The organism is Agromyces sp. NPDC056389 (assembly GCF_042262385.1).
In the GTDB taxonomy this organism is placed as follows: Bacteria; Actinomycetota; Actinomycetes; order Actinomycetales; family Microbacteriaceae; genus Agromyces.
In genome coordinates, this window is record NZ_JBHJPN010000003.1 from 456,816 (window position 1) to 511,988 (window position 55,173).

A 55,173-nucleotide genomic window follows, 5' to 3' on the forward strand; every position below is an offset into this window, starting at 1 on the left:
GCTCGCACCGGTGCTCGGCGACGCGCTGCCGCTCACCGAGCCGAACTGACGCCGCATGCGAGCACAATGGGCACATGGTCGAGATCTCCGATGAGGACTTCGAGCGCATGGTCGGCGAGGTGTTCGATGCCCTGCCCGACGAGATGCTGCGCGGCGTCGAGAACGTCGCGATCCTGATCGAGAACCAGCCGCTCGATCAGCGGCCCCGCCTGTTCGGGCTGTACAGCGGACGCCCGCTGAAGACGCGCGGCGTCTACGGCTTCGGGGAGCTCCCAGACCGCATCACGCTGTTCCAGAACAACATGCAGGAGCACAGCACCGACCTCGAGTCGCTTCGCACGCGGGTGCGCATCACGCTCGTGCACGAGATCGGCCACTACTTCGGTCTCGACGACGCGAAGCTCCGCGAGCTCGGCTGGGCGTAGGCGGTCGCCGGTCAGGCGAGTTCGTCGCGACGGCGTGACAGGTGGGCGCGCTCCGCGCTGTTGCCGGCGAGGGTGATCGCCCGGTCGTACGCCGCGAGTGCCTCGTCGCGTCGGCCGAGCCGTCGCAGCAGTTCGGCCCGGGAGGCGTGGAATGCGTGGTACCCGTGCAGCGCGCCATCGAGGCGGTCGATGATCGGCAACGCGGCATCCGGCCCGTCGACCTCTGCGACCGCGATCGCGCGGTTGAGGGCGACGATCGGCGAGGGGTCGAGCCGCACCAACTGGTCGTACAGCGCGACGACCTGCCGCCAGTCGGTGTCGTCGGCGTCGCGCGCGTCGGTGTGCACCGCGTTGACGGCCGCGAGCAGTTGGTAGCGGCCGGGCGCGATTCCGGATGCCAGTCGCTCGCGCACGAGTCGATGGCCCTCGTCGATCAGCGCGGTGTTCCAGAGCTCGCGGTCCTGGTCGCCGAGGGCGACGAGCTCGCCCTGCGCCGACACGCGAGCGGGGCGACGAGCCTCGGTGAGCAGCATCAGCGCGAGGAGGCCCGCCACCTCGCCGTCGTCGGGCAGCAGCGTGCGGATCAGGCGCGTGAGCCGGATCGCCTCGGCGGTCAGGTCGGCGCGCACCGGATCGGTGCCGGGGCCGGTCGCGAGGTAGCCCTCGTTGAAGACGAGGTACAGCACGGCGAGCACGCCGGTGATGCGCGCGGGCAGGTCCTTCGCGGCGGGCACCCGATACGGGATGCCGGCTGCCGCGATCTTGCCCTTCGCGCGAGTGATTCGCCGGGCCATCGCCGGCTCCTGCACGAGGAATCCGCGTGCGATCTCGGGCACGGTCAGGCCGCCGACCATGCGCAGGGTGAGTGCAACGCGCGCCTCCATGGCGAGGGCGGGGTGGCAGCACGTGAAGATCAGTCGCAGCCGGTCGTCGTCGATGGCGCCGAGCGGCTCGGCCGGGGTGTCGTCGGTCAGCATCATCGCCTCCCGGTGCTTGTCGGTGCGCTTGTGCTCGCGCCTGATGCGGTCGATCGCCGTGCGGTTGGCGGTCGTCGTGAGCCAGGCGCCCGGGTTCGGCGGCACGCCGTCGGAGGGCCACCGCTCGACCGCCGTCGCGAACGCCTCGGCCGCCGCCTCCTCGGCGAGGTCGAGGTCGCCGAAGCGCCGGGTGAGCGAGGCGACCACCCGGGCCCACTCGGCGTGGTGCGCCCGGGTGACCGCCTCGAGTGCGTCGACGGGGTTCACTCGACGATGCTCACACGAACAGGAGCGGTCGGACCTCGAGCCGCCGGTTGCACGCCTTCGACCCGGCGGTCATGAGCTCGAGCGCGACGTCGAGATCGGGCGCCTCGATGATCCAGAGGCCGGCCATGTGCTCCTTCGACTCGACGAAGGGGCCGTCGGTGAACATCGGCTCCTCGCCGCGGGCGTCGATGACCGTCGACGTCTCGGGTGCCGCGAGGCCCGCGGCGAACACCCAATGACCGCCTGCTCGGAGTCGCTCGTTGAACGCCCGGATCGCCACCATCTCTTCCTCCGTGCCGGATCCGGTCTTGTCGTCGATCACGGAGACCAGGTACTGCATCTCACACCTCCACCCGTTCAGAGACATTCTGGACTGCGTGGCCGCGCGCGGCTACGCGTATTGCGGCCGGCCCGTGGGCCGGTACGTCTGCGCCATGATGCCGGTCGGGAACGTGCGCGACTCGAGCAGCTCCAGTGCGAAGTCCTTGCCCTCGTCGGGGAAGAGCCGCGTGCCGGCACCGACGATCACGGGGCAGACGATGAGCGTCATCTCGTCGACGAGTTCGCGATCGAGCAGCCAGCGGATCAACTGCCCGCTGCCGTGCACCTGCAGCTCGCCGCCCGGTCGTGCCTTCAGTTCGCGCACGGCGGCCTCGAGGTCTCCGGAGAGCACGGTCGTGTCGGCCCACTGCGGGTCGGTGATCGTGTTCGAGGCGACGAACTTCGGGCGCGAATTCAGCGAGCTCACGAACGGGTTCTCGAAGTCGTCCTGCACGCCCCAGTACCCGGCGAAGAGCTCGTAGGTGCGCCGTCCGAAGAGGAACGCGTCGGCGCGCCGGTAGTAGTCGCCGATGTACCCGGTCGACTCGTCGTCGCCGACCGGCAGCGCCCACCCGCCGCGTTCGAAGCCGGGGTCGAACTCGGGGTTGTTGCCGCCGTTGGCCTGCATGACGCCGTCGACGGTGATCTGGGTGTTGGTGATCAGCTTCATGATCATGGTCCCTTCCCGGGTCGCCCCGCGGCGACCGTTCACCCTTGCTACGAACAGCGTGCGCTCGATCGGACACTTCGGGCGAGAGTTCTCACGAATTCATTCGGTCACCCGATGGATGCCGCGAGCGCACGCACGGCGCGCTCGATGACGGGCCGGGCGTCGAGCTCGGGGTCGACGGTCAGGCGGTGCAGCACCAATCCGTCGCCGAGGGCCATGATGGTCCGCGCGGCGGGCACGGGGTCGGGGATGCCCGCCTCGGTCACCAGCCGATCCGTCCACTGCTCGAACTCACGGCGCTGGCGGCTGAGCGGAGCGAGCAGTTCGTCGTCGGCGGCGAGTTCGAGGAAGAGGGCGTAGCGCGCCCGGGTCCGAGCTGCGAAGGGCCCGGTCTCCAGGAGGAACACCGCGCAGAGCCCTTCGATGATCGTTTCAGGAGTCGGCCGTTCGAGCAGCGCCGGGGAGAAGTCCGCGCGCTCCTGCTCGGCCATCCAGTCGATGATGCCGCCGAGCAGCGCGCGCCGCGTGCGGAACCAGTTCGAGGTCGATCCGGCGGGCAGCCCGGCCCGCTCGTCGACGCGCGCGTGGCTGAGCGCCCGCACGCCGTCGGTGCCGAGCAGCTCGACTGCCGCTTCGAGTGCGCGTTCCTTCGTCGCGGCCATGGACACCTCTCGTCGAACGATTTACTATGTTCATAGTAGATCTACTACGAACATAGTATCGACCGCGACGAAGGGATCATCATGGACACGCAGATGCCCGAGGCATCCGGATTCGAACACCTGACGGTCACGACGCCGGGGCTCGCCACGCACGTCGCCGTCATCGGCAGGAGCGACGGCGACCCGGTCGTGATGCTGCACGGGTTTCCGCAGCACTGGTGGCAGTGGCGCGCGATCGCGCCGGCGCTCGGGGAGCGGTACCGGGTGTACTGCCCCGACATGCGCGGCGCCGGCTGGACCGTCGCCGAGCGCCCCGGCATCGGGCGCGAGACCCGCATGCACGACCTCGTGGCCGTGCTCGACGCGCTGGGCCTCGAGCGCGTGCGCCTGGTCTGCCACGACATCGGCGCCGTCACCGGCATGCAGTTCGCCTACGCGCATCCCGATCGCGTCGAGGCGTTCGTCATGCTCTCGGTGCCGCCGCCGTTCATGTCGTTCAGTCCCCAGATGATGAGCGGGCTCCGGCATCTGCCGCCGCTCATCATGCACCGGCCCGGCACCTCCCTCGCCGGTATCTTCGACCCGGCGCACGTGGCCCGGCCGATGCCCCCCGGCATCGTCGAGGCCTATCTCGCCCCCCTGCAGATCCCCGAGATCGACGCCGCCGTGCGCGAGCAGACCCGCGGCATGATCCTTCCCGAGCTCATGCGCATCTCTCGCGGCGTCTACAAGAAGCAGCGGATGCATCCGCCGACGCTGTGCGCCTTCGGACGACTCGATCGCCCGTGGACCGAGGAGCTCGTGCGCCGGCTGAGCGGCGACCCGTTCCGCTACGCCGATCGCTTCGACTTCGCCTTCGTCGACGGGGCGGCGCACTTCATGACCGACGACGCTCCCGAGGCGGTCACCGAGCTCGTGCTCGAGCACTTCGTCGGAGCCGAGGCGGCGGCCTGAGCCCGTGCCTGAGCCCGTGCCCATGCCCGTGGCGCGGATTGGGGATGGCGGGCGACCGTGACCCTTCCATAGGCTGAGCGGCATCGACGGGCATTCGTCGCCCGTCCTCCACGGGGGGTGGGGGAGCGCGCATGGTGGACTGGTTCTACGAAACGAGCATCCTGATCACGCTGCCGCTGTTCGTCGGCGGGTTCGTGGTGCTCTCCTGCGTGACCGTGGTCGCGCTGCGGCCGGTCGTGAACCGGCTCGTGACCGACCCGAAGGAGTGGGACCGCGCACTCGCCCACGTCATCGGCACTTTCGGCGTCTTCTTCGGCATCCTGCTCGCGCTCGTCGCGGTCTCGGTCTACGAGAACTTCGCCACCACTCGCGAGGCCACGATCGAGGAGGCCGGTCGCGTCGGCGCGCTCTATCGTGCGACGACCGGATTGCCCGACGACCAGGGCGATGAGATGCGGCAGGTGCTCGACGCGTACATGCACGCGGTGATCGAGGTCGACTTCCCGGATCAGGCGGCGGGGGACCTCCCCGGAGCCAGCGACATCCAGGTCGACGAGTTCGAGCGGCTGCTGCACACCGTCGAGGCCGAGACTCGTGGCGATCAGGCGGAGTTCGAGCAGGCGCTCGCCACCTTCGACGACTTCATCGAGTCGCGGCGAGCCAGGATCGATGCCACCGCCCTCGCCCTACCGCCGCTCTTCTGGGTCGTCATCTGGGTCGGGGCCGCCGTCAACGCGGTGCTGATCGCGTTCATCCACGTGACGAACCGGGGCCTGCACCTGCTCATGGCGGGCCTGCTCGCGCTGTTCATCGGCCTCGTCATCTTCGTCACGGCCGATACCGACCATCCGTTCGCCGGGGCGATCTCGATCGGGCCCGGCGCCTACGAGCGAGTGCTCGAGCAGATCATCGACGCGCGACCGTAGCGCAGCACCCGCGCAGGGGCTCAGTCTGCCCGGTCGCTACATCATCGTCTGCAGCAGCTGTGTCGCCCGCTGATTGTCACTGGTCGCGAGCACGACGCGGTTCCTGGAGGCGACGTAGACGAGCGAGATGTTGATGCCGGCGTCGGCGAGCGCGCGTGCCATGCCGCCGAACACGCCCGGCGTGTCCAGGTCGGGATCGGGCAGCGCCGGGCTGACGATGACGTCGGTCACGGCGTCGACCGTGATGCTGACACTCGCGAGCGCCGCCGTGGCCCCCGCGACGTCTTCGACGAGGAGGTGGACGGCGCCCCTGCCGCCCTCCATGATCGCGCAGAGGCCCTCGATGTTCACGCCCGCTCTGCCGAGCGCCTCGCCGAGTCGAGCCCCCTCGCCGGGCTGGTCCTCGAGAGTGACCAAGAGATCTTTCGCCATGACAGCCCCTCCTTCTGGATGCCTCAGGTCTACGCCCGTGCGCGCTGCGCGTCAACGGTGCCGGGCACGGAGCATCCGCATGCCGACCACCCATCCGTGCCGCCTGAATTTCCGGGGTCGCGAGCGCTTGATCGCGGGATGATTGAGGTAGGCATCGCACCTCAGGGAGGCGAACGTCATGGCATTCGACACTCGCAACGGAACCCGCGGAGCCCGTCAGCCCGGACGCAACCGCTTGGAGCGCTGGGCCAACCTGCGGATGGCCCAGCGGCTGCGGCGCAAGGGCGACCGCAGCGGCAACAAGCTCGTGCTCGTGACAGTCGGCAAGAGGACCGGCGACGAGCGGATGACCCCGGTGCGCTGGTTTCCCGAGGGCGGCGCCTTCAGGCTCATCGTGGCCTCGGCGAACGGCGCGGCCCGCAATCCCTCGTGGTACTACAACGTCGCGGCCCACCCCGACCGGGTGCGCATCGAGTACGCCGGAAAGCGCATCGAGGTCACTGCCGAGCAGTTGCATGGCGCAGAGCGCGATGCCGCGTGGCAGAAGATCACCGCCCAGGCGCCGGGGTTCGCGAGGTACGAGCGCATCACCGACCGGGAGATCCCGGTCATTCGGCTGACCCCGCGCCGGGGCTGACGGCAGCGAGAACTCCGCCGGCGCGAGTTCGACCGCCAGCGCCAGCGGTCACCTCTGCATTTCGGCGGCCATGACGCACCAGCGCAGCAGGTCGATCTCGTGATCGCGCATCCAGTGCCCGCCCAGCGGCACGACCTGCAGTTCGGCACTCGGAATGAGATCGAGCCAGGCTCGCCCGTGGGCGACGGGCACCAGCACGTCGGCGTCGCCGTAGACGAGCCGAGTCGGCGCCCGGACGTCGGTCGCGTCGAACACCCAGTCGCGCGCGAACAGTGCCAGATCGTCTTCGACCCAGCCGTCGACGCCGTGCACGCCCCATTCCGTCGCCTCGACCGCCTCCTCGTGCTGCACGTCGGTTCGGCTCAGCACCTCGCGGTCGCTCTCTGGCAGGCGGTCGAGCCACTCTTCGAGGGCCTCGGTGCCTTCGCCGAGCGACTGCAGGTGCTGTCGGAGTGCAATGGCGCCTCGACGTGCGGCCGCGATCTCGGCGACGGTCTCGGCGAGCATCCCGGTCGCGCCGTCGAAGCCGAGCCCCGCCGGTCCGAGGCCCACGTCGACGCCGAGCGCGGTGACGCGGTCTGGCAGCAGTGCTGCCGTCGCGACGGCATGCGGGCCGCCGCCCGAGGTGCCGATCACCGCGAATCGTTCGACACCGCAGGCGTCGGCCATCAGGCGACTCCACTCCGCGGCATCCGCGACCGTACGCCCTGGCACGGACGGCGAGCCGCCGTATCCCGGGCGATCGTACGAGCACAGGCGGACGCGGGCGTTCGCCGGCCCGTTCCAGCCGCCGGGCACGGCGATCGAGCTGCTCGGCGTTCCGTGATGGAACACGACGAGCGGTCCGTCGGGGTCGCCCCACTCGCGCACGCGAATCGACCCGCTCGCGGTGGGCAGGTCGAACTGCCGCGTCCACGGGGCGCTCATGCGAACTCCAGCACGTCGCGCGGCAGCGAGGAGAGGAAGCGGGGGCCGGATGCCTCGAACACGACGGTGTCGACGAGGATCAACGACGTCCACGACTCGAAGTTCGTGACGAGCCCGGCCTCGATGACGTCGTCGCGATCGTCGTCCATCGACCACGCGAACTCGCCGACCCAGTCGGTCGGTGCGACCGAGAGGCCGAGCTCGTACCCGCCGACGCCGCCCTCGGCCCCCGGCTCGATCCCGGCCTCGACGAAGTAGCGGCGCAGCGCGGTGAGGAGTCCCCGCCAGGATGCCCCGACCGCGCCGTGCTCGGCGACCACGTCGTACGCTCCCGCGGCGATCGCGATCTGCCGACGGCTCTCGTCGGAGACGCTGCCGAACATGAGGGGCCGAGTCGCGCGGGCGTGGTAGCCGTCGACCGCCGACGCCATGTCGGGGTGCACCACCGGCCCCGAGCCGAGCCGCGTGTGCCCGCTCAGCCGGTGCAGCGCCGAGACCGATGATCCGGCCGCGACGGTCTCGTGCAGCACGGCGGGCTCGCCGCCCGCCCGGACCATGCCGAGCGAGTAGAGGCCCCAGGCCTCGAGCTCGGTCGTCTCGGGGGTGGCGTCGGCGAGGATGGCGAGGATGCCGGCATCGCACGCGGCCTGAGCGCGTTCGATCTTCACGAGCTCGGCGGGGCTCTTCAGCCGTCGGATGCCGCGGAACGGCAGGGTGACGTCGACGATGCGGCATCCGATGCCCTCGAGCATCGCGTCGACGACGTCGGCGACGGCAGGGCTCGGAATGCAGCTCCAGCGCTCGAGGCCGACGCGGCCGCCCTTCCACGGCCGGAGCTGCTCGGCGAGGAACGTCACGTAGTCGTCGAGCGAAGCCTCGTGCGTCTCGCTCGACGTCGGCAGGGTGCGCACGTCGTCGAGCACCGTGGAGGTGCGGGCGAGCTCCTCGTGGTAGCCCGCGTCGATGATGAAGGGACGCCCCTCCTCGACGTGCACGACGATGCACTGCGCCGGCGGCATCGTCGTCGAGGTGTGCTGCCGGTACCAACGGCTGCGATAGCCCGTGAGCCAGGCCATCGTGTCGGGTGCGGTGAGGATGGCGAAGTCGACGTCGGCGTCGGACATGGCGCGGCGCATGCGGCGGAGCCGATCGTCGTATTCTGCACGGGAGAAGGGGAGGTCGGTGGCGTCGTTGGTCACCCGACCATCGTGACCGCGCGGCGGCGGTGGCGCATGCGACATCCGTCGCAGATTGCGGCGTGAACTTCCACGGATGTCGAAACCCCTCGGCGGTCACGATCGGATTGACTCTCGGCAACCCCTGATGCCGCCCCCGCGGCCCGATGCTCCAATGGAGGCGCAATGACCGTCAGCAGCCCGCCGGCAGCCCCACCGACGCAGCGAACGTTCTTCGGACTGCCGCGCACCATGTACCCGGTCGCGGGCTTCGCCGCGTTCGATGCGCTGGCGTTCTACGGCATGCAGACGATCCTCGTCTACTACGTGTACTTCGCCGTCGCAGAGGGCGGCCTCGCACTGTCGACCGACGTCGCGATCGCGATCGTTTCGACGTACAGCGCCGCGACGTTCCTCGCGACGATCTTCATGGGTTGGCTGGCCGACAACGTGCTCGGCGCCGGCCGGGGCCTGCGCTGGGGTGCGGTGCTCGCGCTCGCCGGATACCTCGTGCTCGCCGCCGTGCCCGGCGAGGTCGGTCTCGCGACCGGGCTCATCGCCATCGCGTTCGGTGCGGCCTCGATGTGGGTCAGCGAGGGCGCCGTGCTCGGCGGCACGCTCAACGCGCACGAGTCGAAGCGCGAGTCGGGCTTCACCGTGTACTACCTCGGCAGTGCGGGCGGCGCCCTCGTCGGCATCACCCTCACGGGCGTGCTGCAGTCGGAGGTCGGGTTCCGCCTCGGGTTCCTCGCCTCGGCGGTCGCGATCCTCGTCGGCCTGCTCGTGTACCTGCCCTTCCGCCGCTCGACCGAGGCGACCGCGCCGGTCGTGCACGGCCACGGCGTGAAGGGCTGGGCGCTCGCCTGGCCGATCCTCGCAGTCGCCCTCGGGGTCGCGGCGATCATCGGCACGGTCGCGGCCGGGTCGAACCCGTCGACGATCGTCGGACTCGGCGCGCTCGTGCTGGCCGCCGCCATGTTCGTGAAGCTCTTCACACGGAGCGACCTCGACCGCGAGCACAAGCGGCGGGTGCTGCACTACCTGCCGTTCTTCGGCGCGACCGCCGTGTTCGCGATGCTCTACCAGCAGCTCTACACGACGGTCGCGATCCACTCGGAGGCGAGCACCGACCGCGTCGTCTTCGGTGTCGAACTGCCGCCGTCGACCGTGCTCGGCATCGCCCCGCTCTGCACGATCATCGTCGCGCCGATCCTCGCGACGCTCTGGGGTGCACTCGGCGACCGCCAGCCGTCGCTCGCGGTCAAGTTCGCCGTCGCCTTCGGCGGCTGCGCGATCGCAATGGGATGGCTCGCCGCCGCCTCGGGCACGGGCGAGCTCACGCCGATCATCGTGCTCGTCGTCATCGTGTTCGTGTTCGGCGCCTCGGATGTGGTGGTATCGCCGTCGGGCCTGTCGCTCGCGAGCGCGGTCGCGCCCGCCGGCTTCGAGACGCGCATGCTCTCGCTGCACTACCTGGGCGCCGCGATCGGCATCGCCGCGGCGGGCGTCGCGGGTGAGGGCTTCTCGCCCGGCGAGAACGAGACCGCCTACTTCGCCGCCTTCGCCGTGGTCGGCGCGGTCGTGGCGGTCGCGATGATCTTCGTGCGGTTCGCGTTCGGCAAGCGGCTGATCGCGACCGACGGAGCGACCGACGGCGTGGAGGTGCTGTGATGACCACCGCGACGAACCAACCTCGTGTCGTCCGCGCCGGCGCCGTCGCCGACGTGCTCACCGGCGAGGTCCTCGCCGACCACGCGATCGTGCTCGACGGCGAGCGCATCGCCGCGGTCGAGCCCTGGTCGGCCTCGCGGCACGGCAGCGACGACGACGTGCTCGACCTGCGCGACCACCTCGTCGCGCCCGGACTCATCGACCTGCACACCCACCTCGTCGGCGAACTCGAGCGCGGCAGCTACATCCCGTACCTCACGGGTTCGCCCGCCCGAGACGCCCTGCTCGGCGTGCGCAACGCACGAGCCACGCTGCGCGCCGGCTTCACGACGGTGCGCGACGTCGGCAGCTTCCGCGCCTTCGTCGACTGCGACCTGCGCGACGCGATCGACGCCGGCATCTGCGAGGGCCCGCGCATGGTGTGCGCCGGCGCCTACGTGACCTGCTCGTCGGGCGGTGGCGAGATCACCGACCTCGCGGTCGACATCGAGCTGCCGCGCTCGTTCCGCTTCGGCGTGGCCGACTCGGTCGACGAGGTTCGGTCGGCGGTGCGCCGCATCGCGCACCGCGGGGCCGACGTGATCAAGGTCATCGCGACCGGCGCCGTCTACGCTGCGGGCACCGTGCCCGGCGCGCCCGAGTACACCGAGGTCGAGCTGCGGGCCTGCGTCGACGAGGCCGCCCTCTACGGGCTCCACGTCGCCGCGCACGCGCACGGCGAAGAGGGCGCGCTCCGGGCCATCCGTGCGGGCGCCCGCACCATCGAGCACGGCACCATGCTCGGCGAGGCCGCGATGTCGGCCATGCTCGAGCACGGCACTTACTACGTGCCGACCACCTACCTGCTGCAATGGGACGACGCGCACGGCGACCTCGACGGGTACCCGGCGGGCGTGCGCGAGAAGACCGCGCTCGTGGGCGAGTCGGCGCGTGCCGCCGTGCGGCTCGCGATCGAGGCGGGCGTGCGCATCGCGTACGGCACCGACGCGATCGTCTTCCCCCACGGGCTCAACGCCGGGCAGCTGCCCGAGTTCGTCGAGTTCGGCATGACGCCGATGCAGGCGCTGCAGTCCGCGACATCCGTGGCGGCCGAGTGCCTCGGACGGTCTGCGGATGTCGGTGCCCTCGCGCCCGGCCGCTACGCCGACCTCGTCGCCGTACCCGGCGCGCACCTCGACGACGTGCACCGCTTCACCGAGGTGGCGGCTGTGGTGAAGGGCGGAGCGCTCGTCGTGTGACGGCGGCGGGCGATGCGCTCGGCATAGGATCGGAGGCGTCCCGCCGGTCAGGTAGCGGAGGCCCGATGTTCGACACCGTGCAAGAGACCGTCGATCGGCTCGCGATGGCGCTGAGCCGTTCGGTGGTGCTCGAAGACGCCGAGTTCGTGCTGCTCGCGAGCAGCGCGCACTTCGACGACGTCGATCCGGCCCGGCTGCACACCCTGACCGCGCGCCGCCCGAGCGAAGCGCTCGCTGCCGAGCTGCGTGCCCGTCGCCTGCACGCGCAGCTCGTGCCGCGCGTGCTCGCGGTCGATGCGGCGTTGGGTCTCGAGCACCCGCGCCTCGCGATCACGTTGCGTTCGCGGTACGGCGTGCTGGGCTTCCTCTGGATCACGCTGACCGAACCGCTGACGCCGAGCGAGGCATCCGTGATCGCAGAGACCGTCGAGACGCTGCGCTCGCTGCTGGTCAACGTCTCGCAGTCGATCGAGGCGGTCAACGCCGAGGTCGAGTCCGAGATGCTCGGGCTCCTCACTCCCGACGCGCCGAGCCGTCGCCGCGCGGCGACCGAGCTCGTCGACCTCGGCATGTACACGCGCTCGCGCCGGTTCGTGGCACTCTGCCTGTCGCTCGGCGCGGAGTGGGCGCCGTGGGGCGGGCCACCGCCGCGCGAGGTGATCTCGCACGTGCTGCTGCGCTCGATCACGACGCCGATGATCGACGCCTACAGCTTCGTGCCGAGCATGCCCGACACGTTCATCCTGATCGGGTTCCGCAACGAGCCGACGCCCGAGGCCATCGACAGCATGGTCGCGGCGATCGTGCGAGAGACGGATGCCGCGGACGTGCACGAGCCGCTCGCCGCCGTCATCGGCATCGGCGCGCCGGTCGGCGAACTCGCCGCCGCGTGGGAGTCGTACGAGCAGGCCCTCGTGGCGGTGCGCGTCGCTCGATCGCGCGGGCGCCGGTCGGCCTCGTGGACGGCCGACCCGATCGCGGCATCCGTCGCCACGCTGCTCGCCGAGGAGCCGCCGCCGCACCTCCTTCCCGAGCCGTTGCGCCGCCTCGCCGAGGCCGCGCCCGAGACGCTCGAGCTCTTCGAGGCGTACGTCGCGCACGGCGAACGCATCGCCGAGGTGGCGGAGCAGCTCGGCGTGCACCGGGCGACCGTGCACTATCGGCTCAAGCGTGCGGCCGCGTCGATCGGCATCGACATCGATGCGGAGGACGCGCGCTTCGTCATCGGCGCGTGGCTGCGGCAGCGATGGCTGCGGGGCTAACGGCCGACGCTCCTCTGAGGGGCAGGCGTCGCTACGCGGCCGGGCGCTCAGCCGGTGGACGTCGAGACCGGCGCGGGTGCGGATGCCGCGGGGTCCGCGGAGTCCGCACGGCGCCGTGTCGGAGCATTCGCGATGAAGACGCCGCCGACGAGCACGAGTCCGCCGACGGTCTCCCACAGGTTCGGGACCTGGCCGAGCAGCAGGGCAGCGGATGCCATCGCCACGACGGGCGCGAGCAGCACCCACGGCACGACTGATGCGGAGCGGTTCCGTGCGAGCAGCGCGTTGAAGATCGCATAGCCGACGAGGGTGCAGAGACCCGCCGTGTAGAGCGTCGACACGATCGGACGCCAGCCGAACGCCCCGATGCCGGCGGCGATCGCCTCCGGCCCCTCGATCATCGCCGACAGGGCGATGGCCGGAAGCGGCACGACGAGCGACGACCACACCGTGAGCGAGAGGGCGCCAAAGCGCTTCGCGGGGGCGACCGGGCCGGCTCGGCGCGAGATGACGTTGCCGATCGCCCACGAGAGTGCGGCGAGCAGGCACAGCACGACCGCGAGTGCCGGCGCGTCGCCGCCGCGGCCGAGTGCCACGACGCCGAGTCCGACCGTGCCGATCAGCACGCCGATCGTCTGCATGCGGTTCGGGCGCTCGCGGAGGGCGAGCGCCGCCACCACGACCGTCAGCACGACCTGCGCCTGCAGCAGCAGGGCCGCGATGCCGGGTTGCAGCCCGAGCGCGATCGACGTGTACAGCAGGGCGAACTGGCCGAGGCACATGAAGAGCCCGATGCCGACGACGGTCTTCCAGCTCGCGAGCGGGCGGGGCACGACGACCACCGCGAGCGCGACGACGGCGAAGCGCACGGCGACGAAGAACAGCGGCGGGATGCCGGCCATGCCCCAGTCGATCACGACGAAGTTGAACCCCCAGAGCGTCGCCACGAGGGCGGCCAGCAGCATGTCGCGTCTCGTCATGATCACATCTCACCCCGTGGCATCCGGAAACACCAGCGATCATTTCTGCGCATGATTCGGTAGCATCGCTGCATGATCGATCTCGAAGCCGTGGTCGCGCTGCGTTCCGTGGCCACGAACGGAAGCGTCGCGGCGGCGGCCGATGCCCTCGGCTTCACGCCATCGGCGGTGTCGCAGCAGATCAAGCGACTCGAACGCGACACTCGCGTCGCGCTGCTCGAACGGGCGGGCCGCGGTGTCGTGCTGACGGATGCCGGGCGTCAACTCGTCACCTCGTCGGCGACCGTGCTCGCCGACCTCGAGCGCATCGAGGCCGACCTGCATCTCTCCGGCGGCGCGGGCGACCCCGAGCGCCGGGTCACGGGGGAAGTGCGCATCGGGGCGTTCTCGACGGCGGTGCGCGGCATCCTCACCGACGTGCTCGCGCGCCTCCGCGCCGAGCATCCCGAGCTGCGGGTGCCGCTCCGCGAGAGCGAGCCGTGGGAGACCATCGCGCTCGTCGCATCGGGGCAGCGCGATCTCGGCATCGTGCACCGATGGGGCGGGGTGGCCCTCGCGATGCCCGACCACCTGGTTGAGACGCCATTGTTCACGGATGTCGCCGACGTCGTGCTGCGACGGGAGCACCCGCTCGCCGGCCGCACCGAGCTGACCCCCGTCGACCTCGCCGATGAGGAGTGGATCGCGACCTTCGACTCGACGATCTGCCGTCAGTGGCTACGGCGACTGTTCGACGGCGTCTCGAACGCGCCGCGCATCGTGCACGAGTCGATGGAGTTCGAGAACCATCTCGAGCTCGTGCGCGCGGGCCTCGGGGTGGCGCTCGTGCCGCGCATGGGGCGGCCGCCGCTGCATCCCGATCTCGTGGCGATCCCGACCGTGCGCCCGGCGTCGATCCGCGCCATCGCGGCGGTGCACCGCCGCAGCCAGGCCGACTCGCCCGCCCTGCAGGCCGTGCTCGACGCGGTGCGCGCCGTCGTGGCCGGCCGCGACGTCAGCGAGACACGCGTGCGCTGACGACGCGCATCGACTCGCCCTCATCGCGCACGACGCAGCGGAGGTCGGCTGACCGCACGTGACCCGAGTCGTCGGAGGAGGCGACGGAGCCCGACACGCGCTGCGCGCCGTCGGCGTCGGTGACCCGCAACGAGCTGCCGATGTCGATGTCGGAGTGTCCGCGCGCCTCGAGCTTGGCCTCGATCGCCGAACGGCACATGGACTCGACGGTCGCCGGTGGCTGCGCGCCGGCCGCCGCGACGCCGACGATGAGGGCGACTGCGCCTCCTACGGCGACGACGGCCACTGTGACGCGCGCCCAGAGCGGGACTCGCGCGCGTCGACTCGATTGGGTTTCGGGCGCGCTGTCGGCGCCGGATTCTGATGTCATGCCGGCACGGTAGGACACCGTCGGCACCGCGGCATCCGTGCGCTCCACGGATTCTTCGTCAGTGCTGTCGAGGACTATCGAACCCCGACACCTGCGGCTCGGAGCTGGTCGCGAAGGCCGTCGACGCCATCGAACACGTGGGTGCGCATCGAGAGACGGTCGGCGCCGACGAGTTTCGAGGCGGTGTCGTCGGCGAAGAACACCTCTGCGCCGGTCACGCCGAGGGCATCGAGCACATGCTCGAACGCGCGAACATCGGGCTTCACGAAGCCGATGTCGGCGGAATTGAAGATCGCATCGAACCGGTCGGCGATGCCGAGCGCAGCGATCTCGGCCGGGATGGTGTCGGTGCCGTTGGTGAGCACCGCCGTCGTGAGGCCCATGCTGCGGAGCTCATCGGACAGATCCAGCATCGCCTCATCGACGACCGAGGGTTGAACGCCCCACTCCTCGGCGGCCGGTGCGCTTCCGGCTGAAGCGCTGACCTGACGCACCCATTCGGCTCGCGTGATGCGCCCGGTCGTGACCTCCTCGATCAGCGGCGTCGCGAAGGCGACGCCGGCGATCGTGCCGGCAGCGAGCCCATGCCTGCGTTCGATGTCGGCCAGGTGACCCGGGTCGAAGTGTCGGATGACGCCGTCGAGATCGAAGAGCACGACGCGAATCATCAGGCGGGGTCGATCCGCAGCACGGTCGCCGATTCCCCGATCGTGAGATCGTCGACGACGCGAAGGCCGCGCGCGAGGTCGTCGACGGCTCCGATGACGGTGCCGAACCGCTCGCGATCGCTGCACACGGCCGTCACGCTCACGAAGTGCGAGCCGAGGTCCCAGGTGTACGTGGCGAACGGCGGGCGACCGCCCTCGGGCAGCGGCATCGCGAGCTTCTCACCGACGCCGAGGTAGTTGCCGCGGAACTCCTCGGTGTCGTCGTACTCGATCGGCATCGATGCCCGCGCCATCCGCAGTTGGGGTGTCGCCTCCTGCACCTGCGCCATCACGACGAGCAGCTCGGGCTCCGCCTTCCAGACCCAGACGAGCACGCGCCCGGCCGCCTTGCGCATCAGGAACGGAACGGCCTGGCTCATCGCCCATGCGCTGAAGCCGCTGCCGGCACCGGTCGGTGCGGCGCCCGGCCCCCTGGCCTGCGAGAGCAGCATCGCGATCGCCGCCTTGCGGTGGCGGCGGCCGCGGAATCCGAGGGAGTCCGTGATGGGCACCCACTTGGAGAGGTCGGGCTCTGCGTGAAGTCGGGGCACGCTTCCAGCCTACGAGGCGCGGCTGACCCGCATGTCCTTCCCGCTGAGGTGTTGGACGGGCGGGTGTAGTCGCGCGAGGCGAGCGCTTTCGCGAAATCGGTATGCCAGTTCCCCCTCATCGACGCTGCGCTGTCTCGTGACTCGACGGAGCCGCGCGCCCGTACACTCATCGCATGCGTCAGCGGTTGAAGGGCTCCGGCAACGGCGCCCGGTGGTTGGGCGTTCCGACGATCTCACTGCTGGTCGGGTCGGCTCTCGTCGGCCTCTTCGTTCCGAATCCGTCGTATGTGCAGACGGGTGGCGACCGGGTGATGCTGCCCTTCGTCATCGCCGGTACTGCGATCGGGCTCTTCCTCCTGCTCCGCCTGCCGCTGATCGGTGTCTGGTTCGGTCCGAACGACATGCGAGTGCGGAGCTGGTTCACGACGAAGACGGTTCTGGTCGATGGCGATATCCGCTGCACTCCGCAGACCTGGAGCAGCTGGATCAACGACTGGAACGCCGACCGCAGCGGAAACCTGTTGAACGTCCTCGCGCTCACCTGGACGGATGCGGCAGGCCGACGCCGCGCTGCGGTCTACTACGGCACGCTCGCCCATTGGCGCACGACCCGTGCGCAAGCGGCGATCATCGAGGAGTTCGCAGCGGCCGCGCGCGCGAATCCGTCGTGGTCCGTCGCCCGGGCCTTCGCCCGTGGGCCCGAGCGGGAGGCGACGATCGAGCGTGTTCGGGTTCTCCCGCGCCGTGTGGTCGACGGCTTCTGAGCCGATCGCCGGGTGGTCGGGTACGGATGCCGCGGGCGGCGAAGCATCCGTCACGCCCTCGATCAGCTGCGCGCTGGGCCTCTCGCCACCCGGATGTCACAACCGCGCGACATCCGGTGTCTTCATGTCGACGGATCATCCGGGAACCAACCCGGGCCGTCGACGATCACAGGAGGACATGATGACCACCCAGACCCGAATCCCGCCGACCGAGCTCACCGGAGTCTTCGGAGCGGTCGTGAAGGTCGCCGCCCGCCGCATGATTGGCAGGGTGCCCGACTCGATGGGCGTGCTCGCGCACCACCCCGCCCTGATGCGGGCCTCGATGGGCATCGGCCGCAAGATCGATGCGCTCGATGAGCTCGACGAGAACCTCGCGAGCTACGCGGTGATGGCGACGGCGGCGTACATCGGCTGCAGCTGGTGCCTCGACTTCAACTACTACAAGACGCACAACGAGGGCCTCGACGAGGAGAAGGCGCGGCAGGTGCCGAACTGGCGCGAGGCATCCGTGTTCACACCCGTCGAGCGTCGGGTCATGGAGTACGCGGAGGCGATGAGCCAGACCCCGCCCGCCGTCACCGACGAGCAGTCGGCTGCGCTGCTCGACGCTCTCGGCCCGGCCGCACTCATCGAGCTCACCGCAAAGGTCGCGTTCATGAACATGAGCTCGCGCATGAACGTGGCGCTCGGCATCCATTCCGAGGGCTATGCGGATGCCTGTGAGATGCCGCCGCTCGCCACCCGGGTGAATGCCGCGGCCGGTGCCATAGGCTCGGCCTCATGACCGACGATCCGTTCGTCACCCACCGCGGCCTGCTCTTCACGGTCGCGTACGAGATGCTCGGCTCCGCAGCCGACGCCGAAGACGTGCTCCAGGAGTCGTGGCTGCGGTGGGATCAAGTCGACCGCAGCGAGGTGCGCGATTCGCGCGCCTACCTCGTGCGCATCGTGACAAGACAGGCCCTGAACCAACTGCGCACGATGTCGCGGCGGCGCGAGTCGTACGTGGGGGAGTGGCTGCCCGAGCCGCTGCTCACGAGTCCGGATGTCGCGGACGACGTCGAGCTGGCCGAGAGCGTCTCGATCGCGATGCTGACGGTGCTCGAGACGCTCGGCCCGACCGAGCGCGCGGTGTTCGTGCTGCGTGAGGTGTTCGACGTGCCGTACGACGAGATCGCGGCGGCCGTCGACAAGTCGCCGGCGGCCGTGCGGCAGATCGCCCACCGGGCGAAGGATCACGTCGCCGCCCGGCGCCCGCGAGTCACGGTCGACCGGGCCGAGCAGGAGGCGGTCGTCGCGAGGTTTCTCACCGCGGTCAACTCGGGCGACCTGCAAGGACTGATGGACGTGCTCGCACCCGATGTGGTCTCCGTCGCCGACGGCGGCGGACTCGTGCGCGGTGCCGCGCTCCGGCCGATCCACGGCGCCGACAAGATCGCCCGCTACCTGCTCGGCGGTCTCTCGAAACTCGCCGTGCCGTTCGAGGCGAGGCCGACGTGGGTGAACGGGCATCCGGCCATTCGCGGCGAGGTCGATGGCCAGCTCGCCGGTGCGATCTGCTTCGAGGTCGAGGGTGGCAAGATCACGCGGATCTTCTCGATCGCCAACCCCAACAAGCTCGGGCGGCTCGGCGAGGTGGCGCAGCTGGTGCGGTAGCGCGGGCGGCACATTCGTGGACCTGCCCTACGTGCGCCTCGCCTCGATCTCGGGCTCGAGCAGGTGCCGTTTCGCGGCGCGAAGCGTGTGCGAGTAGCCGACCAGCTCGTGGCCGACGACCTCGATGACGCAGGAGAGCGACACCAGCCCGATCACGGTGACGAGGGCGGTGAGGTCGCCGCCCGGCTCAAGGTCGATGGGATCCCCTGCATCCACGGAGGCGGCGATGACGACCGCGGCGACGAGCGGCACGAGATTGCAGAGGAAGAGCGGCACGTGGGTGAAGTCCATCGAGCGCATGAGCACGCTCCAGATCAGGAACACGAGGATGACCACGCAGGCCACGGGCACCGCGAGAGCGAGGGTGATCTGCAGCAGGCTGAGCTCCTGGTGTTCGACGCCCTCGGCGGCGACGTGCAGGCCGGCACCGACGGCGGCGATGGCACCGAACAAGGGCAGGTGCACGTAGCGCCAACCCCAGGTGCGTTCCGGCCATCGCAGCAGGATGGTCCTCGACGGGATGAGGTAGTACGCCCACCACAGCCCGGCGGCGATCACGAGCCCTGCCGCGACGATTGCGACGGCCGCGACCGACCATCCCTGCTCTCCGACCAGGGCGCCGACCGCCGCGACCGTTCCTGCGATGACCTCTCCGAGGGTGATCAGCGTCAGCAGGCCGAACCGCTCGGCGATGTGCCCGGCGTTCCAGGGCGCGCGCCCGTATCGGCGCTCGATGACCAGCGGGGCGATGAGTTCGGCGGTGGCCAAGACGACGAGGGCAGTGATGACCGCACCCGTCGGAATCCCGGGGATGGTCGTGAGCAGCCAGCCGACCTGCGCGACCGCGATCACGACCGCATAGGCAATGGATGTCCGGCGACGCGCCGGATCCTCGCGCGCCGCGCGCAACCACAGCGCGATCAGCGGCACCCGCATGACGATGTAGCCCGCCACGAGCAGCATGTTGTTCGGACTCGCTCCGTGTGCGGCATCCTCGAAGCTGACCGGCAGGCCGAAGATGAAGATCACGACCCCGACCATCTGCACGACGACCGCCACGCGCACCAGCGCATCGTCGTTGTCGTAGGCCGACGAGAACCACGTGAAGTTGAGCCACGCCCATGACACCCCGAAGATCGCGAAGAGGTACGCGCCGACGCCCGCTCCGACCTCGCCGATGAAGAGCGCGTGGGCGAGCTCGTCGGCCGCTGCCGCGAACGCGATGACATACGTGAGGTCGTAGAGCAGCTCGAGCGGGGTGACGGTGCGATGCGGGTCATCCGGGTTGCGGCCCGACATCGGTCGCAGTCGATGCCTGAGGTCGAGCTTGAGCCGGTCGGAGAGGCTGAGCGTCGTCATGGAGGCAATGATGCGCCCGGGCGCGGTGCGCGGTCGAGTGCGGATTCCCCCGATACCGCTACGCGATCGCGTCGGCCGCTGCGAGTTGCCGCGCCTGCGCCGCCAGTGCGTGGGAGAGCGCGGTGACCTCGTCGCCGAGGCCAGCCCAGTCGTCGGCCGCCTCGCCGAGGTAGCCGGCGCGTGCGCGCTCGAGGAGCGCCCGTTCGTTCGGCTCCAGCGTGGCCGCCACCGAAGCGGCGGCGACGTCTTTCGGCACGATCTCACACGTGCGGAGCGTCGTCACGATACGGGCGAAGGCGAGCAGCGTGTTCCGCTCATCGCCCTCGATCTCCTCGAGGATGTCGGGGATGGTCGCGAGCATGGCTTCGCGCAGCACGGCGGGAGGCACCGGGTCGACGGCTTCGGCGAGCGGGCGGCCGCGCAGCACCCGGTGCGCGGTCTGCGCCGTGGCGAGCAGGATGGGCACGTCGGGGTCGATGGTCGGCTCCAGCGTGTGGCCCCTTCGGATGTCGGCCCGCAGCCATTCGCCGAACTGGAAGTCGTGCACCGGGGGCTCCGGCCAGCGTCGGTTCTCGCCGACGACCACGCAGGTCAGTTCGAGCGGGCGCCCGCGGCTGCCATCCGACAGCGTGCGGGTGTGCGCCGACCCGCTCGAGGCGTCGAGCAGCACACGGGTGAGTGCCCCGCGCTCGCCGCGGGTGAGCGAGCGGCGCACCAAGACGAGCAGATCGATGTCGCTGTCGGGGCGGAGGCCGCCCGAGACGGCTGAGCCGTACAGGTAGACGCCGACGATCTCACCGGGGTCGGCCTCGTCGAGGTGGTCGAGCACGGGTGCGATCTGCTCGTCCATGCCGCCACGCTAGCAAGGTGAGCGGTCGCCGCTGTCTCCTATCGAAGGTCCTGCCGAAGCCGGTCGGCCGTCACGACATCGGCAGCGTCGGAGCGCGTTCGAGGCCAGGTCCAGGCGGAGCGCAGGATGAAGGCCAGGAGCAACACCTCGAGGCCGATGGAGATGCCGTAGAAGAACGCCCACTCCCAGGTCGCCCCTGCCGCGTTGAACACCGAGTAGGGGATGTAGAGCGACGCCACGATGAGATTCGTGGCGCGGTTCGCCCGGGCGGGCAGTGTCATGGAGAGCATCACCATCAGGGCGGGGATCGCCACGGACGCGAGCATGACGGTCAACAACGTCGGGCTGACGTCGAACCTCCAGACGAGGCCATCGAGGATGCCGTCGACGACGCCGGGCTTGTAGAAGTTGAGGACGTCGACGTAGACGTAGAGGAACATGAAGCTGGCCCATGCGGCGGCGATCTTGGCCCGCACGGGGACCGGCGAGTTGTCGAGCCGGTTCGGGGTGTTCGTTCGGATGGTCATCGGTTCTTCCTTCCAGAGGAGCGGTCCGTTCGTCGGAGTGGCGGCGGGTCGCCATGAGTACGGCGTACGCGTACGGCGTACGCGTACACTGTACTATGGCGCGTACGCTGTACGCTTGTCAAGTCATTCGAGAGAGCGAGGTGACCCGTGTCTGCGAGGGAACAACGCCAGGTCGCGTCAGACGCGGGGCTGAGCAAGCAGCGGGTGGTGGTCGAGGCGGTCCGGCTCGCTGACCGCGATGGTGTCGACGGGCTGAGTATGCGCCGCCTGGCCGGCGAGCTCGACGCGGGCGCGATGACGCTCTACCGCTACGTGGCGAGCAAAGAGGAATTGCTCGACGCCATGATCGACATCGTGTTCGAGGAGATCGAACTCCCGCCCGAAGATGCCGACTGGCAGTCGGCGATGCGACGGGAGGCGCTGTCTGCCCAACAGGCTCTCGCACGCCACCCGTGGGCGATCAGCCTGATGGAGTCGCGGACATCGCCGGGGCCTGCGAACCTCCGCCACCGCGAAGCGGTCACCGCCTGCCTGCGAAGGGCCGGCTTCTCGGTCCTGACGGCGACGCACGCGAACTGGTTGCTCAACAGCTATGTCTACGGTTACGCCCTGCAGGCAGCCAGCCTGCCGTTCGACACCGCCGACGATCTCGCGGACATGACCGAAGACGTCTACCTGCCCCTACTTCCTCCTGACGAGTTCCCCTACCTCAACGAGTCCGCCGCCGGGCTCGTCGCTGCCGGCTACGACCCGGCAGAGGAGTTCATGTTCGGCCTCGACCTCATCCTCGCCGCGCTCGAACCCCTGAGGGCCTCCGCCTAGCGAAGCCGACGGTCCGACGCCGGCGTGCTGCATGCCGACCTCGTCGCCGCCGATATCGCCGATGCGGTCGCCGTCTAGGTGTCCCGTCGCCGGGTGCTCATGCCGTCGGCGTTGCCGTTGGGTCGTGAGCGAACGACCGTTGCAGGTGCCGTCCTGCGGGCCCATATGCTGATGCCCTATACGAGAGGAATGACTATGGCCGAACGCAAACCGACCGGACTTCGCCGGTGGATGCCGGTGGTGATCGTCGTGGTCATCGCGGGCGGGCTCGCCGCAATCCAGGTCGTGCGTGTGGCGGATTCCGCTCAGCGAAATGGCTCCGCGACCCTCGATGGCGTCGTCATCGCTCTCGTGTTCACTGCTCTGACCGTCGGGGCCGTTTCCGGCTGGCTCTTCCTGAGCGCCCGCTCGCGACGTGTTCGGCTCGCCGAGCGGTATCCGAACGCTCGACAGTTCGGGTTCGCCGCGACAGCGCCGCTCGTCGAGTCCGCTCGCATACTGGGCTCACGAGTCTCGCCGAATGCCCTAGGCACGGTCGTCATTGCAGACGGCCAACTGCTGTTCTTCGCGGGGGGTGCGGCGACGCCTCGTGTCTCGGTTCAGGTTCAGCAGATCGCCGCGATCGAGGGCGGGGAGTCTCTCGTCGGTGTTCGCTGGACCCCCGCGATCAATATCTCGGTTCGTCATGAGGGTCGAGACCTGTCCCTGCTTTTCGTGCCGAACTCTCCGAGGGGCGCTCTTCGCTTGGTGACAAAGGTCGAGGTCGAGGCGATAGCAGCGCAGCTCGAAGAGGAGCTCCGTGCAGAAGTCCTCCGATCGAGCGTCGGCCTCTCGTAACGCTCAGCGTCTCCGACCAGCCGAGGCTGGGCGACAGGTTCACCGGCCGATGCGCAGGTCCTTCCACCCGAACCCGCCCGCCTCGGGCAGACTCTCCCGAATCTGCTCGGCCGTGAACATGCGCCGCGGCCGCAGGTCGTCGGGCACGGATGCCGCGGGCGGCGAGGCATCCGTCACGCCCTCGGCGAGCATGCGCACCTGGGCCTTCGCAACGAGCGGCACCTTCATGGTCCACTCGGTCACCTGCGCGAGCGCGAACTGCGCCCACACCGGCCACGGCACCACGACCACGCGGTGTCCGACGACGGATGCCACGCGCCGCACGGCCTTCGACAGCAGGAGCTGCTCGGCGCCGACGACCGCGACCGTTGCACGCGGCATCCGTCCGTCGATCGCGGCGACGAGGATGTCGGTGAGGTCGTCGATCGGGATGGGCCGGATGGGCTTCTCGCGGAAGCCGACGGTCGCGAACACCGGCAGCGTCTGCACGGTGTGGCTGAGGTGGTCGATGAGGTGGTCGCCGCGGCCGTAGATCATGCCGGCCTTGAGGATCGTGGAGTCGAGGCCCGAGGCGCGGATCAGCTCTTCGGCCGCCCATTTCGACTCGTGGTACGGCGAGCCGCAGTCGGGTCGTGCCCGTAGGAAGCTCAGCATGACGACCTTGCGTACCCCGGCGCGCTTGGCCGCTTCGATCACGTTCGCGGTGCCCTCGATATGCACGCGCTGGTAGGTCTGGTCGCCGATCTCGCGGTTGATGCCCGCGCAGTGCGCGACGACCTCGCACCCCTCGAACGCTCGCGTCAACGCGTCGACATCACTGGTGTCGACGCCGGTGCGGCGAGAGATGACGACGGATGCCTCGGGCCCGAGCCGTTCGGCCAGGTGGCGTCCGACGAATCCGGTGCCGCCGGTAATCGCGGTGCGGGGGTGCTGGGTCATGACTGAGACCGTAGTATGCGTGGGAGCCCGCCCAAGGTGCGTCTACCCGGTAAGGACGCATCCAACCCGCAGTTCGGCGAGGGTGGCAGCCCGTTCGAGCCGGGCCGGGTCCGGGGAACCCACCGCGCTGCGGGAGCGATCGGGGTTCCCAACTTGCGGGCCGACGCCCGAGCCGCGGGACAAGTCGACGGGCACCCGCCGCCGGCTCGGAGGCGTCGATGTCGTGGATTCGGGCTGCGGCCCAACGGCCGTCTCGTCGATAACATCGCGGTGTGCTCCAGACTGTGCTCACCGCCGCCATCGCTGCGCTCGTCGCGTTCCTGTTCTCCGCGTTGAACGACGTGATGACTGAACGCCGCTCGTTCAAACACCGGTGGGATAGGGATGTCTTCGATCTGAGCGTTTCGTTTCTGGGTGCCACTCGGCGGCTCTGGCATCTTGCGGGTGAGCACGCAGCGTCGGACCCAGAAGCCCTGAATTCCGCGCATCAAGAACTGCGCATTGAGTGTGGCAAGCTGCTCGTTCTGGCGAATCCGATGCTGGGTGAAGCCGCCCTGCGGGTACAACGCGAGGCCTACGCGGTAGTCAAAGTCGCTACCGGCGAAGCCGACCCGCGGCCGGCTGAGGGCGACCCGACGCAACGATTGGTGACGGCGATCGACCGTTTCAGTCGCGCGGCGCGATCACAACTCTCACTGCCGGATCTGGCGATGACTCGCCTGGACTGAGTCCTTCAATCGCGAACGCTTCCGCGCGGTTCTGATCTCGTGCTCAAGTTACGGAATCGTTCCCTCTCGCTGTGATACGCAATATGGTCGACCCTGTGGATCTGCCGCAGTTCAGCGCTGTATATGCCTACCGCGAAGTAATGAACTACGTTGCGGAGAGGGTGCCGCCCTCCACAGCGCGAGAAATGGCTGAGGTGAACAAGTACCGTCAGATCGGCATCGACGCGCTCAACTCGTTTGGCACGCACTGGGTCGATGACAGCCAATTGATCGAAGCAGTAGCCGCTCGCGCTAAACCAGCTCTATCGGTCGACTATCCAGATGGCGGCAATGAGCCGTTGCCGCTCGCACGAGCTCGCTACACCACCTGGCTCCTACAACATGCCCACCTTGCTGCGCGACGGGAGAGAGACAGGCGACAAGGCATCGCGCGTGGTGCGATCACCGACCCTCTTCAACCCGTGGTAGATCCTGCGCCAGCGCCACAGCCGTTTGGGGTGTCAGATCGAGGCGCCGAAGAACTTGTTGCTCAATGGATGCGGTATCTGGGTGCCCCGGCCGCCATGACCACTCAGTTCTCAGGTGATGGCGGGATCGATGTCGTCTCGGACCTCTTTATCGCGCAAGTGAAGAACTACCGCGCCTCGATCTCGATCGCTTCGATGCGCGAACTTGCCGGCGTGGCCGCAGTCGATCGTCGCAAACCCCTGTTCTTCACTTCCGGGGTGTACCCACCCTCCGCAATAGGATTCGCGGATCAATCCGGCATTGCGCTGTTCTGCTACGACGCCATAGCGGGCACGATCGCAGGCAAGAACGACCTAGGCCGGCGTGGGGTGCAGCATGGGCTGCCCTCACTCCTCAAGGACTAGGGGATTAGGGGTCTCCAACTCGCCGCACAGCCGCCTCGATCACGTTCGCAGTGCCCTCGATGTGCACCCGCCACGGGTGGTGCACCTCCGCGTGGTCTCGGCGGCCGCTAGGCGCCAGGAGCGATCGGTGCGATGTTTGCGGCGAGTCGCTTCGTCCCGTAATCATCAAACTCCACAACGATGACCTCATTCGGACCGCCGGCAATTCTGACCACGACACCTGGGCCGAATTGGTCGTGCAAGATCGTCTGCCCGACATTGATGGCACCATCCGGGAACTTCTCGTGCGGCACTCCTTGAGACCATTCGAATGTGGCTTGCTGGTCGATGATCAGGATTTCTCGGGGAATGCGTCGTCTCAGCGGAGTCAAGATGGAGTACAGCAGCAGGAGCAAGACTGGAACAGTGGCGACCATGACCACCGTTCGAAATAGCACACGCTCTTCAACCGGCGTGGATTCCAGGCGTGGCCGCAATCCTAGGATGGGTCGGAGATCCCACTGGAGGAACTCGCTGAGCAAAATCAAGACCACGGCCAAGCAGGTGATTGCTGCCATGAAGAGCACTGCGAGACGCGGCCCCCGATAGTAGTCTCGAACACGAGCGATGAATCCGAGTTTTGCCCGTTCGCGAGCCCGGGGTGCAAGGTCGACGTTCTTGATCTCGCGGATATCAGCACCTTTGAGTGTGCCGCCAAGCTCTGCTTCGGCATTCGTCAAGTGAAGGACCTCCACGACGAATCCGTCCGTCGGGTCGAGGAAATCAAAGCTGATCTCGGCGACACCAGGACTCGTGACGGAGGTGTTGGCCTGAATTTGGGTGCGACTCATGGTGACAATCCGTGCAGAGAGTACGGAGTCGTCAGGGCCCAATCTGATGCGGAGCGGATCAGCAGCAGTGAGGTCGTCGCGTCGGATCGTGTCGCCACGCTTGCTCCAGACAGCTACGTATGTTCGGGTGAGGCGAGTAAGTTCAGCGCCACGGAACTTGAGCTGAAGGCCACCATTAAGCAGCGAGTCGTCGGGGGCGATCAATTCTTCTTGGTCGATCGCGTAACGGAGGTCTGGCCTTTGACGGTTTCGGCGAGCGAGGAACCACGTCACAGGAATACCGACGACGAAGAGCGCAATCGCCAGCCATTCAGAAAAACCCAATTGCATCTCCTTTGGAACACGCCCTCGTGCGCTCTGCGGAGCATATCGGGTACCGACACAAATGGCATGGCATGACATCGGAGCGCGCAGCAACACCGATCGGGGACGACAAACTGAAGAGAACGTCGGTGGGTGGGCTCCTTCGCGTTGGTCGATCTTGGGCAGGTCGTCGGCGTTGAAGCTCGTGCGCAGGATTCGGGGTCGCGCTGGTGCACCACCTTTCCGACCGACAGCGTTGGAACAGACCTCAAGATGGCGCCTCGGCCAACCCGGTCGCATTCGTTCTCGGTTCGGCGGTTGTCGATGATGATCTGGTGGGCAATGAGGTGCGACGGAGGCGCCAGCGAGGGCGTCGGAAAGACTTTGCTCATGAGGAAATGAAACCTTCGAGGCGCCGAGCTTGAACGACGCTATCGAGATCGCGGGCGGCATGGAGTGGCGCCCCAAACCGAGTATCTGGTCCGCTGTCGGGGTGGCGACGTGGTGGAGCCAGCGGCGGATTTCGATCTGCATTGCCAGTTTGGAGCTCTTGAGCAGCACTGTGCTTCGCCGTCCTTGTCGGTATCGCCAATATGCTGACGCAATGGATCGTCGGTATCAGGTCTTTATCAGTTCCACATTCATCGACTTGATCGATGAGCGGCGCGAGGTCATCGAAGCCTTGCTTGAGATGGACGCGATACCCGCGGGTATGGAACTTTTCGCAGCAGGCAACACCGACCAGTGGACGCTCATCAAGCAAGTGATTGACCAGAGCGACTACTACCTGGTGATCGTCGGCGGTCGGTATGGCAGCACAACCGCAGAAGGTGTGTCATTTACTGAGATGGAGTACGACTACGCCGTCGAGCAAGGCGTTCCCGTAATGGGGTTTGTGCACGGGCATCCAAATGACATCCCTGCGGGCCGCACGGAGCTGAATCCTGAGGCGCGGACGAAGCTGGACGCGTTCCGCGAGAAGGTCAAGCAGAAGATCGTTAAGGAGTACACGACGCCCGCTGAACTCGGTGGAGTTGTCTCTCGCGGGCTGATCAAGTTGCAGCGAGACTTTCCCCGGCCTGGTTGGGTGCGCGGTGACATGGCGATGACGCCTGAGACGGAAGCGCGAATGGCGGAGTTGCGAGCCGAGTTAGCTGAACTTCGACAGGCAGCGGCCGAGAAGAGCGAGGCCGAGGCCTTGCCAAAGATCGAGGGTCTCGCGTCGGGCGAGGACCCCTTCGATTTCGCCATAAGAATCACGGGCAAGCACGTTCGCGACCAAGCGAAGCAGTCGTATCTAAGGAAGACCTACGTCTGGACTATCGCGTACGAAACGACCTGGAACGAGATCATTCAGATGGTCGGGCCGTCGCTAATGGACGAGGCATCGGAGAGGGAAATCAGAGAATCACTTCAAAACCTCGGAAGAAGCTTGATACGGGAGCAGACGGAAAAATGGCCGGACGCAATCCTCGAATGGTCCGAGAGAGAGGTGTCGGACGCGACCGTTGGCGATGTGCTTGTCCAATTGTTCGCGCTTGACCTAATTGCGCACGGCAAGAAGAAGAGGACGATGAGCGACCACAACCGCTACTGGATGCTGACTCCCGCAGGACAAGACCAGGTGATGCGCCTGCGCGCTCTCCGCCAACCGGCACCGGGCGAACGCAGAGCACGACGCCAGGGGGAATTGGAGAGGCTGACAGTACCTCGCCTCCGAGCGATGGCACTCGACCATGAGTTGGACGGTAAAGGAGTCAAGGCGGAACTGGTCCGATCCATCCTTTCGGCCGAAGGGCACGCTTCAGATTGAGAGTGCCGCTGCAAGGTTGCCCTTGTCGGCTCGTCGCAACCTTCGACTAGAGGGGAGCGTTAGCCACGGCCGAGGCATGCGACGATCCAGAGCACCACGACGATACGGTTCATGACTTGCTTTCGGCCACCCACCGAAACGGATCGTTGAGTGTGCGAAACGGATCGTTGAGTGTGAAGGAGTGGCCTGCGGCCGGGATGCCTCAGGGTCCGCGGGAATACCCACGCCCCCTCCGCGTTGAACTTGAGCGTACCCCACTCAAGTTCCAGGAGGATTGGTGCCCGAAGACTTCAACCCCGAAGCCGGCGCGAGCTCGTTCGACGAGTTTCTCGCCCGCTACCTCGCGGGTGAGCAGGCGCGTCAGGCTCGGTCGATCGACCTCAGCCGGTTCCTGACCGCCCGTACTCAAGGCATCCTGCGTCAAGCAGGACGCTTCGCGCTAGAGCGCGGCCAGACCGAGCTCGACGCCCTGCACATCCTGCGCGTGATCGTCGAAGACGAGAGCGTCAAGCAGGCGATCGCCCGCATCGGCGTCGCCCCCGAGCGGCTCATCACCGCGACCGAGGCGCGCCTGCCCGCTGCCGGCGAGACCGCCGACATCAACGCGGCCACGATCACCCCGAGCGCCTCCCGCGCGCTGTTCCACAGCTACCAGGTGGCGCGCTCGGCCGGCTCGACCTACATCGACCCCGAGCACCTCTTCTTCGCGCTCGTGCTGGGGCAAGACGCCCCTGCCGGCCAGGTGCTCGCGCGCGCCGGCGTCACCGCCGAGGCCCTCACGCAGGGCATGCGCGAGACGGTCGAAGCGGGCATGCCGGGTGCCGACGGCGAGACGGATGCCTCGGGCATGCCGGGCGCCGGGGCATCCGACACCCCCATGCTCGACAAGTTCGGCACCGACCTCACCGAGCTGGCCGCGAACGGCGAGCTCGACCCCGTGATCGGCCGTGCCGACGAGATCGAGCAGACCATCGAGATCCTCAGCCGTCGCACCAAGAACAACCCGGTGCTGATCGGCGAGGCCGGCGTCGGCAAGACGGCGATCGTCGAGGGCCTCGCCCGCGCGATCGTCGAGGAGTCGGTGCCCGAGGCACTGCTCGACAAGCGCGTCATCTCGCTCGACCTGCCCGGCATGCTCGCGGGCACCCGCTACCGCGGTGACTTCGAGGAGCGCCTCACCAAGACCATGGAGGAGATCGCCGCGCACAAGGGCGAGCTCATCATCTTCATCGATGAGATCCACACCGTGGTCGGGGCGGGCGGCTCGGGCGACGGCGGCACCGACGCGGGCAACATCTTGAAGCCGCGCCTCGCGCGCGGCGAGCTGCACCTCGTGGGCGCGACGACGCTCAAGGAGTACCGCACGATCGAGAAGGACCCCGCCCTCGAACGCCGGTTCCAGCCGGTGCGCGTGGGGGAGCCCTCCATCGAAGACGCCGTGCTCATCCTCCACGGGCTGAAGCCCGCCTACGAGGAGCACCACGGCGTGCAGTACACGGATGCCGCGCTCCGCGCCTCCGTCGAGCTGAGCGCCCGCTACCTCACCGACCGGGTGCTGCCCGACAAGGCCATCGACCTCATCGATCAGGCAGGTGCACGTCTGCGCCTCAAGCTCGGCATGAAGACGGATGTCTCCGCGCTCATCGCGCGACTCGCCGACCTCGAGGCCGACAAGAACGCCGCCGTCGGCGCCGAGCACTACGAAGAGGCCTCGCGCATTCGCGACGAGATCTCGAAGGTGCAGGATCGGCTGGAGGCAGCCACCGAGAAGGGGCGCGCCGCGGCATCCGCCGGGCTCGGCTCCGACGCGGCCGAGCGCTCGACCGTGATCGACGAGGCCGAGATCGCCGGGGTGATCTCGCGGGCCACCGGCATTCCGGTGAACCGCCTCACCGAGAGCGAGCGAGAGCGCCTCGGCGACCTTGAGGGCGAGCTGCACGCGCGCGTCATCGGTCAGGACGACGCGGTCACCGCGGTCGCCAAGGCCGTGCGCCGCAGCCGCACCGGCATGGGCGACGCCAAGCGCCCGGTCGGGTCGTTCCTGTTCCTCGGGCCGACGGGTGTCGGCAAGACCGAGCTGGCGCGGGCGCTGGCGTCGTCGCTCTTCGACGACGAGCAGGCGATCGTGCGCTTCGACATGAGCGAGTTCGGCGAGCGGCACACCGTGTCGCGGCTCGTCGGCGCCCCTCCCGGCTACGTCGGGTACGACGAGGCCGGGCAGCTCACCGAGCGCGTGCGGCGCAACCCGTACTCGATCGTGCTGTTCGACGAGATCGAGAAGGCGCACCCCGACGTGTTCAACCTGCTGCTGCAGGTGCTCGACGACGGACGCCTGACCGACGGCCAGGGCCGCACCGTCGACTTCCGCAACACGGTGATCGTGATGACCTCGAACCTCGGTTCGGAGTTCCTCGCGTCGCGTTCGGGTGCACTCGGCTTCGTCGCCTCGACGGACGGCTCGGGCTTCAGCTCCTCCGATGACGTGCGCAACCGCGTCATGGGCAAGGTGCGCGAGGCCATGCGCCCCGAGTTCCTGAACCGCATCGACGAGATCGTGCTGTTCCAGAAGCTCGACGAGCCGCAGCTCGCGCAGATCGTGCGCCTCATGCTCGGCGCCACCGCGTCGCGGCTCGCCGCGCGCGAGGTCGCCTTCGAGGTGACGGATGCCGCGGTGTCGCTGCTGGCTGAACGCGGCTACGAGCCCGAGTACGGTGCCCGGCCCCTGCGCCGCGTCATCCAGCGCGAGATCGACGACCGCATCAGCGACCTGTTCGTGAGCGGCGAGCTCGGCGATGGCGAGGGCGTGAAGGTGGATGCCGCGGGCGGCGAGTTCGTCGTGGCATCCGTGCCCCGCGCGACCGTGACGCTGCCGCTCGCGGCATAGTCCGTCTGCTCCCAACGAATGCCCGGCCGTCATACGGCCGGGCGTTCGTCGTCTCGGGCGGTGCTGCTGGGATACTGAGCTGTCGCTGCCGTGGCGACCCTCCGTAGGAAAGGAATCGCATGCGCGTCGCACCCCGTTGGTGGATCGGGATCCTCGTCTGGATCGCCTACGTCGTCGTGATCTTCACCGTCGGGCTGCTCTCGGGAGTGCCCTACGACCGATACGGCGACAGCGCAGACACGCTCTTCCGGGGGCCCGTGCTGTTCCTCGCCGCAGGAGCCGTGCTGCTCGTCGTCGCGACGAGCGTGCTCGGCTGGTGGAAGCCCGCGCTCCGCGACGAGCGCCGCAGCTGTCACGCCTGGCCGATCATCGCGCCGGCGCTCATGGCCGTCGCCATCGTGATCTCGCTGACCGCCGGGGTCGACTGGTCGCGCATCGACGGCGGGTATCTCGCAGGGCTCCTGCTGCTCGGCGCGCTCGTGGGCTTCAACGAGGAGCTCGTGAACCGAGGCATCCTGCTCACGAGCCTGCGCGGTACCGTGCGCGAGGTGTGGGTGTGGTTCTCGACGAGCGCGCTCTTCGGGCTCATGCACGCGACCAACCTCTTCTTCGGGCAGGAGTTGCTGCCGACGCTGCAGCAGATCGGCATCGCGTTCCTCGGCGGCACCGCGTTCTACATCGTGCGTCGCGTCTCGGGGAGCCTGATCTGGGCGATGGTGCTGCACGGTGCCTGGGACTTCACGACCTTCGCCGTCGGCCACGCGCCGGGCCAGGTCGCGTTCGGGCCGTTGCTCGGCACGATCGCGCAGGGGCTCGCGCTGGTGTTCGTCTTCTGGACGTTCCGGAGCAAGGGCGAGGATGCCGCGCCGTCGGAGCCCGCGATCGGTACGGCGCGAACGTCGGCAGGCTGACCGACGCGCGCCCGTTCTTCGGTGAGAACGCCCGGCCCTCATCTCGAGGGTCGGGCGTTCGTCGTTCAGCCGGCCGAGATGCCGGCGCCGCTTGTGGCGGGTGCGGGCGAGACATCCAGCCGTTCATTCGCTCCTCGGATCACGAAGGCCACACACGCGAGCCCCATGATGCCCGTGAAGAGGTAGGCGACATTCGCGATGGCCGCGATGTCGCCCTCGTGCCCGACCCCGGTCGCGAACACCGAGAAGTCCCAGACGCCGTGCAGCACCATCGCCCAGATGAGCGAACCGGTCGTGCGGCGCAGGATGTAGAACGCCGTGCTGCCGAGGAACGCGGCGAAGACCTGCATGGTCGTGTCACCGACGGGGGCGCCGAGCAGCACGTTGAGTAGTGCGAGAACCCGAACAGCGCCGAGCTGAGGAACCACACCCAGCCCTCGCCGAGCCGGCTGCGCAGTGCCACGATCAGCAGGCCGCGGTTCACGAGCTCCTCGGTGAACCCGACGAGCAGCAGGGCGACGGATGCCGCGAAGAACGCCCCGCTGTAACTGGCCCAGTCGGTGCCCGCGAGGTTCATCACGGCCGCGACCGCGACGAGGATCGGCACGAAGATCGGCCAGCGGTGCCGGCTGCGTTCACGGTCGAAGATCGCTGGGCGCCACCAGCCGAGCCTCTGATCGTGGCAATGCGATTCTCTCGTGCCCACGAAGTGCGAGGCGTAACCGGCCCGCGGCGTCGCACGTAACCGTGTGAAGTCGCCGCGGTAACCGGTCGAAGACGAACGCCCGGGCCTCCCATTCCCATGTGGGCCTCGCGTTTGCTACGTTCTTGCCATGATGATCGCCGGTGGGCCCGACCTCCGCTCCGCTCCGGACCCTTCGTGACGGGCGTTCTCTCGCGTCTCGCGGCGATCGTTCGGCGAGTCGCGAACAGGCGCACGATCGTGGTCGGCGCCATCGCCCTGGTCGGGCTCGGCATCGCGGCATCCGTCGCAGTCTCGCTCGGCGTTCAAGAAGAGCACCGCCGCCAGGTTCTCGCAGACGTCACGTCGTCGGCCGCCACGCTCGAGACGAAGGCGGCATCCGTCAGCGCGGCAGGTGCGCAGTATGAAGCGGATGTCTCGGCGGCCGCCGAGCTGGCCGCCGAGCTGTCGGCGACGTTGGAGCTGCCGCCGCAGCGCTTCGACCCCGCCGCACGGACGGAGGTCGAGCGAGCACTCGCGCAGCTTGCGAACGCGTCGTCATCACTGCCCGCGCCGAGCGAGTCGATCGTCCTGGTGCGCGATGAGGCCACTCTCGAGGAGTTGCGCTCGGCCGAGAAGGACCTGACCGATGCGATCGGCGACCTCGACGACCGTGCCGATGAACTCGAATCGCGCCGGTCGGAGCTCGCCGACGCGACCGATGAGGCTCGATCCGCTGCGAAGACGCTCGTCGACGGCGTGATCGGCGGCACCGAGAGCCTTCTGGCGGCGCACGCCGCAGCATCGGTCGAATCATCGGATCGAGTCCGCACGATCGTGGCCGCCCTCGGCGTCGCGTGGGCCGCAGACGACCTTCGTGAATGGGTCGACGCGGTCGCCGCCCTCGAAGCATCGTCGGCAGAGGCCGCTGCCCGACTCGCCCTGGAGGATCAGGGCGTTGACGAGGACGAGGCGGGCGCTGGCGCGCCGACCACGAGCACGTCGGGCCCCGGGTGGCCGCCCACTTGGAAGACCCCCACATTTCCGCCATTGAGCACTGAGCCGCCGTCGCCGACGCCCGTCGACATCTGGCCCCTCATCTGGAACGAGCACTGGCGACCGTATGAGGAGTGCGTCGGGATGATGGGGCATGTGAAGACGTTCCCCACGAACGACTTCGGCTACGGTCTCGACTCGGGCATGACGACCCCATGGACCCACGCCTGGGGCGGGAGCGGCATCAGCATCTACACCTGCGGCTACTGACGGCTTGGGTCGTGCGTGCGTCACTCGGGCGCGCCGGCGGCAGTGGCCGCGTGGTCGGCCGCACGCTCGGGCTCCCGTCGCTCGGCGATCGCGAGCGCGGCGGGGTCGCCGATGCGGGGGAGCGGCGAGAGGGCGACCCACACGAACGACCCGAGGCAGAGCAGGGCGCCGATCGCGAGCCCCGCCCGCGTGCCGAGCAGCTCGCCGGCGAAGCCGCCCGCTGCGGCGCCGATCGCGATCGTGCCGAACGACACCCAGCGCATGCTCGCATTCACCCGCCCGAGCAGCCGGTCGGGCGTGCGCAGCTGCCGGATGGTCACGAGGATCACGCTCGACAGTGTCGTGCTGGCGCCGTTCAGTGCGAACACCGCGCCGAACGCGGCGATGAGCCACGGCGTGCCCCACGAAGCATCCGCGAACGGAATGGCGAGGAGGGAGAGGCAGTTGACCGCCGCGCACCAGAGGATCGGGCGGCCCCCGCCGAAGCGGCGCACGGCGGGCCCGGCGAGCACCGAGCCGGCGAGGGCGCCGACCGCCCCGATCGCGAGGACGAGCCCGAGCTGGGCCGCCTCGAGGCCGAGCCCCTGCACGGCGTGCAGGGTGAACAGCACCATGATCCACTGGCTGAACGGGTTGTAGAGCGCCGAGAAGCCGAGGTTCGCCACGAGGTAGCGGTCGCGGGCGACGAAACGCAGCCCGCCGCGGAGTTCGGCCAGGAACCCGCCGCTTCGCCCCGACGGGGTCTCGGGCGCGCGGATGCCGGTGACCGAGATCGCCGAGACGATGTACCCGCCGGCCGTGACGAGCAGCGCGAACGGGGCCGTCACCGCCTGCACGAGCAGGCCCCCGAGTCCGGGGCCGCCGACTTGCACGGCCGACGCCGTCGCGGCGAGCCTCGTGTTCGCACCGGGCAGCGCCGCCGTCGGCACGACGCTCGGCAGCACCGACTGGTACGAGACCTCGAACAGCACGGTGAAGCAGCCGATCGCCGCGGCGAGCACCGCGAGCGCCGGAACCGTCAGTGCGCCCGCCACCGCGGCGACGACGATCGCGACGGTGAGCACGGCGCGCGCCCAGTCGGCGGTCACGATGAGCGGTCGGCGCCGATGCCGGTCGACGAGCACCCCGAGGGGAAGGGCGAGCAGCAGGAAGGGCAGCCAGCGGGCCACCCCCAGCAGACCGAGCTCCATCGCCGAGGCGTGCAGCACGAGCACCGCGAGCAGGGGGAGCGCGAGTTCGGCGACCTGCTGCGCGGCGACGGATGCGCCCTCTGTGAGCCAGAGCCGAGCAAAGTCACGTGACCATGGCCGTCGCCGAAAGCTAATTGGTGATTCGTGTTGCATGCGTTACAGAGTGGCAGACCGAATCGAATGGGTAAAGCCCGAATCAGGCGTTATGCTGGCCGAATGGATGCCTCGAAGCGGTTGCGGTCGCGCGACACGTACGGGCAGGTCGGCGGTGCCGTCGCCCTCGACCTGGTCAACACGGTGTCGTGGCGGCTCAGCGCCGAACGATGCATCGAGCACTTCGTCGACTTCGACGATGTGCAGCGCTGGGCGCACCAGCTCGGCCTCGTCGACGACGAGCGGAGCGCGGCGCTGAGCCGTCTCGTCGAAGAGCGTCCGTCGGATGCCGCGGCCGAAGTCGCCCGGGTCATCGCGCTGCGCGAGGCGATCTACACCGCCGTGTACGAGGGCGCGTCGACCCAGCCGCTCGTGGCGGCGCACGCCGAGGCCATCGCGGCGGGTCGCCTCGACCCCGATGCCGAAGGCGCGGGATGGGCGTGGGAATTCCCGGTGGACCTCGCCCTGCCTCGCCGGCGCATCGCGCTCGCCGCGGTCGACCTGCTGCTGCGCGACGATCTCGACCGGCTCGGCCAGTGCTCCGACGCCGAGTGCGGGTGGGTCTTCCTCGACACCTCGCCGCGGCACAATCGCCGGTGGTGCGTCGCCTCCGACTGCGGCAACCGCAACCGGGTGCGCGAGCACTACGCGCGGGTTCGTGCCACGGCGGACTCGCCGGCTGGAAGCTGAGCCGCCTGATCGGCGGGGTGCCGCTCGGCAAATAGATCTGATTCATTCTCCAGTACCGGGCGTGAACACCACAGAATCACGTTTGTAGTGCGACTCATTGCACGACTGGCGCGCATTGTGTAATACTCATCGAAGCATTTCGCTCGACGAGGAGACACCATGGCGGCAGTGGCGGCAGGCGCAGCAGATGAAGCAGGCGAGACGGTCGCTCCGTACCGGCCGGGCTACGAGCTCGTCGCCGAGCAGCTGCTGCAGTACATCGCCGCCGAGGGCCTGCGGCCCGGCGACCGGCTGCCGACCGAGCAGGGCCTCGCCGAGATCCTCGGCGTCACGCGCAACGTCACTCGCGAGGCCGTCAAGGTGCTCTCGGCGCTCGGACGGGTGAGCGTCCGCCGCGGCGCGGGCATCTTCGTGGCGGAGTCCAACGGCGTGCTCGCCGACGCCGAACTCGCGAACTTCCAGCCGACCGACATGGAGCAGGTGCTCATGCTGATCGACTACCGCCAGTTCACCGAGGCCGAGACGGCGCGCCGGGCCGCGACGTCGGCGACGCCCGTGCAGGTCCGCGCCATCCGCGACTCGGCGAAGACCTCGCTCGACGCCGGAATCGCCGACGACATCGACTCGTTCGGTGCTGCCGACGCCGCGTTCCACACCGCGATCGCGGCTGCGGCCGGCAACGTCTTCCTGCAGGCGAGCGTCGCGAACACCCGCAAGTTCGCAGCGCAGTCCGACGTGCTGCTCTTCCACGGCGACGCCGCGGGCCCGCTCTCCGACGCCGGGGCCCAGCACGTCGAGATCGCCGAGGCCATCGCGGCCGGCGACAGCGAACTCGCCGCGACCCTGATGGTCGCGCACATCGACACCACCAGAGCGCAGTTCGAGCACCGCATTCGCACGCGGTTGTTCTCGCGGCTCACCGACTGACCACCACCACCCACCACGCAAGGAATTCGATGAAGAACTCCCGTACTTTGGCGCGCCTGCTCGGCGTCGCGCTGGCCGCCACCGTCGCCATCGCACCGGTCGTCACGGCCGATGCCGCCTGGGCGGCACCAGCGGCGACGAAGTCGCTGCCGGCGCTGAACATCTACGTCTCGCCCGACGCGAAGGGCCTGCAACTCGGCACGAAGAAGCATCCGTTCAAGACGCTCGAGAAGGCCCGCAGCGCGGTGCGGCTCGTCAACCGCCACATGATCACCGACATCAACGTGCGACTACTCGACGGCACCTACCGGCTGAAGGACACCTTCACGCTCACGTCTCGCGACTCGGGGAGCAACGGCCGCACCATCACGTGGGAGGCCGCAGCCGGTGCAGAGCCCGTGATCAGCGGCGGAACCCCTGTCACGAAGTGGAAGGTCAGCGACGAGGCGCGCGGCATCTGGAGCGCGAACGTCGGCGAGGTCGACGCGCGGCAGCTCTACGTCGACGGTGCACCCGCGACGCGGGCCCGAAGCGGAGAGAACCCCGGCGGATTCTCGAAGACCGAGAACGGCTATGCGATCACCGACCCCGCGATGCAGTCGTGGCGGAACCAGAGCGACATCGAGGTCGCCTCGTCGTGGGGCTGGAAGCTGCAGCGCTGCCTCGTCGACACGATCACCGCCGACCGCATGATCATGCAGCAGCCGTGCTGGCACAACGCCCACCTGCAGCAGGGCCAGGAGATCCAGAACCCCACCTGGCTCGAGAACGCCTATGAACTGCTCGACGAACCGGGGGAGTGGTACCTCGACAAGGCCGAGCAGCGGCTCTACTACCTGCCGCAGGACGGCAAGAACCCGAACGACTCCGAGGTCGTGCTGCCGCGCGTGCAGTCGCTCGTCGAGCTCGCCGGCACGATCGACAAGCCGGTGAAGAACGTGGCGTTCGAGGGCCTCACCTTCTCGCACTCGACGTGGCTCGAGCCGAGCAGCCCCGACGGGCTCATCGAGGGACAGGCCGGATTCCGCATGATCGGCGAGGGCAACCCCACCTTCGACTCGACGCGCCTGTACTGGAAGAAGACCCCCGGCGCCGTCAACGTCGGCTACGGCCATGACATCGCCTTCGAAGACAACGTCTTCACGCACCTCGGCGCAGTGGGCCTGAACCTCAACACCGGCACCCAGGGCACCGACATCATCGGCAACGTCTTCCGCGACGTCGCGGCCACGGGCGTGCAGATCGGCGGCACCGACATCGTCGACCACCACCCCGACGACCAGCGTTCCGTGACGAAGAACACGACGGTGCGGAACAACCTCATCACCGACGTCGCCACGAACTACCGCGGCTCGGTCGGAATCCTCGCCGGGTACACCGAGCGCACCGTCATCGAGCACAACCGCATCTACGACCTGCCCTACAGCGGCATCTCGGTCGGCTGGGGCTGGGGCCTCACCGACAAGGGCGGCAATGAGAACTACCTGCCCGAGAACGGCGGCATCACGCCGTACCCGACCGACACTCCGAGCCGCGAGACGATCGTGCGCTACAACCACATCAGCGACATCATGCGCAAGCAGGCCGATGGCGGTGCGATCTACACGCTGAGCAACGCGCCCGAGAGCATCGTCGCGGGCAACCTGATCACCGACGTGCCGCATGCGGCGTACGGCGCGATCTACCACGACGAGGCATCGAGCAAGTACCGCACGTTCAACAACGCGTTCTGCGACATCGAGTTCCAGTGGCTGCTCGTCAACCGCGGCATCGGCGTCGACGTGCAGCGCAACTTCACGACGAGCGGTCGCTTCTCGACGCAGGGCAACACGGTCGACTCGCTCGTCGCGAACAACGCCCTCGTCGAGGGCTGCGAGCAACTGCCCGCGAGCGTCGTGAACAATGCCGGCCTCGAGGCCGACTACCGCCACCTCGACCCGCAGGAGCCCGCCGCCGACACCACTCGGCCGTCGAAGCCCGGTGCGATCGAGGCATCCGCTCTCTTCCCGACCATCGCTGAGCTCAGCTGGGAGCCCGCCGACGACGACACCGCCGTCACCGGGTACTCGGTGTTCCTCGACGGCGAGCTCGTCAGCGCATCGAAGAAGCCCGAGGCGCGCCTGACCGGCCTCGAGGTCGGTCGCGAGTACCAGGTGACCATCACCGCCCGCGACGCAGCGGCCAACGAGTCCGAAGCCGGCCCGGGCACGGCGCTCACGATGCCCGCGACGCCCAATGCGGCGGTCGGCAAGGATGTCACCGCGTCCTCGTTCTCCGACGCGAACCTTCCCGAGCTCGCCTTCGACGGCGACCTCTCCACCCGGTGGGCCCAGGGCCGTGGGCTGCCCGACCCGTCGTGGATCCAGGTCGACCTCGGCGCCGAGTACGACATCGACGGGCTCATCACGTCCTTCGAACTGTCGAGCGGCTACCGCTACCGACTCCAGGCGTCGGTCGACGAGGTCGAGTGGATCACGCTCGACGATCACACCGGCGAGAACACGACCGCTGCGGCGAACTACACGTCCCTCGAGCAGTCCGTTCGCGGTCGCTACGTGCGACTCGACGTGACCGGCACGAGCGGCAACGGCGGCAGCATCTACGAGCTCGAGGTCTACGGTGCGGAGGCCGCGCCGAACGAGGACACGGAGCCTCCGGCGGTTCCGGATGCCCCGAAGGCACGCATCCTGCTGCCGAGCGTCGTCGAGCTGAGCTGGACGCCTCCGGCCGGCGACCCTGCGAGCTACGAGCTGTGGAACGGCGACACGCGCGTCGCCGTCACGACCGCCACGACGTACCGCCTGAGCGGACTCGCCCCCGAATCGGCGCACAGCTTCACGATCGTCGCCCGTGATGCCGCCCTGAACCGATCCGAGCCGAGCGGCGCCACGGCCGTGACGATGCCCGCCGACACGAACCTCGCCACGGGTCGTCCGGTCACCGCATCCTCGTTCTCGGAGCCGAACCTGCCTGCGCTCGCCGTCGACGGCGACCCCGGCACCCGGTGGGCCCAGGGCATCGGCATGCCCGACCCGTCGTGGATCCGGATCGACCTCGGGTCGGCGATCGACGTCTCGAGCGTCGTGTCGGTCTTCGAGCTGCCGAGGGGGTACGCCTACCGTCTCGAGTCGTCGCTCGACGGCGAGACCTGGACGACGTTCGACGACCGCACCGGGCGCAAGACCACCCAGCACGAGAACGTGAGCATCGCCGACGAACCCGTGAGCATGCGCTACCTCCGCCTGACCGTGACCGACTCCAGCTGGAACGGCGGCAGCCTCTGGGAGATCAAGGTCTACGGCGACTACTGAACCACCGGTCCGCGCGGGTGAAACGCCCGCGCGGACCGGGCACCACCAGCACCACCGCGAAAACGAGAGAGCAACGCAATGAAGATCACCCACGTCGAGGTCCATCGGGTGCACGTGCCCGCGGCCGACCCGCCCTTCAAGTGGCGGGAGGGGCTCGCCGGCAGCCCTTCGTTCGGCGACGGAGCCGTGCTCCGCATCGGCACCGACGGCGGTGCGGAGGGCGTCGCGTTCTTCTCCCGCCCGGGCGCCGCGGTGATGCTCGAGGATCTCGTCGAGCGGGTGTACCGGCCCGAGCTGATCGGTGCCGATCCGCTCAACCGCGAGTGGATCTGGCACCGGATCTGGGAGCTCGACCGAATCCACGAACTGCCGCTGCCCGCCTTCGGCCTCGTCGACGTCGCCCTCTGGGACCTCGCGGGACGCATCGCGAACGAGCCCGTGTGGCGTGTGCTCGGCGGTTTCCGCACCTCGATTCCCGCGTACGCGTCGACCTCGACGTTCGCGACCATCGAGGAGTTCCTCGACGTCGCCGACCAGTCGCTCGCGCTCGGCTACCGCGGCATCAAGCTGCACGCCTGGGGTGACGCAACGAAGGACGCCGAGCTCGCGCTCGCACTGAGGGCCCACGTCGGCGACGACGTGCCGCTCATGTACGACGGCTCGGCCGGCTTCGACCTGCCCGACGCGATCCGCCTCGGCCGGGCGCTCTCCGATGCCGGGTACCTCTGGTACGAGGAGCCCATGCGGGAGTTCAGCATCACCGCGTACGGCCGGCTCGCCGACGCGGTCTCGGTGCCGCTCGTGGTCGCCGAGACCTCCGACGGTGCGCACATGAACTCGGCCGACTTCATCGCCGCGGGTGCTGCCACGTTCGGCGTGCGGGCCAGTGCGACCCTGCGCGGCGGCATCACCGGTGCGATGCGCACGGCGCACCTCGCCGACGCGTTCCGGCTCCGTGCAGAGGTGCACGGTTCCGACATCCCGAACCAGCACCTGTGCATGGCGATCTCGAACACCACGTATTACGAGTCGCTCGTCACCTCGAACCCGGTTCGCCGCGAGGCGGCGGTCGACGAGAACGGCATGGTGCACGCGCCGACCGAGCCCGGCATCGCCCTCCCAGCGGGTCTCGACTACCCGGCCTCCGTCGCGGCATTCGCCCGCGTCGCATGACTCACCCCCCAACCCCCTTGAAAGGAACGACAATGCAGTCAACCCCTCGATCCCGCGTCGTCCGACGCGGCGCGTTCGTCGCCTCGGCGATCGCGACCGTCGCCCTGCTCGCCGGCTGCGCCAGCGCGGAGCAGTCCACGGCCGACGGCCCCACCACCTTCGAGCCCGTCGAGCAGGTCGCCGGCTCGGAGATCGTCGTCTGGGCGGACTCCACCCGCCTCGCCTCGGTCGAGGCGTATCAGGAGGCGAACCCCGACGTGAAGATGGACATCGTCACCTACGACGGCGGTGCCGACGGCTCGACCTACCTGCAGACGAAGGTGCAGCTGTTCGACCGCACCGATGAGGGCTGGCCCGACGTGGTCTTCGGCACGCCGACCGACGTCACGTGGGCGTCGAAGCCGACCTCGCCCGGTGAGACGCCGTTTGCTGCGCCGCTCAACGAGGACCTCGTCGACCAGGAGGTGCTCGACGGGTTCGCGAAGGGGTCGCTCACCCCGTGCGAGGCCGACGGCAACACCTACTGCCTGCGCAACGACATCGCGCAGGTCGTGCTCTGGTACAACGACGCCCTCATGACCGAGTTCGGCTACGAGGTTCCGACCACGTGGGAGGAGTACCAGGCACTCGGCGAGAAGGTCGCGGTCGAGCACCCCGGCTACCTCGTGGGATCGATCGGCGACACCAACTCGCACGAGTCGTACTTCTGGTCGGCGGCCTGCCCGGCACAGGAGGCGGAGTCCGCGGACACCCTGCGGGTGGCGCTCGACGACCCCGCGTGCACGCGCATGGCGACCATGCTCGACTCGCTCGTCGACGCCGGCTCGTTGACCACCCAGGCGTTCTTCAGCCAGGGCTTCGACGGCAGCAAGGTGCTCATGGCGAACGGCCCGTCGTGGTACGGCAAGTACCTCTTCGACTCCGCGTTCAAGGTGCCCGCCGGCCAGATCGCGGCAGCGGCGCCCCTCAAGTGGGACGGCGAGAGCGAAGCGGTGACCGGCAACGTCGGTGGCGGCGTCTGGATGGTGTCGGCCCACAGCAAGAACCTCGAGGCATCGACGGCGCTCGCGGAGTGGCTCACCACCTCGGACGAGAACCTGAAGGATGCCCCGACCTACCCCGCCTACGTCGCGGGCGCCGAGGTGTGGCTCGAGAACCCGGCCAACCGCGACTACTTCGCGAACGACATCACCGAGGCGTTCACCGTGGCCGCCGACGCCGTGTGGACCGGTTGGGCGAACACCCGCTTCGCGAGCTCGACCGCCTGGTCGAGCGTCGTGCTCCCCGCCATCACCGGTGGCGCCTCCCTGACCGACACGCTGCCCGCCTGGCAGCAGGCGATCACCGATGAGGCGGAATCGGTCGGATACACGGTCGTCAACGAATGACCGCAGTCGATGCCGGGCGCGCAGCCGCCCTCGTCGAAACCCAGCGGGTCCGGCGGCGCGTCCAGCGCCGCCGGCCCGGCTGGGCGGGGCTCGTCTTCGCCGCTCCGTATACGGTGTTCCTGCTCGCGTTCGGCGTGTTCCCCACGGTCTACGCGATCTACCTGGCGTTCACGAACGACCGCGGCCAGTTCACCGGGCTCGGCCAGTTCATCAAGGTCATGCAGGACTACCGGTTCGCGCCGGCCTTCCTGAACATCACCGTCTACCTCGTGATGTGGCTCACCGCGGTCATCGTGCTGACGGTCGTCGTCGCCGTGATCCTCCGCGGCCGGATGCGCCCCGGCCTGTCGGCGGTGTTCCGCTTCCTCTACTACATCCCCGGCGCGCTCGCCGGTGTCGCGAGCGTGCTCGTCTGGCTGTTCATGCTCGATCCGCATGTGAGCCCCGCCGCGGGCCTGCTCCGCGCAATGGGCATGGAGACGTTCGCCCAGGTGCTCGACCCGGGCAACCTGCCGGTGATCTTCGTGATCATCGCCTTCTGGACCGGTGCAGGCGGATGGATCGTCGTCATGTACGGCGCGCTCAACAACATCCCCGATGAGGTCATCGAGGCCGCACGAATGGACGGCGCCGGACCGTGGAAGACCGCCTGGCACGTGCAGATTCCCATGATCCGCAAGTGGATCGTCTACATGGCGATCCTCGCCTTCGCCGCCGGCACCCAGCTGTTCGTCGAGCCGCAGCTCATGCAGACCGCGAGCCTCGGCCGCGTCAGCCCGACGTGGTCGCCGAACCAGCTCGCCTACGTCTTCGCATTCCAGAACGGCGACTTCAACGGTGCGGCCGCGATCTCGCTGTTCCTGCTGCTGATCGGCGTGATCCTCGCCGTCGTACTCGTCACCCGCTCGGGTCTGTTCAAGGTGGATGAAGAAGAATGAGCGCAGTGCACTCCGCGACCGGGGCCTCCTCGGTCGGTCTCCGCCGGCCCCGCACCGGTTCGTTCGCGTCGATGGCCGTGGTCGTCATCGTGCTCGCGGCACTCCTCGTGTTCTTCGTCGTGCCCGCGATCTGGGTGCTGCTCGCCCCCACCAAGACGGCCGCCGAGCTCATCTCCGAGCCGCCCCTGTCGTTCGGTTCGTTCGAGCAGCTCGGCGCTGCGTGGAACCACCTCGTGAGCTTCCAGGATGGCGCGGTGTTCCAGTGGCTCGGCAACTCGGCCGTGTACTCGGGGCTCGCGCTGCTGTTCACCCTCGTGACGAGCGTGCCCGCGGGCTACGCGCTCGCGCTCACACGGTTCCGCGGCCGCAAGCTCCTGCTCATGACCACCCTCATCGTGATGATCATGCCGTCGTCGGCGCTCGTGCTCCCGATCTTCCTCGAACTGAACCTGTTCGGGCTGATCGGCACCATCTGGTCGGTCGTGCTGCCGTTCTCGTTCTACCCGTTCGGCGTGTACCTGGTGTACATCTACTTCGCGACGAGCCTGCAGCGTTCGATGCTCGAAGCCGCGCGGATCGACGGGGCCAACGAGTGGCAGATCTTCGTCCGCATCGCACTGCCGCTCGCGAAGCCCGTCGTTGCGCTCGTCGCCTTCTTCAGCTTCGTCGGCAACTGGAACAACTTCTTCCTGCCCTACCTGGTGCTTCCGAAGAGCAGTCAGTTCCCGATCCAGGTGGGCCTGAACCAGCTGCTGTCGTCGACGCCGTCGTTCAACCCGGTGGCCGGCGCCGGACTCGACATCACGAGCCCCGAGCTGGCCCTCGCGATCGTCATCGCGATCCTGCCGGTGCTCGTGCTCTTCCTCTTCTCGCAGCGCGCGCTCGTGTCGGGCATGCTCGCCGGTTCGACCAAGGAATGACGGATGACTGAGGCCTACGGTTTCACGACCACGCTCCGACCCGGGGCGGAGCGGGCGTACGAGACGTTCCATGCGGCGATCCCGGCCGCGCTCGACACGGCGATGCGTGATGCGGGCGTACTCGAGTGGCGCATCCGCCGGAGCGGGCTCGTGCTGCGTCACGACGTGGTCGTCGTCGATCGGGCGACGATGGAGGCCACGCTCGACGCCGATCCCGTCAACGCGAAGTGGCAGCTCGAGGTCGCTCCGTTCCTCGCCGACGACGACGCGCCCGTCGACGCCGCCGCTGCCGGCGGCGCGTCGGCGGTGGGGGATTCGACGCTCGTCTGGGACTTCGCGTGGCCGACGCGGTGAGCGGTCGGCCGACGCTCGTGTTGGGCGCTGCGCAACTCGGCAACCTCGGCGGCCCGATGGACGACGCCACTGCCGCGGCGCTGCTGGAGGCGGCATGGGCGGCGGGAGTCCGGCAGTTCGACACGGCGCCGCACTACGGGCTCGGACTCTCGGAGCGCCGGCTCGGCCGGTTCCTCGCGACGAAGCCCCGCGACGAGTTCCGCGTCAGCACCAAGGTCGGGCGGCTCCTCGTGCCCGCACCCGAGCGCGATCACGCGTTGCTCGACGACGAGGGGTTCCACGTGCCGCGCACGTTCCACCGGCGGTGGGACTTCAGTGCACGCGGAATCGGCGACTCGCTCGAGGCCAGTCGTGAACGACTCGGACTCGAGCACATCGACATCGCCTACCTGCACGACCCCGAGCAGCATCTCGAGACGGCGATGGGCCACGGGTACCGTGCGCTCGCCGAGTTCAGGGCGGCCGGCGTGGTGGGTGAGATCGGCGTCGGCAACCGGAACGTCGAGCTGTTGCGGCACATGGTCGAGGAACTCGACCTCGACCGGATCATGCTCGCGGGTCGGTTCACCCTGCTCGATCAGTCCGCGGCCCGCTCCCTCTTCCCGGCCTGTCGGCGCCGAGGCGTCGGCATCGACAACGCGTCGGTCTTCAACAGCGGAATCCTCGCCGAGTCGCCGATCGTCGACGGCGCCTGGTTCGATCACGGCGTCGCGTCATCGGCGGTGCTCGATCGTGCACGCCGCATCGAGCGCGTCGTGACGGAGTCCGGGTCGACCCTTCCCGCCGCGGCACTGGCGTTCGCCGCCGCCGCGGACGTCGTGCGCACGGTGGTGGTGGGCGCAATGTCCGCCGCCCAGCTTCGTCAGATCGTGGAGTGGCGGGAAGCCCCACCGGCTCCCGCGACCTGGGCGCAGCTGGCCGAGGCCGGCCTCATCGATGCCGACCTCATTGACGGCGAGTCAGCCGCCGGTGCGGTGGCCGCGTTCGGCTGACCGCTACCCGAGCTTGTCGGCGTGCCGGTGCACGACCCGCCAGCCGCTCGGCTCACGGCGGTACACCTGGGTGGCGCGCAGTGTGAAGGTGCGCGGCTCGCCGTCGATCGAGGCCGAGGCCCGTTCGTAGCCCACGGTGTAGGCCGCTTCGCCGAGCACGTCGAAGGCGATCAGGTCGAACGCGTAGTCGGTGCAGTTCGAGAAGCTCGTCGAGAGCTCCTCGAACGCCTCGACCAGCTCGGAGCGATTCGAGGCGTTGCGCCAGGCGCCGAGCACGCTGACCGGCTCATCGGCCGACCAGATCGCACGGCGCGGGCCGTCGTCGCCGTCGAACATGGCGCGTTCGGCCCGCACGAACTCGCTCTGGAGCCAGATCAGGAAATCCTCGCGATCGCTCATGATCTCAGGATCCTCTCGTCGGCCGCCGTGCACAATCACCGAGTGCTCCCAGAACGCCCGGCGCTCGCGACGAGGGCCGGGCGTTCCTCGTATCGGAGCCGGGGCTACGCCTGCTTCCTGCCGCGCCGCGCGGTGACCGCAAGCACGACGCCGATCGTGCCGACGAGGAGCCCGCCGACGGCGAGCACCCGAGCGACCACGTCGTCGTCGGAGCCGGTCTCCGCCGCGGCCGACGATCCTGCCGTGTCGGACGCATGCTCGGCCGAGGCGTCCGCCTCGACCGCGTGGCCGTGGCCGTCGCCGCTCGCCTCGGTGACCGTGATCGCGGGGGCGGGGTGCTCCGGCTCCGCCTCGCCCGGAGCGGCGACTGCGCTCCAGTCGGTCTGGCCCTCGGTGCACTCCTGCAGCACCGGGAAGGCGAGCGTCTCGCCCGCGGCATCCGCCGGCAATTGCGTCGACAGCGAGATCACGTCGCGCAGCTCGCTCGGCAGCGGGGTCACCGCCGTGTACACGACTGCACTCACGCGCTCGGTGATATTCGCCCCGTGCGAGTCCTTCTTCGGAGCATCGAGCTGCTCGACGACCTTCTCGATCGTCCATCCCGGGTTGACGGTGGGTGAGACGCGGTCGACGCCTTCGGGCATCGTGAACGTCAGCCTCGTGGTGGGGCTCTCGCCGCAGCCGTGCGGGATGCCGAAACTCAGCACCGTGTAGGCGCCGGCGGCGGTCTCGGTGGACTCGACGCCGACATGGGCGTTCGCCGCGAGCGGGGCGGCGAGGGCGAGGGCGGTGCCCGCGCCGAGGGCGAGGGCAGCGGCGAGGGAGGTGCGGATCTTGGAGTTCATTGCTCTGCTTTCAGGGTCTGCGAACGTGCACACGAGTGATGCGTGTGCGAAGTGTCGCGAAGTCGGAGGTGTCAGCGATTCGCCGCGAGGGCGGCGAGCGTCCGCGGCGGCGGTCCGCGGTAGCGCAGAGCAGTGCAGAGGAGCGACATCGCGTCGGACCCGACGACGCGCGGAGCCGCAGGAGCCAGGTGCGCGCGCAGCGGCGACACGAGGGCGACGTTGAGCAGGACCCAGACGGTCCGGATGCCCGAGGCGGCGAAGCTCAGGGCTCGCTGCACCTGATCGGCCAGGACCACGGCCGACACCGTGAGGACGGCGGCGATCACGTGTGCCACGAGCATCGCGGGGCCGAAATGCTCTTCGTGCGCCGGGGAACCCGTCAGCACGACCATCCCGGCAGAACCAGAGTGGTCATGCGGATGCCCCGCGGCGGGAGCAGCGGTGCGGAGCCCGGTTCTCGGCGTGAGCGAGTAGAGGGCGTGCAGCGCGAGCTGGGCGATCACGGCGGCGAGGGCAGCGCGCGGCGTGCTCCGCCGGCTGCCGACGATGAGGATCGCGGACGGCGCCGAGAATGCGAGCGCCACGGCGATCGTCACGAGCCCAGGAGGCGTGCCGCCTCCGATCGTGTGCGCCAGCGACGCGAAGAGGATCGCGGCGGCGGCGATTGCGAACGCCCGAACGACCTGGGCGCCCCGTCGGATCTGCACCCCATGATCATAGAGGCGCCCGAGAACGACGAAGCGCCGCCGGCAATGCCCGGCGGCGCTTCGTGCTTCGTGCGAGCTGGGATCAGCCGCAGGTGTAGGTGACGCCGTCGACCTCCCAGACGCCGGTGCCGAGTTCGCTGCACATGTCGACGACGCCGCCGACGAGCGCGGCGCCGGCCACGATGAAGACGATCGTGACGATGATGCCGACCACGGTCAGGATCGCGCCGACGATGATGCCCGCGGTCGCCGGGGTGTTCTTCACGCCCGCCTTCTTCGACTGCGACTTCGCGACGATGCTGAGGATGAGGCCGATGAGGGGCAGCACGATCGCGAGCACGAGACCCGCGATGCCGAGGCCCTTGCCGGGAACCGACGGCGCGGTCCCGGGCGCGGCGTACGCGTCGGCAGGGGCCGGCGCGGCGGGAGCCGGTGCAGCCGGAGCCGGTGCAGCGGGAGCCGGTGCGGCGGATGCCTCAGGAGCTGCCGGAGCTGCGGGCGGCGCGGTGACGGAGTCGGGGGTTGCGGGCGGCGTCGGAACGGTCGGCTCCTGGGGCAGGTTCGGGTCGGTCATGATGCTCCTCTGTCGTCGTGCTGTTCGGGTCGTCGTGCTGTGGTGCGCAATCGCTCCCGGACGATGATGCCAGTCGCGGCGAAAATGTGGGGAAGGCTCGCGTCCAGCGCGCGAATCAGTCCGCCATCCGTGGAAACCGAACAGGATTCGGCGCCGCGCCTCGCGCTTGCTAGCATCCGCTCGTGCACATCCTCCGCCGGGTGATCGTCATCGTTGCCGTCACCGCTCTCGTCCTCATCGCCGCGTTCACCGGGGTCTACCTCTGGCAGCAGCCGATCCTCTTGACCGGCACCGGCTACGCCGCCCACAACGCGTGCGCCGTCACCGAGGTCGCCGGCCGCGACGACCCCGCCACCGACCTGCCGCCGAACCCGCTCGTGCCGTACCTGCAGGTCGATGCCGACGACGACGCGGGCACGGCCACGGCCTCGATCGTGGGCGCCATCGCGCACCAGACCGCGTGGTACGCCGAGGGCTTCGGCTGCACGCTCGCCGATCAGCGGCCCCAGCTCGGCGCGGCGACCGCCATCGATTCGCAGGGCAACCCGTTCGCCGGCCTCGCAGCGCCCGCCGCGCCGACGGCCGAGGCAGGCACCGCGCTCGAGCAGGCGATGAGCCGTGCGTTCGGCGACGAGCTCGCGGCATCCGACCAGGAGGCGCTCGGCACTCGCGCGGTCGTCGTCGTGAAAGACGGCGAACTCGTCGCCGAGCGCTACGCCGACGGCTTCGACGCCGAGACGCCGCAGCTCGGCTGGTCGATGTCGAAGAGCGTCACCGAGCTCATGACGGGCATGCTCGTGGCGCAGGGCGTCGTCGCGCTGGGCGACGACCACTTGCGGCCGGAGTGGACCGACGAGCGCGCCGACATCACCGTCGAAGACCTGCTGCGCATGCAGAGCGGCCTCGAATGGGACGAGACCTACGATCTCGGCACGCCGATCACCCGCATGCTCTACCTCGAGCCCGACATGGGCGCCTACGTCGCGAGCCTGCCCCTCGAGCACGAGCCCGGCACGGTGCAGGAGTACTCGAGCGGCAGCACGACCCTGCTCTGCTCGGTGCTGGCCGAGCGAACGGGCCTCGGCGCCGACCTGCCGCGGCAGACGATCCTCGGCGCACTCGGCCTGTCGTCGGCCGTCTTCGAGCCCGATGCAGCCGGCACGCCCGTCTGCTCGTCGTACCTCTGGGCCGCGCCGCGCGACTGGGCCGCGCTCGGTCAGTTCGCCCTGCAGGAGGGGGAGTGGAACGGCGCGCAGCTGCTGCCCGACGGCTGGATGGCGGAGACCCTCACGAACGTCGACCACGACGAGACCGACGACCCCGGATACGCGATGGGCTTCCGCACGAACGTGCTGCCCGACGGCAGCCTGCGCTGGCCCGAACTGCCGGACGACACCTATTACATGAGCGGGCACGACGGGCAGAAGGTCGTCATGGTGCCCTCGGAAGGCCTCGTCGTGGTGCGCATGGGCTTCACGCCCGCCGCCGACGACGAGCCCTCGGAGCGGCAATTGGTGGCCGACGCGATCGCCGCATTCGGCTGACGGATCGAAGCGAGCAGTATCTGAGAAGCGCGCCGCGAGCGCGGTGAATATCGTCGGCGGTATGAACATCGAAACCACCAAGCTCACGTCCATCGACTCGATCACGCTCGACGCTGCCGACCCCGACGCGGCCTCGCGCTTCTACGCCGACGCCTTCGGGCTCGGGCCCCAGATCCGCACGAGGGCAGCGGATGCCCCGTCGAGCGGGTTCCGCGGATTCACCATGTCCGTCATCGTGTCGCAGCCGGCCGATGTCACCTCGCTGTTCGACTCCGCCGTCGCCGCCGGGGCATCCGTGCTGAAGCCCGCCGAGAAGTCCCTGTGGGGCTTCGGGGGCGTCGTGCAAGCGCCCGACGGCGCGATCTGGCAGGTCGCGACCTCGTCGAAGAAGGACTCGGGCCCGGCCACCCGCGCCATCGACAACCTCGTGCTGCTCCTCGGCGCCGAAGACGTCGGCGCGAGCAAGCGGTTCTACGTCGAGCGCGGGCTCTCCGTCGCGAAGAGCTTCGGCAGCTACGTCGACTTCGCGACCCCGGGCAGCCCGATCGGCCTCGGCCTCTACAAGCGACGCGCGCTCGCCAAGACCGTCGGCGTCGGCGCCGAGGGCTCGGGGTCGCACGGCATCCGCATCACCGGTGACGCCGGGTCGTTCACCGACCCCGAGGGATTCGAGTGGAGTGCCGCGGGGGAGTAGTCGGAGCCGCGGCATCCGTTCGATAGCCTGACGGTCATGCCCGAGCCGACCGATACCGCGAACCCGATCCCGCCGACCGCGATTCTCGTCGTCGGCGCCCCCGCATCGGGCAAGTCGACGGTGGGCCGACTGCTCGCCGAACGTCTTCGCCCCGGCGCGTTCATCGAGGGCGACGCGCTCTGGTTGATGGTCGTGGCGGGGCGGGAGGACATGGCCGAGCCGCCGAGCGAAGCAGCCCTCGCGCAGCTCGACCTGCGCTACCGCCACGGCGCGATGCTCAGCCGCTCGTTCGTCGATGCGGGCATCAGCGCTGTGCACGTCGACAACATCTTCGGTGACGAGGTCGTGGCCCAGCTCGACCGCGTGGGCGGCCGACGCGCGCTCATCGTGCTGCGGCCGAGCGTCGAGGCGATCGTGCGGCGCGACACCGAGCGCGGCAGCGGCGCGTACGACGGATGGATCGGCGACGGCACGCTCGCCGACGCGGTTCGCGTGTTCGACGGATGGCTCGCCGAGACCCCGGCCGTCGGCCTCTGGGTCGACTCGACCGAGCAGAGCGCCGAGGAGACGGTCGACTGGATCATGGAGCGGTGGGATACCGCCCTCGTCGGCGACTGATCGGGCGTCGCAGGGGGAGCGGCAGCCGGCCCGTCAGGGGAGTTCGCCGCGCACGAGCGTCGCGTCGAGGCCGGCGATGAGGGCCTCGAGGCCGCGATCGAACATCTCGAGGTCGCGCATGCCGGTGATGCCGAGCTCGTCGTCGGCCGGTTCGCGCGCGGCTGCCCGCGCCCGGCTGCGCGCCCACACGACGAGGAAGCCCGAGGCATAGGCGTCGACGATGCCGAGGATCTGCCGCGCGTTCTCGCGGGAGAGTCCGGCGTGCTCGAGGCTCGCGACGACGTTGCCGAGGTGCGGCGCGACGGGCGACGAGTCGTACGGAGCCAGGGCGAGCAGCTCGAACGAGTTCGGAAGCTGCACGGCGAGGTCGCGATAGCGGTCGAGGGTCTGCCGCACGAGCTGCTGCCATGACTCGCCGCCCGGTTGCCGCAGGTCGAGGTGCTCGATGAGGTGGTCGACGATCGCATCGATCAGGTCGTCGCGGCTCCGCACGTGCGTGTAGAGGCTCATCGGGGCGCAGTCGAGCTCGGAGGCGAGTCGCCGCATGGTCAAGGCGCTGAGGCCGTCGCGTTCGATCAGCGCGATCGCGGCCGAGGTGAGGTCGCGTCGGGTCAGATTCTGCCGAATCTCCGGAAGCTCTTGACGTGGCGGCATGCGTGCAACAGTATCGTCCGTACATTGTACGGACGCACGAAAGGCACCACCCGAATGGATCTGTATCGGCTCACCGCCACCGAAGCGACCGAGCTGTTCCGGCGCAAGGAACTCTCCCCGGTCGACCTGCTCGAGTCGGTGATCGCGCGCACCGAGGCGACCGAGCCGGCGATCAACGCCGTCACCGAGCAGTGGGTCGACGAGGCGCGAGCGGCAGCCGTCGTCTCCGAGGCGCGATTCGCGGCCGGCGACCAGGTGCGAGCGCTCGAGGGCATCCCGCTGATGCTGAAGGACGAGCAGCCCATCGCGGGCCGACTGCTCGAAGACGGGTGCCTGCTCGAGCAGGGCAACATCGCCGACGAGACGCACCCGATCGTGGAGCGCATCCAGGCGGCGGGAGCCGTCATCCACGGACGCACGACCACGCCCGAGTACTGCTGCGCGCCGGTGACGCACTCGAAGCTGTGGGGCATCACGCGCAACCCCTGGAACCCCGACTTCACGCCGGGCGGCTCATCGGGCGGCGCGGGCGCGGTGCTCGCCGCCGGGTCGACGGTGCTCGCGACCGGCTCCGACATCGGCGGATCGATCCGCATCCCGGCATCGTTCTGCGGCGTGGTCGGCTTCAAGCCTCCGTTCGGCCGCGTGCCGGGCATGGCGCCCTTCAACTCAGACACCTACTGCGCCGACGGGCCCATGGGGCGCAGCGTCGCCGACGTGGCCATGCTGCAGAACGTGATCTCGGGTCCGTGGGTCGGCGACGCCGCATCGCTCCGTGAGGTTGCTGCGGTCTCGGGCGAGGTCAGGCCGCTCCGCGGCATCCGCATCGCCCTGTGCCTCGACCTCGGCGGGTACGACGTCGACCCGGCCGTCGAGGCGAACACCCGCGCCGTCGCTGCGGCACTGACCTTCGCCGGCGCGACCGTCGACGAGGTGGAACTGCCGTGGGGCTACGAGCGGGTGGCCGAGGCGGCATGGCCGCACTTCGGCGCCGTCATGGGCCCGTTCATCGAGAGCATCGTCGACGGCGACCCCGACCGGGCGGCGCAGCTCATGCCCTACACGCGCGCGTTCGCCGCCAAGGCCGCCGGCGGCGGCGATTACGTCGAGGGGCTCGTGGCCGAGTCCGCGTTCTACCGCCCGTTCGCCGAGCTCATGACCGGCTACGACGTGCTGATCTGCCCGACGATCGCGACCACGGGCCTCGCGGCCGATGAGCCCTGCACCGACAGCAGCGACGTGTTCTCGAAGCTCATGACGCTGCCGTTCAACGTGATCGGCCGGGTTCCGGTGCTCGCCGTGCCGTCGGGCATCGCACCGAACGGCGTGCCGACCGGGGTGCAGATCGTCGGTCGCACCTACGACGACGCCACCGTCTTCCGGGTCGGTGCCGCACTCGAGCAGGAGCTCGCGCTCTGGACCGACCCGGCCTGGTGGCCGGCGCTCTAGCGGCACCGCAACACCGCACGATCGCACCACCGCACCGCGCAGTTCCCGCTTCACCGCTGTCATCCCCGTGTCCCCCTGGCATTGATCGGAGCACCATGACCACCACCACGACGATTGACGAGCAACACGGATTGGCCCGAGGCAAGCTCGGCACGTTCGACATCTTCTTCTTCGTGGTGGCGGCGGCCGCCCCCCTCGCCGTGATGGCGGGGGCGGCGCCGCTGGCGTTCCGCCTCGGTGGCATCGGGGCGCCCGGCGCCTACGTGTTCAGTGGCGTCGTGTACATCCTGTGCGCTGCGGGACTCACCGCGTTCGCGCTGTACGTGCGCAATGCCGGCGCGTTCTACGCCTTCATCGGCCGGGGCCTCGGGCGCCCGGCCGGTGTCGGCTCCGCGTTCGTGGCGCTCGTGTCGTACGCCCTCATCTGCGCGGGGTTCTACGGCTTCTTCGGGTTCTACGCGGCGACGACCTTCACGGACTCCTTCGGAATCGACCTGCACTGGTCGGTGTACGCGCTCATCGCCGTGGCGATCGTCGCGTTCCTCGGCTACCGCCAGATCGACATCGGTGCGCGCGTGCTCGCCGTGCTGATGATCCTCGAGGTGGCGATCCTCGTGGTGCTCGCCGTCGCGGTGCTCGTGACAGAGGGCACGGAGAACTTCTCGCTCGAGCCCTTCGCCCCCGGCAACGTGTTCAACCTCGGCAGCGGCGGCATGTTCGTGCTGGCCCTCGGGGCGTTCATCGGCTTCGAGGGAACCGCGATCTACGCCGAGGAGGCCCGCGATGCGAAGCGCACGGTGCCGAGGGCGACGTACCTCGCGGTCGGGTTCCTCGCGCTCTTCTACGGATTCATCGCCTGGGTCGCCGTCGCGGCGATGGGCGTCGACGGGCTCACGGAGTTCACCGTCTCCGACGTCTTCCAGGGGCTCTACTTCATGCTCGCCGAGTCGTACCTCGGCAGCTGGGCGGTGCTCGTCATGGGGCTCCTGATCGTGACGAGCATCCTCGCCGCGACGATCGCGTTCCACAACGCCACGTCGCGCTACATGTTCGCGCTCGGTCGCGACGGCGTGCTGCCGGCCAAGCTCGGCCAGACGCATCCGAAGTACCGTTCGCCGGCGCGGGCCAGCATCGTCACCACGATCGCCTCGCTCGTCTTGATCGTCGTCACCCTGGTCTTCAACGGCGACCCGTACCTGCAGTTGCTGCTGTGGACGAACGGCGTCGGCATCGTCGGCATCGTGGCGCTGCAGGCGCTCTGCATGGTCAGCGTCATCGCGTTCTTCCGGCGCGATCGGCGCGGCCACGGCGTGTTCCGGGTGGTCATCGCACCGGCGCTCGGCGTGCTCGGCCTCGTCGTCGGCCTCGTGCTCATGCTGACGAACCTCGACCTGCTGACCGGGCGCACCGACTGGGTGAACTGGGCGCTCATGGCGCC

Annotated in this window: 57 protein-coding genes and 1 pseudogene (2 of these 58 running past the window's edge); 34 read left to right on the plus strand and 24 right to left on the minus strand. The window is 69.0% G+C overall.

All coding sequences use genetic code 11. The features are described 5' to 3' along the window. Positions 1-49, plus strand: partial view of an ROK family transcriptional regulator gene (locus ACFCVM_RS18195; RefSeq protein WP_375838142.1) — the end only. It extends 1,148 nt beyond the left edge of the window; the window shows 49 of its 1,197 coding nt (coding positions 1,149-1,197); the start codon falls outside the window, past its left edge; the stop codon is at positions 47-49. A 25-nt stretch (positions 50-74) separates the two neighbouring features. Next, the gene (locus ACFCVM_RS18200; protein WP_375838143.1) at positions 75-425 is read left to right on the plus strand and encodes a metallopeptidase family protein; all 351 of its coding nucleotides are present in this window, start codon (positions 75-77) and stop codon (positions 423-425) included. Between the two features lie 11 nt (positions 426-436). On the opposite strand, the gene ACFCVM_RS18205 is transcribed toward ACFCVM_RS18200, so the two are convergent. From ACFCVM_RS18205 to ACFCVM_RS18220, 4 genes are all read right to left on the minus strand, one after another. After that, positions 437-1,669, minus strand: a complete 1,233-nt coding sequence (locus ACFCVM_RS18205; RefSeq protein ID WP_375838144.1) for an RNA polymerase sigma factor — start codon at positions 1,667-1,669, stop codon at positions 437-439. A gap of 10 nt (positions 1,670-1,679) precedes the next feature. Next, the gene (locus ACFCVM_RS18210; RefSeq protein WP_375838145.1) at positions 1,680-2,009 is read right to left on the minus strand and encodes a YciI family protein; all 330 of its coding nucleotides are present in this window, start codon (positions 2,007-2,009) and stop codon (positions 1,680-1,682) included. 51 nt (positions 2,010-2,060) lie between these two features. Then, on the minus strand, positions 2,061-2,660 hold the full coding sequence (locus ACFCVM_RS18215; protein ID WP_375838146.1) for a dihydrofolate reductase family protein: 600 nt from the start codon (positions 2,658-2,660) through the stop codon (positions 2,061-2,063). 107 nt (positions 2,661-2,767) lie between these two features. Further along, a complete protein-coding gene (locus ACFCVM_RS18220) occupies positions 2,768-3,322 on the minus strand; it encodes a TetR/AcrR family transcriptional regulator (protein ID WP_375838147.1) in 555 nt (184 codons plus the stop codon). An 81-nt stretch (positions 3,323-3,403) separates the two neighbouring features. Between ACFCVM_RS18220 and ACFCVM_RS18225 the strand changes: the two genes are divergently transcribed. Then, positions 3,404-4,276, plus strand: a complete 873-nt coding sequence (locus ACFCVM_RS18225; RefSeq protein WP_375838148.1) for an alpha/beta fold hydrolase — start codon at positions 3,404-3,406, stop codon at positions 4,274-4,276. 131 nt (positions 4,277-4,407) lie between these two features. Next, the gene (locus tag ACFCVM_RS18230; protein WP_375838149.1) at positions 4,408-5,202 is read left to right on the plus strand and encodes a DUF4239 domain-containing protein; all 795 of its coding nucleotides are present in this window, start codon (positions 4,408-4,410) and stop codon (positions 5,200-5,202) included. Positions 5,203-5,238: 36 nt separating this feature from the next. Here the strand turns inward: ACFCVM_RS18230 and ACFCVM_RS18235 are convergent, their stop codons facing one another. Further along, positions 5,239-5,634 carry a hypothetical protein gene (locus ACFCVM_RS18235; protein ID WP_375838150.1) on the minus strand — a complete coding sequence of 132 codons (396 nt, stop codon included), beginning with the start codon at positions 5,632-5,634 and terminating at the stop codon, positions 5,239-5,241. Between the two features lie 178 nt (positions 5,635-5,812). On the opposite strand from ACFCVM_RS18235, the gene ACFCVM_RS18240 reads away from it, so the two are divergent. After that, on the plus strand, positions 5,813-6,271 hold the full coding sequence (locus ACFCVM_RS18240) for a nitroreductase/quinone reductase family protein (RefSeq protein ID WP_375838151.1): 459 nt from the start codon (positions 5,813-5,815) through the stop codon (positions 6,269-6,271). Between the two features lie 48 nt (positions 6,272-6,319). On the opposite strand, the gene ACFCVM_RS18245 is transcribed toward ACFCVM_RS18240, so the two are convergent. Both ACFCVM_RS18245 and ACFCVM_RS18250 read right to left on the minus strand, forming a co-directional pair. Further along, positions 6,320-7,198, minus strand: coding sequence for an alpha/beta fold hydrolase (locus tag ACFCVM_RS18245; RefSeq protein WP_375838152.1), 879 nt, complete (start codon positions 7,196-7,198; stop codon positions 6,320-6,322). Beyond that, a complete protein-coding gene (locus ACFCVM_RS18250; protein ID WP_375838153.1) occupies positions 7,195-8,397 on the minus strand; it encodes a M24 family metallopeptidase in 1,203 nt (400 codons plus the stop codon). The genes ACFCVM_RS18245 and ACFCVM_RS18250 overlap by 4 nt, the downstream gene beginning before the upstream one ends. A 162-nt stretch (positions 8,398-8,559) precedes the next feature. Here ACFCVM_RS18250 and ACFCVM_RS18255 point away from each other — a divergent pair, with 162 nt between their 5' ends. From ACFCVM_RS18255 to ACFCVM_RS18265, 3 genes are all read left to right on the plus strand, one after another. Beyond that, positions 8,560-10,044, plus strand: a complete 1,485-nt coding sequence (locus tag ACFCVM_RS18255) for an oligopeptide:H+ symporter (RefSeq protein ID WP_375838154.1) — start codon at positions 8,560-8,562, stop codon at positions 10,042-10,044. Then, entirely contained in the window at positions 10,044-11,282 is a 1,239-nt protein-coding gene (locus ACFCVM_RS18260) for an amidohydrolase family protein (RefSeq protein ID WP_375838155.1), read from the plus strand. Before ACFCVM_RS18255 ends, ACFCVM_RS18260 begins: the two co-directional genes overlap by 1 nt. A 65-nt stretch (positions 11,283-11,347) precedes the next feature. Beyond that, positions 11,348-12,544 (plus strand): PucR family transcriptional regulator, encoded by a 1,197-nt coding sequence (locus tag ACFCVM_RS18265; RefSeq protein WP_375838156.1) that lies wholly within the window; start codon positions 11,348-11,350, stop codon positions 12,542-12,544. Positions 12,545-12,591: 47 nt separating this feature from the next. Here ACFCVM_RS18265 and ACFCVM_RS18270 read toward each other — a convergent pair whose 3' ends face one another. Then, entirely contained in the window at positions 12,592-13,524 is a 933-nt protein-coding gene (locus ACFCVM_RS18270) for an EamA family transporter (protein WP_375838157.1), read from the minus strand. Between the two features lie 72 nt (positions 13,525-13,596). On the opposite strand from ACFCVM_RS18270, the gene ACFCVM_RS18275 reads away from it, so the two are divergent. Beyond that, positions 13,597-14,541, plus strand: coding sequence for a LysR family transcriptional regulator (locus tag ACFCVM_RS18275; RefSeq protein WP_375838158.1), 945 nt, complete (start codon positions 13,597-13,599; stop codon positions 14,539-14,541). Here the strand turns inward: ACFCVM_RS18275 and ACFCVM_RS18280 are convergent. The 3 genes from ACFCVM_RS18280 to ACFCVM_RS18290 all read right to left on the minus strand — a co-directional run bounded on the left by ACFCVM_RS18280 (position 14,519) and on the right by ACFCVM_RS18290 (position 16,169). Next, a complete protein-coding gene (locus ACFCVM_RS18280) occupies positions 14,519-14,911 on the minus strand; it encodes a hypothetical protein (protein WP_375838159.1) in 393 nt (130 codons plus the stop codon). The genes ACFCVM_RS18275 and ACFCVM_RS18280 overlap by 23 nt on opposite strands. Before the next feature lie 74 nt (positions 14,912-14,985). Further along, positions 14,986-15,567, minus strand: coding sequence for an HAD-IA family hydrolase (locus ACFCVM_RS18285; protein WP_375838160.1), 582 nt, complete (start codon positions 15,565-15,567; stop codon positions 14,986-14,988). An 11-nt stretch (positions 15,568-15,578) separates the two neighbouring features. After that, positions 15,579-16,169: a hypothetical protein gene (locus ACFCVM_RS18290; RefSeq protein ID WP_375838161.1), complete on the minus strand. Its 591-nt coding sequence runs from the start codon at positions 16,167-16,169 to the stop codon at positions 15,579-15,581. 173 nt (positions 16,170-16,342) lie between these two features. Between ACFCVM_RS18290 and ACFCVM_RS18295 the strand changes: the two genes are divergently transcribed. The 3 genes from ACFCVM_RS18295 (at position 16,343) to ACFCVM_RS18305 (ending at position 18,592) form a co-directional block, all read left to right on the plus strand. Continuing rightward, the gene (locus tag ACFCVM_RS18295) at positions 16,343-16,933 is read left to right on the plus strand and encodes a hypothetical protein (protein WP_375838162.1); all 591 of its coding nucleotides are present in this window, start codon (positions 16,343-16,345) and stop codon (positions 16,931-16,933) included. A 181-nt stretch (positions 16,934-17,114) separates the two neighbouring features. Next, positions 17,115-17,720, plus strand: coding sequence for a carboxymuconolactone decarboxylase family protein (locus ACFCVM_RS18300; protein WP_375838163.1), 606 nt, complete (start codon positions 17,115-17,117; stop codon positions 17,718-17,720). After that, positions 17,717-18,592: an RNA polymerase sigma-70 factor gene (locus tag ACFCVM_RS18305; RefSeq protein WP_375838164.1), complete on the plus strand. Its 876-nt coding sequence runs from the start codon at positions 17,717-17,719 to the stop codon at positions 18,590-18,592. The genes ACFCVM_RS18300 and ACFCVM_RS18305 overlap by 4 nt, the downstream gene beginning before the upstream one ends. A 27-nt stretch (positions 18,593-18,619) precedes the next feature. Here ACFCVM_RS18305 and ACFCVM_RS18310 read toward each other — a convergent pair whose 3' ends face one another. From ACFCVM_RS18310 to ACFCVM_RS18320, 3 genes are read right to left on the minus strand one after another with little or no spacing between them, the layout of a single operon-like run. Next, positions 18,620-19,951: a low temperature requirement protein A gene (locus ACFCVM_RS18310; RefSeq protein ID WP_375838165.1), complete on the minus strand. Its 1,332-nt coding sequence runs from the start codon at positions 19,949-19,951 to the stop codon at positions 18,620-18,622. A 58-nt stretch (positions 19,952-20,009) separates the two neighbouring features. Beyond that, positions 20,010-20,801, minus strand: a complete 792-nt coding sequence (locus ACFCVM_RS18315; RefSeq protein WP_375838166.1) for an aminoglycoside adenylyltransferase domain-containing protein — start codon at positions 20,799-20,801, stop codon at positions 20,010-20,012. A gap of 38 nt (positions 20,802-20,839) precedes the next feature. Then, positions 20,840-21,328, minus strand: coding sequence for a DUF6326 family protein (locus ACFCVM_RS18320; protein WP_375838167.1), 489 nt, complete (start codon positions 21,326-21,328; stop codon positions 20,840-20,842). A gap of 207 nt (positions 21,329-21,535) precedes the next feature. On the opposite strand from ACFCVM_RS18320, the gene ACFCVM_RS18325 reads away from it, so the two are divergent. Together ACFCVM_RS18325 and ACFCVM_RS18330 are read left to right on the plus strand one after the other, a co-directional pair. Next, a complete protein-coding gene (locus ACFCVM_RS18325; protein ID WP_375838168.1) occupies positions 21,536-22,150 on the plus strand; it encodes a TetR/AcrR family transcriptional regulator in 615 nt (204 codons plus the stop codon). A gap of 195 nt (positions 22,151-22,345) precedes the next feature. Next, the gene (locus ACFCVM_RS18330) at positions 22,346-22,987 is read left to right on the plus strand and encodes a hypothetical protein (protein ID WP_375838169.1); all 642 of its coding nucleotides are present in this window, start codon (positions 22,346-22,348) and stop codon (positions 22,985-22,987) included. A 39-nt stretch (positions 22,988-23,026) separates the two neighbouring features. Here ACFCVM_RS18330 and ACFCVM_RS18335 read toward each other — a convergent pair whose 3' ends face one another. Continuing rightward, complete coding sequence (locus ACFCVM_RS18335) at positions 23,027-23,926, minus strand: SDR family oxidoreductase (protein WP_375838170.1); 900 nt, start codon at positions 23,924-23,926, stop codon at positions 23,027-23,029. A 272-nt stretch (positions 23,927-24,198) separates the two neighbouring features. Between ACFCVM_RS18335 and ACFCVM_RS18340 the strand changes: the two genes are divergently transcribed. Together ACFCVM_RS18340 and ACFCVM_RS18345 are read left to right on the plus strand one after the other, a co-directional pair. Further along, entirely contained in the window at positions 24,199-24,654 is a 456-nt protein-coding gene (locus ACFCVM_RS18340; RefSeq protein ID WP_375838171.1) for a hypothetical protein, read from the plus strand. A gap of 95 nt (positions 24,655-24,749) precedes the next feature. Further along, complete coding sequence (locus ACFCVM_RS18345; protein ID WP_375838172.1) at positions 24,750-25,526, plus strand: restriction endonuclease; 777 nt, start codon at positions 24,750-24,752, stop codon at positions 25,524-25,526. A 107-nt stretch (positions 25,527-25,633) separates the two neighbouring features. Here the strand turns inward: ACFCVM_RS18345 and ACFCVM_RS18350 are convergent, their stop codons facing one another. Beyond that, complete coding sequence (locus ACFCVM_RS18350; protein WP_375838173.1) at positions 25,634-27,193, minus strand: hypothetical protein; 1,560 nt, start codon at positions 27,191-27,193, stop codon at positions 25,634-25,636. Positions 27,194-27,263: 70 nt separating this feature from the next. Here ACFCVM_RS18350 and ACFCVM_RS18355 point away from each other — a divergent pair, with 70 nt between their 5' ends. The 3 genes from ACFCVM_RS18355 (at position 27,264) to ACFCVM_RS18365 (ending at position 32,267) form a co-directional block, all read left to right on the plus strand. Beyond that, positions 27,264-28,472 carry a DUF4062 domain-containing protein gene (locus tag ACFCVM_RS18355; protein ID WP_375838174.1) on the plus strand — a complete coding sequence of 403 codons (1,209 nt, stop codon included), beginning with the start codon at positions 27,264-27,266 and terminating at the stop codon, positions 28,470-28,472. 277 nt (positions 28,473-28,749) lie between these two features. Continuing rightward, positions 28,750-31,356 carry an ATP-dependent Clp protease ATP-binding subunit gene (locus ACFCVM_RS18360; protein WP_375838175.1) on the plus strand — a complete coding sequence of 869 codons (2,607 nt, stop codon included), beginning with the start codon at positions 28,750-28,752 and terminating at the stop codon, positions 31,354-31,356. A 119-nt stretch (positions 31,357-31,475) separates the two neighbouring features. Further along, positions 31,476-32,267, plus strand: coding sequence for a lysostaphin resistance A-like protein (locus tag ACFCVM_RS18365; RefSeq protein WP_375838176.1), 792 nt, complete (start codon positions 31,476-31,478; stop codon positions 32,265-32,267). 65 nt (positions 32,268-32,332) lie between these two features. Here the strand turns inward: ACFCVM_RS18365 and ACFCVM_RS18370 are convergent, their stop codons facing one another. Then, positions 32,333-32,650 carry a type II CAAX prenyl endopeptidase Rce1 family protein gene (locus ACFCVM_RS18370; RefSeq protein WP_375838177.1) on the minus strand — a complete coding sequence of 106 codons (318 nt, stop codon included), beginning with the start codon at positions 32,648-32,650 and terminating at the stop codon, positions 32,333-32,335. Positions 32,651-32,709: 59 nt separating this feature from the next. Then, positions 32,710-32,844 (minus strand): annotated as a pseudogene (locus tag ACFCVM_RS18375) (hypothetical protein); the annotation flags it as partial. Positions 32,845-33,147: 303 nt separating this feature from the next. Here ACFCVM_RS18375 and ACFCVM_RS18380 point away from each other — a divergent pair. Beyond that, positions 33,148-34,215, plus strand: a complete 1,068-nt coding sequence (locus tag ACFCVM_RS18380; protein ID WP_375838178.1) for a hypothetical protein — start codon at positions 33,148-33,150, stop codon at positions 34,213-34,215. A 20-nt stretch (positions 34,216-34,235) separates the two neighbouring features. On the opposite strand, the gene ACFCVM_RS18385 is transcribed toward ACFCVM_RS18380, so the two are convergent. Further along, complete coding sequence (locus ACFCVM_RS18385; RefSeq protein ID WP_375838179.1) at positions 34,236-35,558, minus strand: MFS transporter; 1,323 nt, start codon at positions 35,556-35,558, stop codon at positions 34,236-34,238. A gap of 63 nt (positions 35,559-35,621) precedes the next feature. Here ACFCVM_RS18385 and ACFCVM_RS18390 point away from each other — a divergent pair, with 63 nt between their 5' ends. From ACFCVM_RS18390 to ACFCVM_RS18430, 9 genes are all read left to right on the plus strand, one after another. After that, a complete protein-coding gene (locus ACFCVM_RS18390) occupies positions 35,622-36,248 on the plus strand; it encodes a CGNR zinc finger domain-containing protein (RefSeq protein WP_375838180.1) in 627 nt (208 codons plus the stop codon). Between the two features lie 159 nt (positions 36,249-36,407). Further along, a complete protein-coding gene (locus ACFCVM_RS18395) occupies positions 36,408-37,175 on the plus strand; it encodes a FadR/GntR family transcriptional regulator (protein WP_375838181.1) in 768 nt (255 codons plus the stop codon). 29 nt (positions 37,176-37,204) lie between these two features. Further along, on the plus strand, positions 37,205-40,486 hold the full coding sequence (locus tag ACFCVM_RS18400) for a discoidin domain-containing protein (protein ID WP_375838182.1): 3,282 nt from the start codon (positions 37,205-37,207) through the stop codon (positions 40,484-40,486). Positions 40,487-40,564: 78 nt separating this feature from the next. Beyond that, the gene (locus ACFCVM_RS18405) at positions 40,565-41,659 is read left to right on the plus strand and encodes an enolase C-terminal domain-like protein (RefSeq protein ID WP_375838183.1); all 1,095 of its coding nucleotides are present in this window, start codon (positions 40,565-40,567) and stop codon (positions 41,657-41,659) included. Positions 41,660-41,691: 32 nt separating this feature from the next. Beyond that, complete coding sequence (locus ACFCVM_RS18410) at positions 41,692-43,047, plus strand: ABC transporter substrate-binding protein (RefSeq protein ID WP_375838184.1); 1,356 nt, start codon at positions 41,692-41,694, stop codon at positions 43,045-43,047. Next, the gene (locus ACFCVM_RS18415; RefSeq protein ID WP_375838185.1) at positions 43,044-43,985 is read left to right on the plus strand and encodes a carbohydrate ABC transporter permease; all 942 of its coding nucleotides are present in this window, start codon (positions 43,044-43,046) and stop codon (positions 43,983-43,985) included. The genes ACFCVM_RS18410 and ACFCVM_RS18415 overlap by 4 nt, the downstream gene beginning before the upstream one ends. Then, a complete protein-coding gene (locus tag ACFCVM_RS18420) occupies positions 43,982-44,905 on the plus strand; it encodes a carbohydrate ABC transporter permease (RefSeq protein WP_375838186.1) in 924 nt (307 codons plus the stop codon). The genes ACFCVM_RS18415 and ACFCVM_RS18420 overlap by 4 nt, the downstream gene beginning before the upstream one ends. Before the next feature lie 3 nt (positions 44,906-44,908). Next, entirely contained in the window at positions 44,909-45,259 is a 351-nt protein-coding gene (locus tag ACFCVM_RS18425; RefSeq protein ID WP_375838187.1) for an L-rhamnose mutarotase, read from the plus strand. Further along, the gene (locus ACFCVM_RS18430; RefSeq protein ID WP_375838188.1) at positions 45,244-46,251 is read left to right on the plus strand and encodes an aldo/keto reductase; all 1,008 of its coding nucleotides are present in this window, start codon (positions 45,244-45,246) and stop codon (positions 46,249-46,251) included. Before ACFCVM_RS18425 ends, ACFCVM_RS18430 begins: the two co-directional genes overlap by 16 nt. Positions 46,252-46,254: 3 nt before the next feature. On the opposite strand, the gene ACFCVM_RS18435 is transcribed toward ACFCVM_RS18430, so the two are convergent. From ACFCVM_RS18435 to ACFCVM_RS18450, 4 genes are all read right to left on the minus strand, one after another. Further along, positions 46,255-46,650, minus strand: a complete 396-nt coding sequence (locus tag ACFCVM_RS18435) for a nuclear transport factor 2 family protein (protein WP_375838189.1) — start codon at positions 46,648-46,650, stop codon at positions 46,255-46,257. 104 nt (positions 46,651-46,754) lie between these two features. Beyond that, entirely contained in the window at positions 46,755-47,495 is a 741-nt protein-coding gene (locus tag ACFCVM_RS18440; RefSeq protein ID WP_375838190.1) for a YcnI family protein, read from the minus strand. Positions 47,496-47,566: 71 nt separating this feature from the next. Beyond that, positions 47,567-48,202 carry a hypothetical protein gene (locus ACFCVM_RS18445; protein WP_375838191.1) on the minus strand — a complete coding sequence of 212 codons (636 nt, stop codon included), beginning with the start codon at positions 48,200-48,202 and terminating at the stop codon, positions 47,567-47,569. Positions 48,203-48,284: 82 nt separating this feature from the next. Then, entirely contained in the window at positions 48,285-48,776 is a 492-nt protein-coding gene (locus ACFCVM_RS18450; protein WP_375838192.1) for a DUF4190 domain-containing protein, read from the minus strand. A 182-nt stretch (positions 48,777-48,958) separates the two neighbouring features. Between ACFCVM_RS18450 and ACFCVM_RS18455 the strand changes: the two genes are divergently transcribed. The 3 genes from ACFCVM_RS18455 (at position 48,959) to ACFCVM_RS18465 (ending at position 51,632) form a co-directional block, all read left to right on the plus strand. Beyond that, entirely contained in the window at positions 48,959-50,320 is a 1,362-nt protein-coding gene (locus ACFCVM_RS18455) for a serine hydrolase domain-containing protein (protein WP_375838193.1), read from the plus strand. Positions 50,321-50,381: 61 nt separating this feature from the next. Next, on the plus strand, positions 50,382-51,014 hold the full coding sequence (locus ACFCVM_RS18460; RefSeq protein WP_375838194.1) for a glyoxalase: 633 nt from the start codon (positions 50,382-50,384) through the stop codon (positions 51,012-51,014). Between the two features lie 36 nt (positions 51,015-51,050). After that, positions 51,051-51,632: a hypothetical protein gene (locus tag ACFCVM_RS18465; protein ID WP_375838195.1), complete on the plus strand. Its 582-nt coding sequence runs from the start codon at positions 51,051-51,053 to the stop codon at positions 51,630-51,632. 33 nt (positions 51,633-51,665) lie between these two features. Here ACFCVM_RS18465 and ACFCVM_RS18470 read toward each other — a convergent pair whose 3' ends face one another. Next, on the minus strand, positions 51,666-52,286 hold the full coding sequence (locus tag ACFCVM_RS18470) for a TetR/AcrR family transcriptional regulator (protein WP_375838196.1): 621 nt from the start codon (positions 52,284-52,286) through the stop codon (positions 51,666-51,668). A 54-nt stretch (positions 52,287-52,340) separates the two neighbouring features. Here ACFCVM_RS18470 and ACFCVM_RS18475 point away from each other — a divergent pair, with 54 nt between their 5' ends. Continuing rightward, positions 52,341-53,735, plus strand: coding sequence for an amidase (locus ACFCVM_RS18475; RefSeq protein WP_375838197.1), 1,395 nt, complete (start codon positions 52,341-52,343; stop codon positions 53,733-53,735). 95 nt (positions 53,736-53,830) lie between these two features. After that, positions 53,831-55,173, plus strand: partial view of an APC family permease gene (locus ACFCVM_RS18480; protein WP_375838198.1) — the 5' portion only. Its footprint extends 82 nt past the window's final position; 1,343 of the gene's 1,425 nt are visible here — the first part of the coding sequence; it begins with the start codon at positions 53,831-53,833; its stop codon lies beyond the right edge, outside the window.

Bases quoted from the DNA above. Each gene is read 5' to 3' on its own strand.
- ACFCVM_RS18200 (WP_375838143.1), top strand. From the start codon at position 75: ATGGTCGAGATCTCCGATGAGGACTTCGAGCGCATGGTCGGCGAGGTG.
- ACFCVM_RS18210 (WP_375838145.1), bottom strand. From the start codon at position 2,009: ATGCAGTACCTGGTCTCCGTGATCGACGACAAGACCGGATCCGGCACG.
- ACFCVM_RS18215 (WP_375838146.1), bottom strand. From the start codon at position 2,660: ATGAAGCTGATCACCAACACCCAGATCACCGTCGACGGCGTCATGCAG.
- ACFCVM_RS18220 (WP_375838147.1), bottom strand. From the start codon at position 3,322: ATGGCCGCGACGAAGGAACGCGCACTCGAAGCGGCAGTCGAGCTGCTC.
- ACFCVM_RS18225 (WP_375838148.1), top strand. From the start codon at position 3,404: ATGGACACGCAGATGCCCGAGGCATCCGGATTCGAACACCTGACGGTC.
- ACFCVM_RS18230 (WP_375838149.1), top strand. From the start codon at position 4,408: ATGGTGGACTGGTTCTACGAAACGAGCATCCTGATCACGCTGCCGCTG.
- ACFCVM_RS18235 (WP_375838150.1), bottom strand. From the start codon at position 5,634: ATGGCGAAAGATCTCTTGGTCACTCTCGAGGACCAGCCCGGCGAGGGG.
- ACFCVM_RS18240 (WP_375838151.1), top strand. From the start codon at position 5,813: ATGGCATTCGACACTCGCAACGGAACCCGCGGAGCCCGTCAGCCCGGA.
- ACFCVM_RS18245 (WP_375838152.1), bottom strand. From the start codon at position 7,198: ATGAGCGCCCCGTGGACGCGGCAGTTCGACCTGCCCACCGCGAGCGGG.
- ACFCVM_RS18255 (WP_375838154.1), top strand. From the start codon at position 8,560: ATGACCGTCAGCAGCCCGCCGGCAGCCCCACCGACGCAGCGAACGTTC.
- ACFCVM_RS18260 (WP_375838155.1), top strand. From the start codon at position 10,044: ATGACCACCGCGACGAACCAACCTCGTGTCGTCCGCGCCGGCGCCGTC.
- ACFCVM_RS18265 (WP_375838156.1), top strand. From the start codon at position 11,348: ATGTTCGACACCGTGCAAGAGACCGTCGATCGGCTCGCGATGGCGCTG.
- ACFCVM_RS18270 (WP_375838157.1), bottom strand. From the start codon at position 13,524: ATGACGAGACGCGACATGCTGCTGGCCGCCCTCGTGGCGACGCTCTGG.
- ACFCVM_RS18275 (WP_375838158.1), top strand. From the start codon at position 13,597: ATGATCGATCTCGAAGCCGTGGTCGCGCTGCGTTCCGTGGCCACGAAC.
- ACFCVM_RS18280 (WP_375838159.1), bottom strand. From the start codon at position 14,911: ATGACATCAGAATCCGGCGCCGACAGCGCGCCCGAAACCCAATCGAGT.
- ACFCVM_RS18295 (WP_375838162.1), top strand. From the start codon at position 16,343: ATGCGTCAGCGGTTGAAGGGCTCCGGCAACGGCGCCCGGTGGTTGGGC.
- ACFCVM_RS18300 (WP_375838163.1), top strand. From the start codon at position 17,115: ATGACCACCCAGACCCGAATCCCGCCGACCGAGCTCACCGGAGTCTTC.
- ACFCVM_RS18305 (WP_375838164.1), top strand. From the start codon at position 17,717: ATGACCGACGATCCGTTCGTCACCCACCGCGGCCTGCTCTTCACGGTC.
- ACFCVM_RS18310 (WP_375838165.1), bottom strand. From the start codon at position 19,951: ATGACGACGCTCAGCCTCTCCGACCGGCTCAAGCTCGACCTCAGGCAT.
- ACFCVM_RS18315 (WP_375838166.1), bottom strand. From the start codon at position 20,801: ATGGACGAGCAGATCGCACCCGTGCTCGACCACCTCGACGAGGCCGAC.
- ACFCVM_RS18320 (WP_375838167.1), bottom strand. From the start codon at position 21,328: ATGACCATCCGAACGAACACCCCGAACCGGCTCGACAACTCGCCGGTC.
- ACFCVM_RS18330 (WP_375838169.1), top strand. From the start codon at position 22,346: ATGGCCGAACGCAAACCGACCGGACTTCGCCGGTGGATGCCGGTGGTG.
- ACFCVM_RS18335 (WP_375838170.1), bottom strand. From the start codon at position 23,926: ATGACCCAGCACCCCCGCACCGCGATTACCGGCGGCACCGGATTCGTC.
- ACFCVM_RS18350 (WP_375838173.1), bottom strand. From the start codon at position 27,193: ATGCAGATCGAAATCCGCCGCTGGCTCCACCACGTCGCCACCCCGACA.
- ACFCVM_RS18355 (WP_375838174.1), top strand. From the start codon at position 27,264: ATGGATCGTCGGTATCAGGTCTTTATCAGTTCCACATTCATCGACTTG.
- ACFCVM_RS18365 (WP_375838176.1), top strand. From the start codon at position 31,476: ATGCGCGTCGCACCCCGTTGGTGGATCGGGATCCTCGTCTGGATCGCC.
- ACFCVM_RS18385 (WP_375838179.1), bottom strand. From the start codon at position 35,558: ATGCAACACGAATCACCAATTAGCTTTCGGCGACGGCCATGGTCACGT.
- ACFCVM_RS18390 (WP_375838180.1), top strand. From the start codon at position 35,622: ATGGATGCCTCGAAGCGGTTGCGGTCGCGCGACACGTACGGGCAGGTC.
- ACFCVM_RS18395 (WP_375838181.1), top strand. From the start codon at position 36,408: ATGGCGGCAGTGGCGGCAGGCGCAGCAGATGAAGCAGGCGAGACGGTC.
- ACFCVM_RS18400 (WP_375838182.1), top strand. From the start codon at position 37,205: ATGAAGAACTCCCGTACTTTGGCGCGCCTGCTCGGCGTCGCGCTGGCC.
- ACFCVM_RS18405 (WP_375838183.1), top strand. From the start codon at position 40,565: ATGAAGATCACCCACGTCGAGGTCCATCGGGTGCACGTGCCCGCGGCC.
- ACFCVM_RS18410 (WP_375838184.1), top strand. From the start codon at position 41,692: ATGCAGTCAACCCCTCGATCCCGCGTCGTCCGACGCGGCGCGTTCGTC.
- ACFCVM_RS18415 (WP_375838185.1), top strand. From the start codon at position 43,044: ATGACCGCAGTCGATGCCGGGCGCGCAGCCGCCCTCGTCGAAACCCAG.
- ACFCVM_RS18420 (WP_375838186.1), top strand. From the start codon at position 43,982: ATGAGCGCAGTGCACTCCGCGACCGGGGCCTCCTCGGTCGGTCTCCGC.
- ACFCVM_RS18425 (WP_375838187.1), top strand. From the start codon at position 44,909: ATGACTGAGGCCTACGGTTTCACGACCACGCTCCGACCCGGGGCGGAG.
- ACFCVM_RS18435 (WP_375838189.1), bottom strand. From the start codon at position 46,650: ATGAGCGATCGCGAGGATTTCCTGATCTGGCTCCAGAGCGAGTTCGTG.
- ACFCVM_RS18440 (WP_375838190.1), bottom strand. From the start codon at position 47,495: ATGAACTCCAAGATCCGCACCTCCCTCGCCGCTGCCCTCGCCCTCGGC.
- ACFCVM_RS18450 (WP_375838192.1), bottom strand. From the start codon at position 48,776: ATGACCGACCCGAACCTGCCCCAGGAGCCGACCGTTCCGACGCCGCCC.
- ACFCVM_RS18460 (WP_375838194.1), top strand. From the start codon at position 50,382: ATGAACATCGAAACCACCAAGCTCACGTCCATCGACTCGATCACGCTC.
- ACFCVM_RS18465 (WP_375838195.1), top strand. From the start codon at position 51,051: ATGCCCGAGCCGACCGATACCGCGAACCCGATCCCGCCGACCGCGATT.
- ACFCVM_RS18470 (WP_375838196.1), bottom strand. From the start codon at position 52,286: ATGCCGCCACGTCAAGAGCTTCCGGAGATTCGGCAGAATCTGACCCGA.
- ACFCVM_RS18475 (WP_375838197.1), top strand. From the start codon at position 52,341: ATGGATCTGTATCGGCTCACCGCCACCGAAGCGACCGAGCTGTTCCGG.